The sequence below is a fragment of the Paenarthrobacter sp. 22069 genome (genome assembly GCF_052046035.1).
Taxonomy (GTDB): domain Bacteria; phylum Actinomycetota; class Actinomycetes; order Actinomycetales; family Micrococcaceae; genus Arthrobacter.
On the sequence record NZ_JBQEQF010000006.1, the window covers coordinates 57,251 to 108,624 of the forward strand.

General features: G+C 66.1%; 51 protein-coding genes and 1 pseudogene (1 of these 52 cut by a window edge). 29 read left to right on the top strand and 23 right to left on the bottom strand.

The window, feature by feature from the left end; all coding sequences use genetic code 11:
• Together murJ and ACTJK0_RS06345 are read right to left on the bottom strand one after the other, a co-directional pair.
• A protein-coding gene (gene murJ, locus ACTJK0_RS06340) for a murein biosynthesis integral membrane protein MurJ (RefSeq protein ID WP_110545192.1) crosses the window boundary here: on the bottom strand, positions 1 to 158 show its 5' portion. 1,984 nt of this gene lie to the left of the window's left edge; only the first 158 of its 2,142 coding nucleotides appear in the window; its start codon is at positions 156 to 158; its stop codon lies beyond the left edge, outside the window.
• A 60-nt stretch (positions 159 to 218) separates the two neighbouring features.
• Positions 219 to 719: an NUDIX hydrolase gene (locus ACTJK0_RS06345; RefSeq protein WP_043448576.1), complete on the bottom strand. Its 501-nt coding sequence runs from the start codon at positions 717 to 719 to the stop codon at positions 219 to 221.
• A gap of 208 nt (positions 720 to 927) precedes the next feature.
• On the opposite strand from ACTJK0_RS06345, the gene ACTJK0_RS06350 reads away from it, so the two are divergent.
• The 15 genes from ACTJK0_RS06350 to ACTJK0_RS06420 all read left to right on the top strand — a co-directional run bounded on the left by ACTJK0_RS06350 (position 928) and on the right by ACTJK0_RS06420 (position 19,169).
• Positions 928 to 2,436 (top strand): CCA tRNA nucleotidyltransferase, encoded by a 1,509-nt coding sequence (locus ACTJK0_RS06350; protein ID WP_110545190.1) that lies wholly within the window; start codon positions 928 to 930, stop codon positions 2,434 to 2,436.
• Positions 2,433 to 3,017, top strand: a complete 585-nt coding sequence (locus ACTJK0_RS06355; protein ID WP_110545188.1) for a histidine phosphatase family protein — start codon at positions 2,433 to 2,435, stop codon at positions 3,015 to 3,017. The genes ACTJK0_RS06350 and ACTJK0_RS06355 overlap by 4 nt, the downstream gene beginning before the upstream one ends.
• Before the next feature lie 155 nt (positions 3,018 to 3,172).
• Positions 3,173 to 3,304, top strand: a complete 132-nt coding sequence (locus ACTJK0_RS06360) for a hypothetical protein (protein ID WP_440744655.1) — start codon at positions 3,173 to 3,175, stop codon at positions 3,302 to 3,304.
• 399 nt (positions 3,305 to 3,703) lie between these two features.
• Positions 3,704 to 3,844: a hypothetical protein gene (locus ACTJK0_RS06365; protein WP_440744656.1), complete on the top strand. Its 141-nt coding sequence runs from the start codon at positions 3,704 to 3,706 to the stop codon at positions 3,842 to 3,844.
• 64 nt (positions 3,845 to 3,908) lie between these two features.
• Positions 3,909 to 5,369: a glycosyltransferase 87 family protein gene (locus ACTJK0_RS06370; protein WP_110545186.1), complete on the top strand. Its 1,461-nt coding sequence runs from the start codon at positions 3,909 to 3,911 to the stop codon at positions 5,367 to 5,369.
• Positions 5,362 to 6,804 carry a phytoene desaturase family protein gene (locus ACTJK0_RS06375; protein WP_110545184.1) on the top strand — a complete coding sequence of 481 codons (1,443 nt, stop codon included), beginning with the start codon at positions 5,362 to 5,364 and terminating at the stop codon, positions 6,802 to 6,804. The genes ACTJK0_RS06370 and ACTJK0_RS06375 overlap by 8 nt, the downstream gene beginning before the upstream one ends.
• A 68-nt stretch (positions 6,805 to 6,872) precedes the next feature.
• Entirely contained in the window at positions 6,873 to 8,861 is a 1,989-nt protein-coding gene (locus ACTJK0_RS06380; protein ID WP_110545182.1) for a penicillin-binding transpeptidase domain-containing protein, read from the top strand.
• A 25-nt stretch (positions 8,862 to 8,886) separates the two neighbouring features.
• Positions 8,887 to 10,569: an ATP-binding cassette domain-containing protein gene (locus tag ACTJK0_RS06385; RefSeq protein WP_110545180.1), complete on the top strand. Its 1,683-nt coding sequence runs from the start codon at positions 8,887 to 8,889 to the stop codon at positions 10,567 to 10,569.
• Positions 10,570 to 10,618: 49 nt separating this feature from the next.
• On the top strand, positions 10,619 to 11,392 hold the full coding sequence (locus ACTJK0_RS06390; protein ID WP_110545178.1) for a DeoR/GlpR family DNA-binding transcription regulator: 774 nt from the start codon (positions 10,619 to 10,621) through the stop codon (positions 11,390 to 11,392).
• Entirely contained in the window at positions 11,389 to 12,636 is a 1,248-nt protein-coding gene (locus ACTJK0_RS06395; protein ID WP_110545176.1) for an MFS transporter, read from the top strand. The genes ACTJK0_RS06390 and ACTJK0_RS06395 overlap by 4 nt, the downstream gene beginning before the upstream one ends.
• 21 nt (positions 12,637 to 12,657) lie before the next feature.
• A complete protein-coding gene (locus ACTJK0_RS06400) occupies positions 12,658 to 14,154 on the top strand; it encodes a bifunctional phosphatase PAP2/diacylglycerol kinase family protein (RefSeq protein ID WP_110545174.1) in 1,497 nt (498 codons plus the stop codon).
• A gap of 184 nt (positions 14,155 to 14,338) precedes the next feature.
• Entirely contained in the window at positions 14,339 to 15,262 is a 924-nt protein-coding gene (locus ACTJK0_RS06405; RefSeq protein WP_440744657.1) for an ABC transporter ATP-binding protein, read from the top strand.
• Entirely contained in the window at positions 15,262 to 16,155 is an 894-nt protein-coding gene (locus ACTJK0_RS06410) for an ABC transporter permease (RefSeq protein WP_181422506.1), read from the top strand. Before ACTJK0_RS06405 ends, ACTJK0_RS06410 begins: the two co-directional genes overlap by 1 nt.
• A 283-nt stretch (positions 16,156 to 16,438) precedes the next feature.
• The gene (locus tag ACTJK0_RS06415) at positions 16,439 to 17,845 is read left to right on the top strand and encodes an amino acid permease (protein ID WP_110545170.1); all 1,407 of its coding nucleotides are present in this window, start codon (positions 16,439 to 16,441) and stop codon (positions 17,843 to 17,845) included.
• A gap of 22 nt (positions 17,846 to 17,867) precedes the next feature.
• Positions 17,868 to 19,169, top strand: coding sequence for a M18 family aminopeptidase (locus tag ACTJK0_RS06420; protein WP_440744658.1), 1,302 nt, complete (start codon positions 17,868 to 17,870; stop codon positions 19,167 to 19,169).
• A gap of 15 nt (positions 19,170 to 19,184) precedes the next feature.
• Here ACTJK0_RS06420 and ACTJK0_RS06425 read toward each other — a convergent pair whose 3' ends face one another.
• Entirely contained in the window at positions 19,185 to 19,844 is a 660-nt protein-coding gene (locus ACTJK0_RS06425; protein WP_110545166.1) for a PglD-related sugar-binding protein, read from the bottom strand.
• Between the two features lie 183 nt (positions 19,845 to 20,027).
• Entirely contained in the window at positions 20,028 to 22,736 is a 2,709-nt protein-coding gene (locus ACTJK0_RS06430) for an AAA family ATPase (protein WP_440744659.1), read from the bottom strand.
• A gap of 484 nt (positions 22,737 to 23,220) precedes the next feature.
• Here ACTJK0_RS06430 and ACTJK0_RS06435 point away from each other — a divergent pair, with 484 nt between their 5' ends.
• On the top strand, positions 23,221 to 24,072 hold the full coding sequence (locus ACTJK0_RS06435) for a glycosyltransferase family 2 protein (RefSeq protein ID WP_440744660.1): 852 nt from the start codon (positions 23,221 to 23,223) through the stop codon (positions 24,070 to 24,072).
• Between the two features lies 1 nt (position 24,073).
• Complete coding sequence (locus ACTJK0_RS06440) at positions 24,074 to 25,075, top strand: glycosyltransferase family 2 protein (RefSeq protein ID WP_440744661.1); 1,002 nt, start codon at positions 24,074 to 24,076, stop codon at positions 25,073 to 25,075.
• Between the two features lie 127 nt (positions 25,076 to 25,202).
• Here ACTJK0_RS06440 and ACTJK0_RS06445 read toward each other — a convergent pair whose 3' ends face one another.
• From ACTJK0_RS06445 to ACTJK0_RS06480, 8 genes are all read right to left on the bottom strand, one after another.
• Entirely contained in the window at positions 25,203 to 26,246 is a 1,044-nt protein-coding gene (locus ACTJK0_RS06445; RefSeq protein WP_440744662.1) for a hypothetical protein, read from the bottom strand.
• Entirely contained in the window at positions 26,243 to 26,449 is a 207-nt protein-coding gene (locus tag ACTJK0_RS06450; protein ID WP_110545160.1) for a hypothetical protein, read from the bottom strand. The genes ACTJK0_RS06445 and ACTJK0_RS06450 overlap by 4 nt, the downstream gene beginning before the upstream one ends.
• Positions 26,446 to 26,787 (bottom strand): hypothetical protein, encoded by a 342-nt coding sequence (locus ACTJK0_RS06455; protein WP_110545158.1) that lies wholly within the window; start codon positions 26,785 to 26,787, stop codon positions 26,446 to 26,448. The genes ACTJK0_RS06450 and ACTJK0_RS06455 overlap by 4 nt, the downstream gene beginning before the upstream one ends.
• Positions 26,784 to 28,574: a glycosyltransferase gene (locus ACTJK0_RS06460; protein ID WP_440744663.1), complete on the bottom strand. Its 1,791-nt coding sequence runs from the start codon at positions 28,572 to 28,574 to the stop codon at positions 26,784 to 26,786. The genes ACTJK0_RS06455 and ACTJK0_RS06460 overlap by 4 nt, the downstream gene beginning before the upstream one ends.
• Positions 28,571 to 29,857: a lipopolysaccharide biosynthesis protein gene (locus ACTJK0_RS06465; RefSeq protein WP_440744664.1), complete on the bottom strand. Its 1,287-nt coding sequence runs from the start codon at positions 29,855 to 29,857 to the stop codon at positions 28,571 to 28,573. Before ACTJK0_RS06465 ends, ACTJK0_RS06460 begins: the two co-directional genes overlap by 4 nt.
• Positions 29,847 to 30,665, bottom strand: a complete 819-nt coding sequence (locus ACTJK0_RS06470; protein WP_110545152.1) for a glycosyltransferase — start codon at positions 30,663 to 30,665, stop codon at positions 29,847 to 29,849. The genes ACTJK0_RS06465 and ACTJK0_RS06470 overlap by 11 nt, the downstream gene beginning before the upstream one ends.
• Before the next feature lie 12 nt (positions 30,666 to 30,677).
• Positions 30,678 to 31,769, bottom strand: a complete 1,092-nt coding sequence (locus tag ACTJK0_RS06475; RefSeq protein ID WP_110545150.1) for a hypothetical protein — start codon at positions 31,767 to 31,769, stop codon at positions 30,678 to 30,680.
• Between the two features lie 290 nt (positions 31,770 to 32,059).
• Positions 32,060 to 32,782 carry a glycoside hydrolase family 16 protein gene (locus ACTJK0_RS06480; protein WP_440744665.1) on the bottom strand — a complete coding sequence of 241 codons (723 nt, stop codon included), beginning with the start codon at positions 32,780 to 32,782 and terminating at the stop codon, positions 32,060 to 32,062.
• Between the two features lie 288 nt (positions 32,783 to 33,070).
• Here ACTJK0_RS06480 and rpsF point away from each other — a divergent pair, with 288 nt between their 5' ends.
• From rpsF to ACTJK0_RS06510, 6 genes are all read left to right on the top strand, one after another.
• Positions 33,071 to 33,376 carry a 30S ribosomal protein S6 gene (gene rpsF / locus ACTJK0_RS06485; protein WP_015939036.1) on the top strand — a complete coding sequence of 102 codons (306 nt, stop codon included), beginning with the start codon at positions 33,071 to 33,073 and terminating at the stop codon, positions 33,374 to 33,376.
• 73 nt (positions 33,377 to 33,449) lie between these two features.
• The gene (locus ACTJK0_RS06490) at positions 33,450 to 34,025 is read left to right on the top strand and encodes a single-stranded DNA-binding protein (RefSeq protein WP_056335900.1); all 576 of its coding nucleotides are present in this window, start codon (positions 33,450 to 33,452) and stop codon (positions 34,023 to 34,025) included.
• A gap of 123 nt (positions 34,026 to 34,148) precedes the next feature.
• Positions 34,149 to 34,388, top strand: coding sequence for a 30S ribosomal protein S18 (gene rpsR, locus ACTJK0_RS06495; RefSeq protein WP_003800144.1), 240 nt, complete (start codon positions 34,149 to 34,151; stop codon positions 34,386 to 34,388).
• A 17-nt stretch (positions 34,389 to 34,405) separates the two neighbouring features.
• Positions 34,406 to 34,858, top strand: a complete 453-nt coding sequence (gene rplI, locus ACTJK0_RS06500; protein WP_018769834.1) for a 50S ribosomal protein L9 — start codon at positions 34,406 to 34,408, stop codon at positions 34,856 to 34,858.
• Positions 34,859 to 34,936: 78 nt separating this feature from the next.
• Complete coding sequence (locus ACTJK0_RS06505; protein ID WP_440744666.1) at positions 34,937 to 35,788, top strand: PhzF family phenazine biosynthesis protein; 852 nt, start codon at positions 34,937 to 34,939, stop codon at positions 35,786 to 35,788.
• A 107-nt stretch (positions 35,789 to 35,895) separates the two neighbouring features.
• Positions 35,896 to 36,522 carry an FMN reductase gene (locus ACTJK0_RS06510; protein ID WP_440744667.1) on the top strand — a complete coding sequence of 209 codons (627 nt, stop codon included), beginning with the start codon at positions 35,896 to 35,898 and terminating at the stop codon, positions 36,520 to 36,522.
• Here ACTJK0_RS06510 and ACTJK0_RS06515 read toward each other — a convergent pair.
• Entirely contained in the window at positions 36,519 to 37,085 is a 567-nt protein-coding gene (locus tag ACTJK0_RS06515) for a hypothetical protein (protein WP_440744668.1), read from the bottom strand. The genes ACTJK0_RS06510 and ACTJK0_RS06515 overlap by 4 nt on opposite strands.
• A gap of 775 nt (positions 37,086 to 37,860) precedes the next feature.
• Here ACTJK0_RS06515 and dnaB point away from each other — a divergent pair.
• Entirely contained in the window at positions 37,861 to 39,243 is a 1,383-nt protein-coding gene (gene dnaB, locus ACTJK0_RS06520) for a replicative DNA helicase (protein WP_110545143.1), read from the top strand.
• Here dnaB and ACTJK0_RS06525 read toward each other — a convergent pair.
• Positions 39,240 to 40,250, bottom strand: a complete 1,011-nt coding sequence (locus ACTJK0_RS06525; RefSeq protein WP_440744669.1) for an acyl-CoA thioesterase — start codon at positions 40,248 to 40,250, stop codon at positions 39,240 to 39,242. The genes dnaB and ACTJK0_RS06525 overlap by 4 nt on opposite strands.
• Positions 40,251 to 40,390: 140 nt before the next feature.
• A complete protein-coding gene (locus ACTJK0_RS06530) occupies positions 40,391 to 40,825 on the bottom strand; it encodes a DoxX family protein (protein WP_440744670.1) in 435 nt (144 codons plus the stop codon).
• Positions 40,826 to 40,933: 108 nt separating this feature from the next.
• Here ACTJK0_RS06530 and ACTJK0_RS06535 point away from each other — a divergent pair, with 108 nt between their 5' ends.
• The 3 genes from ACTJK0_RS06535 (at position 40,934) to ACTJK0_RS06545 (ending at position 43,420) form a co-directional block, all read left to right on the top strand.
• Positions 40,934 to 42,286: an MATE family efflux transporter gene (locus tag ACTJK0_RS06535; RefSeq protein ID WP_440744671.1), complete on the top strand. Its 1,353-nt coding sequence runs from the start codon at positions 40,934 to 40,936 to the stop codon at positions 42,284 to 42,286.
• Between the two features lie 67 nt (positions 42,287 to 42,353).
• Positions 42,354 to 42,944, top strand: coding sequence for a hypothetical protein (locus ACTJK0_RS06540; RefSeq protein ID WP_440744672.1), 591 nt, complete (start codon positions 42,354 to 42,356; stop codon positions 42,942 to 42,944).
• Between the two features lie 98 nt (positions 42,945 to 43,042).
• Positions 43,043 to 43,420: a hypothetical protein gene (locus ACTJK0_RS06545; protein WP_440744673.1), complete on the top strand. Its 378-nt coding sequence runs from the start codon at positions 43,043 to 43,045 to the stop codon at positions 43,418 to 43,420.
• Between the two features lie 22 nt (positions 43,421 to 43,442).
• Here ACTJK0_RS06545 and ACTJK0_RS06550 read toward each other — a convergent pair whose 3' ends face one another.
• Complete coding sequence (locus ACTJK0_RS06550; protein WP_440744674.1) at positions 43,443 to 43,988, bottom strand: CGNR zinc finger domain-containing protein; 546 nt, start codon at positions 43,986 to 43,988, stop codon at positions 43,443 to 43,445.
• Positions 43,989 to 44,119: 131 nt separating this feature from the next.
• Here ACTJK0_RS06550 and ACTJK0_RS06555 point away from each other — a divergent pair, with 131 nt between their 5' ends.
• The gene (locus tag ACTJK0_RS06555; protein ID WP_440744745.1) at positions 44,120 to 45,097 is read left to right on the top strand and encodes an EamA family transporter; all 978 of its coding nucleotides are present in this window, start codon (positions 44,120 to 44,122) and stop codon (positions 45,095 to 45,097) included.
• Positions 45,098 to 45,195: 98 nt separating this feature from the next.
• Here the strand turns inward: ACTJK0_RS06555 and ACTJK0_RS06560 are convergent, their stop codons facing one another.
• Positions 45,196 to 45,459, bottom strand: a complete 264-nt coding sequence (locus ACTJK0_RS06560; protein WP_440744675.1) for a WXG100 family type VII secretion target — start codon at positions 45,457 to 45,459, stop codon at positions 45,196 to 45,198.
• Between the two features lie 210 nt (positions 45,460 to 45,669).
• Between ACTJK0_RS06560 and ACTJK0_RS06565 the strand changes: the two genes are divergently transcribed.
• Complete coding sequence (locus ACTJK0_RS06565) at positions 45,670 to 45,942, top strand: DUF2277 domain-containing protein (RefSeq protein WP_440744676.1); 273 nt, start codon at positions 45,670 to 45,672, stop codon at positions 45,940 to 45,942.
• A 25-nt stretch (positions 45,943 to 45,967) separates the two neighbouring features.
• Here the strand turns inward: ACTJK0_RS06565 and ACTJK0_RS06570 are convergent, their stop codons facing one another.
• From ACTJK0_RS06570 to ACTJK0_RS06595, 6 genes and pseudogenes are all read right to left on the bottom strand, one after another.
• On the bottom strand, positions 45,968 to 48,217 hold the full coding sequence (locus ACTJK0_RS06570; RefSeq protein ID WP_440744677.1) for a heavy metal translocating P-type ATPase: 2,250 nt from the start codon (positions 48,215 to 48,217) through the stop codon (positions 45,968 to 45,970).
• A 40-nt stretch (positions 48,218 to 48,257) separates the two neighbouring features.
• Complete coding sequence (locus ACTJK0_RS06575; protein WP_440744678.1) at positions 48,258 to 48,497, bottom strand: heavy-metal-associated domain-containing protein; 240 nt, start codon at positions 48,495 to 48,497, stop codon at positions 48,258 to 48,260.
• Between the two features lie 55 nt (positions 48,498 to 48,552).
• On the bottom strand, positions 48,553 to 48,918 hold the full coding sequence (locus ACTJK0_RS06580; protein WP_110545122.1) for a metal-sensitive transcriptional regulator: 366 nt from the start codon (positions 48,916 to 48,918) through the stop codon (positions 48,553 to 48,555).
• Between the two features lie 296 nt (positions 48,919 to 49,214).
• Positions 49,215 to 49,727 (bottom strand): universal stress protein, encoded by a 513-nt coding sequence (locus ACTJK0_RS06585; protein ID WP_440744679.1) that lies wholly within the window; start codon positions 49,725 to 49,727, stop codon positions 49,215 to 49,217.
• A 96-nt stretch (positions 49,728 to 49,823) separates the two neighbouring features.
• A complete protein-coding gene (locus ACTJK0_RS06590; protein ID WP_440744680.1) occupies positions 49,824 to 50,615 on the bottom strand; it encodes a class F sortase in 792 nt (263 codons plus the stop codon).
• A 102-nt stretch (positions 50,616 to 50,717) separates the two neighbouring features.
• Positions 50,718 to 51,374, bottom strand: a pseudogene (locus ACTJK0_RS06595) (hypothetical protein); the annotation flags it as partial.

Here is a 51,374-nt window from a genome sequence, read left to right on the forward strand (position 1 = left end):
AGCGTTCCGGCGGCCATGATGGCACTGGAACGGGTTTCGCTGACGCCCGAGGCCGCGGGCTGTGCGACGTCCGGGGCCGCCGGCTCCGGGGGCACACCGTCGGGTGCGGCATCGTCGGGCCGGCCGGACCGGTCGGAAGGAAAGTTGGTAGCTGACATCGACTTCATCGTCTCACCCGGCAGCGCTTAACACCGCAACGACGACGGCGGCGGCCGGGCTTAGAGGTGTCCGGGCAGGACCTCGCGGGCGAGGTCGGCGATACGGCGTTCGTTGGGGAAGGACAGCTTCCGGGCCAGCTCCTGGATGGGCACCCAGGCAACGTCCACGGCTTCCTGGTCGGGATCGTTCTCGATGGTGAGCTCGCCGCCGGTGGCGCGCAGGAGGTAGTGGTGAACAGTCTTGTGGACGCGGTGTCCGCTGACGGTGAACCAGTAATCGATGCTGCCAAGCGGTGCCAGGATGGTGCCCTCGATACCGGTTTCTTCGGCAATTTCGCGGACCGCGGCCTCTTCGTTGTTTTCCTTGCCCTCAGGGTGGCCCTTGGGCAGGCACCACTCGAGCCGTCCGCCCCGATTAAGGCGGGCAATGATCGCAACCCGCAACCCGGCGTCGGACGTGTCCACCACAACGCCGCCGGCGGAGACCTCCTCAACCGTGGGAAGCGAGGCCGGTGCCGATTGCTGGGCAGGGGCAACGTGCGCACCGATTGCCGACGGCAATGGTGCGTTTGTCCTCCTGCCTGGAGCGCTCGGTACTGGATGGGCCATGGAGTCCACTCTAACGACTGTTGCCCTGCTGTGATGACCGGAACATGACACCAACATGGACGGGATATGACGTACTTTCCGGCGGGCAAGGCCAATCAGCGCGGATCGTGACGCATTTTTGGACTGCCGCGCCGCTGGTTTCTGCCAAGCTTAAGGAACTATGTCGCACGCACATCACAAGATTGATTCCCACACTGTCGACTTCAAGGTGGACCCGGTGGTCCTGGAGCTCGGGCAGCGCTTCGTGGACGCCGGCCACGAGTTGTCCCTGGTGGGCGGACCGGTGCGCGACCTCTTCCTCGGCAGGACCTCCCCCGACCTCGACTTCACCACTGACGCCACCCCGGACCAGACCGTGGCACTGATCAAGAAGTGGGCAGACAACTTTTGGGAAATCGGCCGCGCCTTCGGAACGATCGGCATGCGCAAGGCCGGCTTCCAGATCGAGATCACCACCTACCGGGCCGAGGCCTATGACCCCGACTCCCGCAAGCCCGTGGTGGCGTTCGGCACTTCACTGACCGATGACCTGCTGCGCCGGGATTTCACCATCAACGCCATGGCGCTTCGGCTGCCCTCCATGGAGCTGGTGGACCCGTTCGGAGGCGTGCGGGATCTCCACGCCTCCGTGCTGGCCACACCGGGCGCACCGGAGGCATCCTTCTCGGATGACCCGCTGCGGATGATGCGCGCAGCCCGCTTTGCCGCGCAGCTGGGGGTTTCGGTCCGCGACGACGTCCGCGATGCCATGACCGGCATGGCGGACCGGATCAGGATCATTTCCGCGGAACGGGTGCGGGACGAACTGGTCAAGCTGGTGTGCGGGGCCCGGCCGCGGACGGGCATCGATCTCCTGGTGGAGACAGGATTGGCCGAGCATGTGCTGCCCGAGGTGTCCGCCCTCCGCCTCGAATCAGACGAGCACCACCGGCACAAGGACGTCTACCAGCACTCCCTGCAGGTCCTTGAGCAGGCAGCCGAACTGGAAACGGACGCGGAAGGCCCCGTGCCCGGGCCGGACTTCGTGCTCCGCTTCGCCGCCTTGATGCACGACGTCGGAAAGCCTGCTACGCGCCGCTTCGAACCGGGCGGCGCGGTGAGCTTCCGCCACCACGACATGGTGGGTGCCAAACTGACCGCCAAGCGCATGAAGGCCCTGCGGTTCGACAATGACACCACCAAGGCCGTGGCACGCCTGGTGGAGCTCCACATGCGCTTCTACGGTTACGGGGACGCCGGCTGGAGCGATTCGGCCGTCCGCCGGTACGTCACCGACGCCGGTCCCCTGCTGGAGCGGCTGCACAGGCTCACCCGCTCCGACGTCACCACCCGGAACCAACGCAAGGCCGAACGCCTGGCCTTCGCCTATGACGATCTGGAAAAACGCATCGCCGAACTGCGTGAACAGGAATCCCTGGACGCAGTGCGCCCGGACCTGGACGGATCCAGCATCATGGCCCTGCTGGGCCTTAAACCAGGGCCCGTCGTGGGCCGTGCCTATAAGTTCCTCCTGAATGAACGGATGGAGCACGGGCCGTTGCCCACCACGGAAGCGGAGGAGCGACTGCTCCGCTGGTGGGCCGAACAGCCTGAATCAGCACCCGCCGGATCTGCCCCCGAAGCCCCTGCTGCCGTCGTCGAACCTTCCCCTGTTGAGGAGTCCAAGTGACCAATCCTGCCTTTGCCCCGCGTCCCCAGCTCTGGATTCTCCGCCACGGTGAAACCGAATGGTCCAAGAGCGGGCAGTACACCGGCCTCACGGACCTCCCGCTGACCGTGGAGGGCGAGCAGCAGGCCGTGGAGGCCCGCAAGGTGCTGGACGGCGTCGACTTCGACCTGGTGCTCACCTCGCCGCTGCGGCGGGCGCGGCGCACTGCCGAGCTCGCCGGCTTCCCCGACGCCCGGCATGAACCGCTCGCGGTGGAATGGAACTACGGGGATTACGAGGGCATCAGCTCGGACCTGATCCGCAAGGACAACCCTGACTACCTGATTTGGACCCACGGTGTTCCGAATGGCGAAACCCTCGACGAGGTGGCGGCAAGGGCTGACAAGATCATCGGCCGGATCCTGGAATCAGGGATGGACAACGTGCTGATCGTGGCACACGGGCACTTTTCCAGGATCCTCACTGCCCGCTGGCTGGAGCTGCCCGCTGTGGAGGGCCGGCACTTCGTCCTGGGCACGGCCAAGGTCTGCACTCTCGGGTGGGATAAAAAGACGCCCGCTATTGTCCGTTGGGGCCTGTAAAACTGCTTTAAAGGAAAGTTCTATCTTTTTCCCGCGAATTGCTGGTTTTCTGCAGTTTGCTGCTGTAACTTTATTCCTGACCCCAGGGCGATATGCCGGGGTCGAAGACCGCATCGCAATCCACGCAGCGGACAGCAGAAAAGGAGGTTGGGAAAATGATGACTTTGACTGGCGAATGGAATACTCCCATCAATGCGTTCCCGGCCTTTGCTGATGACGCGCGCGTTGCTTCGGTCCATGACCGTTCCCGCCCCGCGGGCGCCTTTTCCGGCTGGCTGCGCGGCTAAGCGGCACGAGTCTCCCGGAGCCGGCCCCTTTGGTCCAGTGCCGGGGCTGTCCCTGCGTTGACCGCCGGCATTGACGGCTGGCATTGACCGCGGCACTTGCGCTGGCGCCTGGCCACCATCCACGCCTGGCTGCCCGCTTCACTGCCGGGTACGGCCGGCGGCATAGCTTTCCCGGGTTCTCCTGCCTGCTTTCATTCGGAGAATCCGTGTCCCGCTCTGCCGGCCGGCGCTGGAGTCCCGCGTTTAGCAGCAATCGCTAATCCGTAAATTGCGCTTTTCCGCGCAACTCAGCCAGTTCCCTTTTGTGGAATTCACGTGCCCTAATTTGCGCATTTCCTGCGCCTTGATCCAGGGCTAATCACGCATGCACTTTTCCATGCCTGAATACTGAGGAAGGAGGTGGCTCCCTTGATACAAAAGATCATCGGACTCCTGTCCCGCCCACTGCAGCGCCGCAGTTCCTTCAACACCGGGCTGTTGGAACAGCACCGGAACGATGTGTTCGTGCTGATGCACCAACAGCTGGGCGGCCTGCGCTGACTGCCGGTCCCGATCCTGCGGGAGACCAATCCTGCAGGACGGGGCCGGCTGTAAGCTCGATGCCATGCACGAGACCCAGCCGCCGGAAGGTGGACGACGGCCCCGAATCGTGGTGCCCAGCCGCAGCGATACCCTGCTGCGGAATTTCACCGAACTGGTTGGGGGCCCCTTGGGGGCCAGGACGGATCCCGGCGTGGTCTCCCCCGGCATCTTCACGGTGGAGCGCGTGTTGATCCTGCTCACTGCACTGGCAGCACTCGTGGGCATCCTCCTGAAGGGATATTGCCGGGTCAACGGCTGGGAGACGCCCACGCAGTTCTACGCCACCTGCTATTCGGACTTCCCCGAGTTGTTCCGCAACCGCGGCCTGGCATCGGGAATCTTTCCCATCCTTGGCAGCGGCAGCCAGTTCGAGTACCCGGTCCTCATCGCTTTGATTGCAGGGGTGACCGCCTGGCTGGTGCCCGGTGGAGATGCGAATGCCCGGGCCCTTGCCTACTTCGACATCAACACCATGCTGCTGGCAGCGGTTGCGATGGTGGCTGTGCTGGTGACTGCGCGCATGCCCGGCCGGCGTCCCTGGGATGCCGCCATGGTGGCGGTTGCCCCGGGGATCGTGCTCGCCGGAAGCATCAACTGGGACCTGTGGGCTGCGTGCCTGCTGGCCGTGGGCATGTACCTTTTCGCCCGCAAGCGGCTGGTTGCCGCCGGAGTACTGATCGGCCTGGCAACCGCAACCAAGCTGTATCCCGTACTGGTGCTGGGGGCCATCCTGCTGCTTGCCGTGCGCACGGGACGGTGGCGCCCCCTGCTGGTGACCGGGGGCAGCGCGGCCGCCGCCTTTGTGCTGGTCAATTTGCCCTTTGCCGCCGCCAACCCCACGGGGTGGGCCTTCTTTTTCCAGTACAGCGCCGACCGCGGCGCCGGCTACAGCTCAGCCTGGTTCGCCTACAACCTGGTGGCCGGCAGACTGGGCTGGTCCGGGCTGGGCGCCGACGCCGTCAGCTGGTTGTCCGGTGGCTTGTTTCTGGCGGTCTGTGCCGGCATCGCCGCCGTCGCCCTCACCGCTCCCCGCCGGCCCCGGCTGGCGCAGCTCGCCTTCCTGGTGGTTGCGGCCTTCCTCCTCACCAGCAAGGTCTACTCGCCGCAGTACGTGGTGTGGCTGATCCCGCTGCTGGCCCTGGCCAGGCCCCGCTGGCGGGACTTCCTCATCTGGCAAGGCGTCGAAGCCCTGCATTGGGCCGCGATCTGGATGTACCTTGGACAAGTGACCAGCGCAGGTTCCTCCCAGCACAATCTGGACATGCCCTACTACGTCCTGGCCGTGGCCGCCCACATGGCCGCGGTGGCCTATCTCATGGCCCGCGTCGTCCACGACATCTACGACCCCACCTATGACCCCATCCGCCGGCACCATCTTGACGACCCGCACGGGGGACCCTTTTCAGATGCTCCGGACCGGGTCCGGCTGAAGCCATTGCGGCCCGCCGTGTCCCCCATCCCGAAAGCCAGGTCCCATGCCTGACGTGGCGGTAGTAGGTTCCGGGCCCAACGGACTTGCGGCCGCCGCGGTGATGGCACGGGCCGGGCTCTCAGTGGAGGTCTTCGAGGCTGCAGCAACCATCGGCGGCGGAACACGCACCACTGAATTGATGCAGCCCGGCCACTTCCACGACGTGTGCTCCGCAGTCCACCCCATGGCCCTGGCGTCCCCCTTTTTCCGGGCCTTCGAGCTCCCCCGGCGGGTGGACCTGGTGACTCCGGAGGTGTCCTTCGGTTCCCCGCTGGACGGCGGCCGCGCGGCACTTGCCTTCACGTCGCTGGACAGGACGGCCGCGGAACTGGGCCAGGACGGGCCGGCCTACCGGCGGTTGATGGAACCGCTGGTGCGGCACATCAACGGCGTCATGGACTTCACGCAGAACCAGCTCCTGCGGATCCCCCGTAATCCGCTGGCAGCGGCTGTGTACGGGCTGCGCACCCTTGAACAGGGGACCGGGCTGTGGAACCTCCGGTTCCGCGAAGAGCTTGCGCCCGCCCTCCTCAGCGGAGTGGCCGCCCACGCCATTTCCCATTTGCCCTCTCTGGCAGCGTCCGGGGCAGGGCTCATGCTCGGTGCCCTGGGGCATGCCGCCGGCTGGCCCATCCCCCGCGGCGGCTCCGCCACGATCGCGGCAGCCCTCGCGGACGACATTCGCGCCCACGGCGGGGTCATCCACACGGGAACCCCGGTAGACCGGCTGGAGGAGCTGCCGGCCACCCGCGCCACACTGCTGGATGTGGCGCCCCGGGGCCTGCTGGACATGGCAGGGGAATCCCTTCCCGGCCACTACCGGCGCGCATTGGAGCGCTTCCGCTACGGCAACGGCTCATGCAAGGTGGACTTCATCCTGTCCGGTCCAGTGCCGTGGCAGGCCCAGGGACTTTCCGACGCCGGCACCGTCCACGTGGGCGGCACGCGCGCAGAGCTGGCACGCTCGGAAAATGAGGTGAGCGCCGGCCGGCACCCCGAACGGCCCTACGTGCTTGTTGCCCAGCCTTCGCGCTACGACTCCAGCCGGGCACCCGAAGGCCGGCATACACTCTGGACCTACTGCCATGTTCCCGCGGGCTCGACAAAGGACATGACCCGCGAGGTCATGGGGCAGCTGGAGCGGTTCGCGCCCGGTTTCCGCGACCTGGTGGTGGAATCGCACGCCGTCACGGCCGCGGAGTTGGCGCAGTACAACCGCAACTACATCGGGGGCGATTTCAGCGCCGGCATCATGGACGTCCGGGGCCTTATTCAGAAGCCGGTCGTGTCCCCCGTGCCCTGGCGGACTCCGCTGCTGGGCGTATACCTATGTTCCTCATCCACACCGCCTGGCCCCGGAGTGACGGGCATGCCTGGACTGCACGCTGCAAGGTACGCCCTGAAGGACGTCTTCAAGCTCCCGGTCCCGGACCTGGGCCTCTCCTAGGTTTCGCGGGCCGGGGGGCTTATGACGGACTGTCCTGTCATGTCGGTGGTCCGGGGGATAATGGCGCCATGGGGAAATCAACAAAACTTTCGCTTGCCATAGCTGCGCTCATTCTCGGAACCTCGCTGGTGGCCTGTGATGACGGAAAGTCAGGGGCGGAAGCCGCCGCACAGCAGTTGGCAGGCGCCGTCTCCGCACTGGACGTAGGCTCCGTGGCGTTTGAGGGCAAGGACTCCGCCGCGGCCAATGACCAGCTGCACCAGGTCTTCGCGGGCCTTGATCCGCAAAAGCCCCAGGTCCAGTCGGGCAGCCTCACGCTGGACGGGGACAAGGCCTCGGCCCCCTTGAACTACACCTGGAAGTTCGGCGACGCTGAGTGGAAGTACACCATCGCGGCGAACTTCAGGAAGTCGGGTGACAAATGGCTCACCGTCTGGGATCCGGCCATACTGGCGCCCGGGCTCGCGGACAGTGAGATCATCACCAAGGGATCCCAGTCACCCCAGCGCGCCGACATCCTCGGCGCCGGAGACGTCCCGCTGGTGACCTACCGTCCGGTCGTGAACGTGGGCATCGACAAGCCCCAGCTGGGCGGAGCCGACCCCGCCGATTCCGCAGGCAAGCTGGCTGCCCTGGTGGGCGTGGACCCGGCCGCCTACGTTCAGCAGGTCAAGGCAGCCGGTGCCCAGGCTTTCGTCTCCGCGATCACTTTGCGTGACGAGGGCCGGACCATTACGGACCAGCAGATCCAGGCCATTCCGGGAGCCCGCGGGATCCCGGCATCCATCCCGCTGGCGCCGAGCAGGACGTTCGCCCGGGCCGTGCTCGGCTCGGTGGGCGAAGCCACAGCCGAGCAGATCGACGCATCAAAGGGTGTCCTGGCAGCCGGCGATGTGACGGGCATTGGCGGCCTGCAGCAGCAGTACGACAAACAGCTCCGCGGATCCGACGCCGTCGTCATCCGTGCGCAGCGGGCGGACCTGACCCGCGAACAGATCCAGTCCTCGGGAACCGACCCGCGCCGCGTCCTCTTCCAGGTGGAACCGAAGCCCGGAACCCCGCTGAAGACCACCATTGACCCCCGGCTGCAGACCCTGGCGGAGAGCACGTTGGAGGCCGTGGGGCCGGCATCCGCCATCGTTGCCCTCCGCCCCTCGAGCGGAGCCGTGCTGGCGGCCGCATCAGGGCCGGGCAGCAACGGCTACAACACCGCAATGCTGGGACAGTACGCCCCGGGGTCCATCTTTAAGATGGTCGATTCCCTTGCGCTGTTCCGCAACGGCATGACGCCGGACTCCACCGTCCAGTGCACCCCTACACTCACAGTGGACGGGCGCACTTTTAAGAACTCCGAAGGCTACCCCGAGAGCTCGTTGGGGGCCGTAACGCTGCGGGACGCGTTTGCCCACTCCTGCAACACCGCCTTTATTTCACAGCGGGACGCCGTTTCGCAGGGCCAGCTTGAAGCTGCTGCCACCTCCATGGGCGTGGCGGTGGAGGCGCCGAAACTTGGCGCCGAAGCCTTCCTTGGTTCCGTCCCGGGCGAGGCCCAAGGCACTGAACACGCAGCTTCCATGATCGGCCAGGGCAAGGTGCTGCTCTCGCCGTTGGCCGCAGCGATCATGGCAGGGTCCGTGGCCAAGGGGTCGCCCGTTTCGGCGCAGCTGGTCCTGAATCCCGACGCCGGTGCTCCCGCCGCCGGCACGACGGCCGGCTCCACCGCTCCGGCGGCTGAACCGTCGGCCACCGCCACCGCGGAAGCTCCCTCAACGGCGTCGAACAAGCCCATCACGGCGGCCGAGGCGGCGTCGCTGTCGGACATGATGCGGGCCGTGGTCACTTCCGGACACGCAGGCTTCCTGTCCAGCGTCCCCGGGGCACCCGTGGGCGCCAAGACCGGAACCGCCGAGTTTGGCACCGAGAATCCGCCCAAGACGCACGCCTGGATCGTGGCCGTGCACGGCGACCTGGCGGTTGCCGTCTTCGTGGAGGACGGTGGCCTCGGTGCCACCACTTCCGGACCGCTCCTGAAGCAGTTCCTCACCGCCGCCGGCTAGGCACGGGCATGGGAGGATTGACGGCGTGGCCCATATTGACGTTTCCGGCATCGACTACTTCCTCTCCGACGGCACCCAGCTCCTGAATGGCGTGACCTTCAAGGTTCCAGACGGCACCAAGACCGCCCTGATCGGGCCCAACGGGACTGGCAAGACCACCCTGTTCCGCATCATCGCAGGGGACCTGGTCCCGGACGAGGGGGTTGTTGGGCGTTCGGGCACCATGGGCATCATGCGCCAGTTCGTTGGGCAGGTCCGGGATGATTCCAGTGTCCGGGACCTCCTGGTTTCCGCCGCTCCCCCGGCGCTGGCCGCCGCCGCACGCGAGGTTGCCGAGGCCGAGCTGGCCATGATGGAGCACGACGACGAACCCACCCAGATGCGGTACGCCCAGGCCATCGTGGACTGGGGGGACGCCGGTGGGTACGACGTGGAAACCGTGTGGGACGAGGTCTGCATGGCCGCGCTGGGACTCCCCTACGACCGCGCACAGCACCGGCCGGCGTCGAGCCTTTCGGGCGGGGAGCAAAAGCGCCTGGTGCTGGAGGCGCTGTTTGCCGGCCCGGATGACCTGCTGCTCTTGGACGAGCCGGACAACTACCTGGACGTGCCGGGCAAGCGCTGGCTCGAGGAGAAGCTGAATGAGTCGAAGAAGACAGTCTTCTTCATCAGCCACGACCGGGAACTGCTGAACAACGCTGCCGGCCGCATCGTCACCCTGGAGCCTGGGATCAACGGTGCCGCGGCCTGGATCCACGGCGGCGGTTTCGGCTCCTACGTGGAAGCGCGGGCGGACCGGAACGCGCGCTTTGAGGAGCTGCGCAAGCGCTGGGACGAGGAGCACATCAAGCTCAAGGAACTCGTCAACATGTACAAGAACAAGGCCGCGTTCCGCTCGGACATGGCCAACCGCTACCACGCCGCACAGACCCGGCTGGCCAAATTCCTCGAGGCAGGGCCACCCGAGGCGTTGCCCATCGAACAGAACGTGCAGATGCGGCTCAAGGGCGGGCGCACCGCAAAGCGCGCCATCGTGGCCGAGCGGCTTGAGCTGACCGGCCTGATGAAGCCGTTTTCCACCGAGGTATGGTTCGGTGACCGCGTGGGCGTGCTCGGCTCCAACGGGTCCGGCAAGTCCCACTTCCTGCGGCTGCTCGCCACCGGCGGCACCGACCCGGAACGCGAACACCTGCCCGTATCGGATGTGGACATCGCGGAGGTACCGCACGAGGGAACGGTCAAACTCGGTGCCCGGATCCGCCCTGGCTTCTTTGCCCAAACGCACGTCCGCCCCGACCTGCTGGGAAAGACACTGCTGGAAATCCTGCACCGCGGCGATGAGCACCGGTCCGGACTGGGCCGGGAGGCCGCCGCCGGTGCCCTGGACAGCTACGGCCTTGCCGGGCAGTCGGAACAAAAGTACGAGTCCCTCTCCGGCGGCCAGCAGGCACGGTTCCAGATCCTTCTGCTCCAGCTCAGCGGCGCCACCCTGCTCCTGCTGGACGAGCCGACGGACAACCTGGACCTGCATTCGGCGGAGGCGCTGGAACGGGCCATTGACCACTTCGAGGGAACGGTCCTTGCCGTGACGCACGACCGCTGGTTCGCCCGCACCTTCGACCGGTTCCTCGTCTTCGGTTCTGACGGGAAGGTGTACGAATCGGCGGAGCCGGTCTGGGACGAGCAGCGGGTGCAGCGCACCCGCTGAAGCATGATCAAGTGATGATCAAATGATCAATACTTGATATCGTTTGCTCATGAAGACGGATGACCGGCACCGGACCATCGCTGAAATTCTGCGGCGGCAGTCGGGAGCCAGCGTGGAAGAGCTGATGCAGGCCTGCGCCGCCTCCGGTGCCACCATCCGCCGCGACCTCGAGATACTCGCAGGCCACGGCGTCCTGCGGCGGGTCCACGGGGGCGCCAGGAGCCTGATCGGCCAGGGGCGGAACCCTGGCTACGGCCAGCGCGAACTCGAGGAACGGGACGCGAAGGCCCGTATCGCCGCCGCCGTCGCCGGTCTGCTGGCCGATCGGGAACACGTTTGGCTGGACAGCGGGAGCACGGCAACTGAGGTGGCCAGGGCCTTATCCGGCCGCGAACTGACTCTGATGCCGATGTCCCTGCAGGCGCTCAATGCAGCCGCCCAAGGGGATGGCACCCAAGGCTCGCGGCCGTCACTGCTGCTGCCCGGCGGCAGCGTCATGCCCGGCGAACTCTGCTTCCGTGGGCCCTTGGCCGAATCGAACATCAGGTCCCTCCGCTTTGACACCGCCGTTGTAACACCCTGCGCGATGGACTTCCAGGACGGCCTGCTGGCCCACGACCTGGACGATGCCGCGGTCAAACGAGCGGGCCTGCAGTCAGCCAGCCGTGTTGTGGTGGCAGCGTCGGCAGCCAAATGGCGGGCCACTGCCCGGGTGCTCGTCGCCGGCCTGGACCGCGTGGACACCCTCGTCACGGACAGGCAATTGGGCGCGCAGGACAAAGCCGAACTCGACAAATATTCTGTGGAAGTAGTGAACGTATGAGCATCAACACCGGTCGTGAAGAGCACGCGGGATTGAACGCCGCCGCTGCGGCCACGTTCGTGGTCTTTGGCGTCAACGGGCTTGTCTTCGCCAGTTGGGCGGCCCGCATCCCTGCGGTCACCCAAACCCTCCAGATCACCTCCGGCCAAATGGGCACGCTGCTGCTGTGCACCGCCGTCGGCTCCCTGCTTGCGCTTCCCACAGCCGGACTGGTCGTCGGGAGGATCGGCACCGCCAACACGGTCCGCTTTGCCGGCATGCTGGCTGCCGCTGCCGGCATCGGCATCGCACTGTCCCTTGCGGCCGTTTCTATTCCCGGAACGGCGGTATCCCTGTTCTTCTTCGGCATCGGCATCGGTCTATGGGACGTGGCGCAGAACATTGAAGGCGCGGATGTGGAGCACAAGCTTCGGCGGACCGTCATGCCGCAGTTCCACGCGGCCTTCAGCGGCGGGGCTTTCGTGGGCGCCCTGGTAGGTGCCGGGCTGTCCACCCTGGGCGTTGACCTACCCGTGCACCTGCTGGTCATCGCCGGCGTCGTGGTGCTGGTGGCCCTCACCGCCCCCCGCTACTTCCTTCCCCACCTCTCGACCGCCCTGGCTGCAGGGGAGCCGAAACCTGCCAGGGGACCGTCCGCTTGGCGCGATGGCAGGACGCTGGTCATCGGCGTGGTGGTGCTGGGGGCAACCCTGACGGAAGGGGCAGGCAACGACTGGATCGCCAAGGCGTCCGTGGACGGCCTCGGTACCTCCGAGTCCACCGGCGCCCTCATGTTCGCCCTGTTCGTCCTGGCCATGACCGCGATGCGTTTCCTCGGCGGCCACGTGATCGACAAATACGGCCGCGTTGCGGTGCTCCGTGCCAGCATGGCAGCAGCCGCCGCGGGCCTTGGCCTCTTTGTGCTGGCATCCAATATCTGGCTGGCCGGCGTCGGTGCGGCGCTGTGGGGCGTGGGTGCCGCCCTCGCCTTTCCGATGGGCATGTCCGCCGCATCCGACGATCCCCGCCACTCGGCGGCACGCGTCTCCGTTGTATCCACCTTGGGGTATATATCGTTTCTCGCTGGACCGCCGCTGCTGGGCTACCTGGGCGATCTCACCGGCATCCATACCGCCCTGCTGGCGATCATGGTTCCCATCGTGGTTGCGCTGCTGCTTGCCGGTGCGGCCCGGCCCCTCCAGATGGACCAGGAGCCTGCCACCCAGGAGCCGGCAAACAGGGAGTCGCGGCCCGGCAGGAACTGAGCCCGGGGTTAGGGTGATCACATGCAGAGCACCAGGCCCCGGGGCAGGAGTTGGATCAGCCGTGTTGACAGATACCTCTTACGGCATGTTTCAAACCTTCCAGGGGGCAACCACGACACGTTCTTCCGGCGGCTTTCCGCATCTGCCAACAACGGCAGGCTCTGGATGGGAACTGCCGCTGTGCTGGCGTTGGTTCCCGGAAAGACGCGACGCGCGGCACTTCATGGCCTGATCGCGCAGGGAGTGGCATCGGCCGTCACCAATGTGGTGTTCAAGACCCTGCTTCCCCGCACCCGCCCGTTGCCGGAACACCTGCCCGTCTTCCGGTTCGTCCACCCGCAGCCCACCAGTTCGTCCATGCCGTCCGGGCATTCAGCGTCTGCCGTGGCATTCGCGGTAGGGGTTGGGCTGGTCCGTCCCGCCCTCGGCCTCGCAGTTGCCCCGGCCGCGGCGGGGGTGGCCTACTCCAGGGTGCACACCGGCGCGCACTGGCCAACCGATGTACTGTTCGGCTCGGCGATCGGGGCCGGCGCCGCGCTGGTTACCCGCCACTGGTGGCCCGTACGCCCGCCTATTCCGAAGACAACGCGGGCGTGGACAACAGCTCCTGCCGTACCGGGCGGCGAGGGACTCAGCATTGTGGTCAATACCCTGGGCGGATCCTTCAAGGAGGAAACCGCCGCCGCACTCCAGGAAGTATTTCCCAAAGCGCATATAAATACCGTTCAGCCCGATGAGGACCTGGTGGAGCGCATCAGGGCTACCGCTGATCATCCAGGAACCCGGGCCCTTGGCGTGTGGGGCGGTGACGGGACGGTTGGGGCTGCGGCCGCGGCGGCCATGGAACGTTCCATGCCCCTGCTGGTCCTGCCGGGCGGCACCCTCAACCATTTCGCCCGGGATGCGGGGACGGGAAGCCTGAAGGATGCCGCGGAAGCTGCAAACGAAGGCGAAGCGGCCCTGGCGGACATTGGACTGGTCACGGTGGAGCGCGGGCTGGCCGGAGATCCGGAAGTCGCGCAACTGGCAATGCTCAACACCTCCAGCATCGGCATCTACCCGAACTTCGTCCGCCGTCGGGAACACCTGCAGCCGGCGCTGGGGAAGCCGCTGGCCGGCGTCGTCGCCATGTTCCGGACCTTCGCTGCCGGAACCCCGATCACCCTGAACGTGGACGGTGTCCGGCACAAGGTGTGGATCGCCTACCTGGGGCGCGGCCGCTATTACCCGCGCGACCATGCTCCCCTGATCCGGCCCGTGATGGATGACGGCGTACTCGATGTCCGCCTGATCACCGCGGATGAGTCCTTTGCCCGGCTCCGGCTGCTTTGGGCTGTCCTGACCGGAACGGTGGCCACCTCCCGGATTACCCACCTACGCGAGGCCGGGGAGGTGAGGATCGACGCCGGTGGCGCACCAATGGCGCTGGCAGTGGACGGGGAAGCGTTGGCCGGCGTCCGCAGTGTCTCCTACACGGTCCGGCCGCAGGCACTCAGGTATTACTGCCCGCGCCGCTGAACCGCCAAGCCCGGGGACGAGCATAATGACAAGCACGGGCGGAACTACCCTGATTCTCCCCTGAATCATCCCTGAGACCGGCGAAAAGACGTTCCGGGCCCGATAGCGTAGGCAGGGTATTTCCACCGACCTGTTTTCCACAACTCAGCGTGTGCAGCCGAGCGCTGCCGGCAAAGGACCATTCATGATCGAGGCAACCGGGCTGTCCAAGGTCTACGGCACCAAAACCGCCGTGGCCGGTGTCAGTTTCACCGTCAGGGCAGGCCAAGTCACGGGCTTCCTGGGCCCCAACGGGGCCGGCAAGTCAACCACCGTGCGCATGATCATGGGACTTGACCGGCCGACGGCGGGCTCCGTCACCGTGAACGGCCTCCCCTATGTGCGGCACAAGGCACCCCTGCGCGAGGTGGGTGCCCTGCTTGAGGCCAAAGCCGTGCACACCAGCCGCAGCGCCTACAACCACCTGCTGGCGATGGCCGCCACCCACGGCATCCCCAAGACCAGGGTGCACGAGGTGATCGAGATGACCGGGCTGGAAGCGGTGGCGCGAAAGAAAGCGGGTGGCTTCTCACTGGGCATGGGCCAGCGGCTCGGCATTGCTGCCGCCCTGCTGGGGGATCCGCAGACCCTCATCCTCGATGAACCGGTCAACGGCCTGGACCCGGAGGGCGTGGTCTGGGTCCGCAACCTGGTGCGGCACCTCGCCGGGCAGGGCCGGACGGTGTTCCTCTCCAGCCACCTGATGAGCGAGATGGCACAGACGGCTGACCATCTGGTCGTCATCGGACGGGGCAAGGTGATCGCGGATGCACCCATCCACGACATCATCAGCGGCCAGGGCCGGTCCCGCGTGCGGGTGCGCACCGATGAACCGGAGCGGCTCCACCAACTGCTGGCCGCGCGGGGCGCAACCATCGAGGTTCCCGACCGCGAACTTCTCGAGGTGACGGGGCTGGAGCCCAGGGCCATCGCCGCCGCAGCTTTGGAACACCAGGTCATTGTCTACGAACTCACCCCGCTCGTGGCCAGCCTCGAGGACGCCTACATGGAGCTGACCAAGAACGACGTCGAGTACCACTCCATGCCCGCCGCGGAGGTAAGCAAATAATGAGCTCCCTGACCACCGAATCAACGCCCTCCCCCGAACCTGCCTCCGCCCCGGGCGGACGCAATCCCCGCAGCGGGGCACGTTCCCTGGCCGGCCCCACGTTTTTCCGGGTCCTCAACTCGGAAATCATCAAGTTCCGCAGTCTCCTGTCCACGCTGATACTGCTTGTCTCCACCGCCGTCGTGATGGTCGGGTTCGGTGCGCTGTCAGCCTGGGGAACGGGCCAGTTCGCGAATGCCGCCACCCGGGATCCGCAGGCCGCTGCACGGGTGGCATCCCAGGGCGGAGACCTTGCCATCAGCGTGCCCACCTCGGGCATCGCTTTCGCGCAGTTGATCCTGGGGTCTCTCGGCGTCCTGCTGATGAGTTCCGAATTCACCACGGGCATGGCGCGGTCCACCTTTGCGGCCGTACCCAAGCGTCTTCCCGCCTTCGCGGCCAAGCTGGTGGTGGTGATGGTGACGTCCTTCGTGGTGACCGCCGCAGCCACCTTGGTGGCCGGACTCGCTGCCGTACCCATCCTGGACAACTATGGCCTCTCCCTGGACCTGGGAAGCTCACAGTCGGTCAAGCTCCTCCTGGTCAACAGCATCTACGTGGCAGCCGTGGCGGCCATCGGCTTGGCGCTGGGTACGATGCTGCGCAACTCCGCCGGCGGCATCATGAGCCTGGTGGGCATCTTCTTCGTGGCCCCCATCGCGTTCCAGCTCATCCCCGGGGATTTCTTCAAGGAGGCCCGCAAGTACCTCCCCGGCAACACGGTGGAACCCCTGACGGCTGCCCAGCACGTCCCGGACACCTTGGAGGCCTGGCAGGCCGGCCTGGTCCTCGGGGCCTGGGTGCTGGTGCCTTTGGTGCTCGCGGCCATCCTGTTGAAACGGCGCGACGTGTAGGTCCTGCGCCCTCGCCAGCCGCATGCCCGCGCCCGGCACATGGTTCCCTGCGTGGTTTCCGGCACATTACAAATATGCCTGAGAGGAAACTTTCCTTGCCCGTGATGGTGTCCGCTTGGAGTGCCGTCCTGTTCAGCCGAACCAGATCTGTTGGACTGCACAAAGCAAGGCGCATAATGGCGGATCTAGGGTGAGACGACGATGTGGTGCATCACACGGTCCTCCGGTGGTGCCAAGGCACGTCGCTCAACCTCTGCTATTTCCCCAACAGGACGGCGCTTCCATGCATGCTGACCAGCAACTCTCAAAGTCCCTGAAACCCAGGCACCTTTCCATGATCGCCATCGCCGGCGTCATTGGGGCAGGCCTCTTTGTCGGCTCGGGGGCGGCAATCCAGCAGGCCGGCCCGGGCATCCTGATCGCTTACGCCGCCGCCGGCCTGGTGGTCATCCTGGTGATGCGGATGCTGGGCGAGATGGCCGCGGCCAACCCCGAAACGGGTTCCTTTTCCACCTACGCAGACAAGGCACTGGGACGCTGGGCGGGGTTCAGCATCGGCTGGCTCTACGCGTGGTTCTGGATTATCGTCCTCGGCATTGAAGCCACCGCCGGCGCGGCCATCATGCACCGCTGGGTGCCGGGCATCGACCAGTGGGTATGGGCCCTCGTCCTCATGGTGCTGCTGACGCTCACCAACCTGGGCTCCGTCAAGTCCTACGGCGAGTTTGAGTTCTGGTTCGCGTCCATCAAGGTAGCGGCTATTGTCCTCTTCCTCATCTTTGGCGTCGCCGCCATCCTCGGCCTCATCCCCGGAGTCCCCGCACCCGGCCTGAGCAACCTGGTCAACAACGGCGGGTTCATGCCCAACGGTCCCGGCGCCGTCCTCGCCGGCATCCTCGTGGTCGTCTTCTCGTTCTTCGGTGCCGAGATTGCTACCATCGCAGCCGGCGAATCCGAAAACCCCGTGGACGCCGTGAAGAAGGCCGTGAAGTCCACGGTGTGGCGCATCCTGGTCTTCTACATCGGCTCCATCGCCATTGTGGTCACCCTGCTCCCCTGGAACTCCGCCTCCGTGGCCAAGAGCCCGTACGTGGCCGTCATCGAACTGTTCGGCATCCCCGGCGCCGGAACCATCATGGACGTCGTGGTCCTGACCTCCGTGCTGTCCTGCCTCAACTCCGGCCTGTACACCGCAAGCCGGATGCTGTTCTCGCTCTCCACCCGCGGTGATGCGCCCCGCTCCTGGACCCGCATCTCCCGCCGCGGTGTCCCGGCGGCAGCCGTGCTCGCCTCCACCGTGGTCGGCTTCGTCACCGTGGGCCTGAACTACATCGCCCCGGACACGGTGTTCCTCTTCCTGGTGAACACCTCGGGTGCAATCGCCCTGTTCGTCTGGCTGGTCATCTCCGCCTCCCAGCTGGTCCTGCGCAGGCGCATGGGTGCCGCGGCCAAGGACCTGCAGCTGAAGATGTGGCTTTTCCCGTACCTGACCTGGGCCGCCATCATCAGCATCGTGGCGCTGCTGATCGGCATGGTGATCGTGGAGTCCACCCGGGAGTCCCTGCTGCTGTCCCTGGCGCTGGCGGCCGTGGTGGTCGCGCTGGGCGTGCTGCGCTACCGCCGGAAGGACGCTGCCGCCGCCGGCCAGGAGGCGCTTGCCCCGGAGGCTGCCCCGGCACCGGCGGAGTAGGGCCGGCGCTAGACTCGGGACCATGCCTTTGCCTTCCTCTGCCGCAGACCACATCCAGGACCTTGGCGGCTATGTCAGCGCGTCGCCGTCGAGCTTCCACGCCGCCCACGAGGGTGGCCGGCGGCTGGAGGAAGCGGGATTCACCCGCCTGGATGAACTGCAGCCGTGGGAAGGCGGGCCTGGATCCTACTTCATCATCCGCGACGGCGCCCTGATCGCGTGGGTGGTCCCGGAAGGTGCGGGGCCAACCACGGGGTTCAACATCCTGGGCGCCCACACCGATTCTCCGTCGTTCAAGCTCAAGCCCAAGCCCACCACCGGCGCGCACGGCTGGCTGCAGGCCGGAGTGGAAATCTACGGCGGGCCCCTGCTGAACTCCTGGCTGGACCGCGAGCTGCGGCTCGCGGGCCGGCTGGTGATGCTTGACGGCACGGAGCACCTCACCGCGACCGGGCCCATGCTGCGCTTCCCCCAGCTGGCCATCCACCTGGACCGGGCCGTGAACGAGGGACTCACGCTGGACAAACAGCGGCACATGAACCCGGTGTGGGGCCTGGGGAACCCCGCCGAATCGGACCTGCTGGGCATCCTGGCGGCCGCGGTTGCCAGTGCGTCCGTCGACCCCGGGCAGATCGGCGGGTACGACGTCGTCATGGCGGACACGCAGGAACCCGCGGTTTTCGGGGGCAAGGGGGAGTTCTTCGCATCAGGGCGGCTGGACAACCTTTCGGCCACGCATGCCGGGCTGGCTGCACTGGCCTCCCATTCCGGGTCCGGGGCAGCCGGTGGACCCATCGCCGTGCTCGCCGCGTTCGACCACGAGGAAATCGGCTCCAACTCACGCTCCGGTGCGTGCGGACCCATCCTGGAGGACGTGCTGGTGCGCATCTCCGACGCCCTGGGTGCAACGGTGAGCCAGCGGCGGCAGGCACTGTCGGCGTCGTTCTGCCTCTCGGCCGACGCCGGGCACGCCGTGCACCCCAACTACCCGGAACGTCACGACCCGGTCAACCACCCGGTGCTGAACGGCGGGCCCCTCCTGAAGATCAACGCCAACCAGCGCTACGCCACCGACGCATTCGGAGCCGCATTCTGGGCGCGCCTTTGCCGGGAAGCAGGCGTGCCGTTCCAGGAGTTCGTCTCCAACAACGTGGTGCCGTGCGGCTCCACCATCGGCCCGCTCACGGCCACACGGCTCGGGATCCGGACCGTGGACGTCGGTGTGCCACTGCTCTCCATGCACTCCGCCCGCGAGCTGTGCGGCGTGGAGGACCCACTGCGCCTGGCCGCTGTGGCGGAGCTGTTCTTCGGCACTGCCGCGTAGGCTGCGCGGGCCCGTTCAGGAGGCGTCGTCCAGGCTGAAGACGCCTCCGTCGACCTCGCGCGCGGGAACCCCTACCCAGGTCTGTCCGTCCGCTGCATTGCTCAGGACTGCGGCGCCCATTCCCACGGTGGCGTAGGCCCCCACCGAGATATGCTCCCGGACGCTTGAATTCATGCCGAGGGAGGCGGCGCGGCCGATGCGGACTCCGCCGCCCAGGGAAACACCCGCGGCAAAGGTTGCGAAATCTGCCGCGTCGACGTCGTACCTGAAGCTCACCGAGGGCATTGCCAGCACATGGCAGCCCAGGGTGACCGAGGCGGTAAGCACCACGTTCCGGAGCAGGATGCTTCCCCTGCCCACATGGCAGCCTTCCGGGTACTGCACCGTGGGGTCGATCGCGGTGGCGTAGCGGGTTTCCCCCAGACCCAGCACAGCCAGGCGCTGTACCGTCGACTCCCGGGCGGTAGGGGATTCGATGCAAACGAGCATCAGGGCGTGGGGGTACCTCGTGGCATCTTCGATCTTGCCGAGGACAGGGGCACCATCCACCGTGACACCTGCCAATTCCCTGTCATCATCGAGCAGGCCCACCACGTCGTACTGGCCGCTGCCGCGGACCATTGCCAGGACTTCCCGGGCAAGGCCCGTGGCACTGACGAGGATGAGCTCACTCATGCACCCGGCCTGCCCGCCGGTACTGCTGCCATGGCTGTCCCTTTCCGCGTCATCCCATGCCCCAGCCTGCTGCCAAACTAGCGGGCAGCGTCCGGGTTTGGCGATGCCGAACCGGCGTTTTGCCTGCCCTGCAGGGGAAAAGTGCGGGAACTGCGGTGTACCTGCGGTGCCTGGACATGCAGCCTACAAAACGGGCAGGACGTAGGGCTCGGGTGCCTTGGTTCCCTTGCCGGCAGCAAGGGCGGTCAGCTGTGCCCGGGACTCGACGCCGAGCTTGCGGTAGATGGCGGTAAGGCGCACTTCCACCGTCCGCACGGAAACGTACAGCGTTCCGGCGATTTCCTTGTTGCGCATGCCCCGGGCCACCATCCTGGCGAGGGCGCGTTCATGGTCCGAGAGCAGCAGCATGGCCGGATTGACCTGCGGGCGGGAAGGTTCCATCCGCTCGTCCAGCAGGAGGGAATCCAGGTGCTGGGTCCACGCATCGGCCCCGGCCTCATCGAACAGCACCTTGGCCCGGAGCAGCGCGTCGCGTGCGTCACGCAGCCTGCCGAAAGCGTGGAGCCGCTCCGCGTAGCACATCAGTGTCCTGGCCCGTTCGAGCGTGTGCGGGCTCCTGCCTTCCAGTGCCTGGTGGAACAGCTGCAGCGACTGCTCACCGTCCGCAAGCATGGCGCGGCTCCTTGCCATGGCCATCGCCAGCCACGGAGAACGCAGCCCCGCGGAGCGGGCCTCAAGTTGAAGGAGTGCCTGCGTGGCTTCTTGGTGCCGGCCCAGGCGGATCAGCGCCTCCACAAGGTCGGGCCCGGAGCGCAGGAGGGTGGGATTGCCAAACCGGCTGCCTGTTTCGGCGGCCCTGGACAGCTGTGCGACCGACTCTGCCAGGTCACCGCGCAGCAGCGCGAAATGGCCCTGGCAGGCAGCAAGCTGTGCCGTGAAGGCGGGATGGTCTTCCCCGCCGGCATATCGAAGCGCCTCTGCGGCAGCAACACGGGCCTGCGCTTCGTCGCCCACGGAGTGGGCACGCCACACCCGGAACAGGTGGCGCATCCCGCGGTGGTACAGGAAGTCGGGTTCCGACAGTTCCAGGTCATCGATCATCCTGACGGCCGTGCCCACGTTGCCGGCACGGATTTCGTTGTCGACTGCCAGGATGGCTGCGGTGTGCTGCCAGGCGGCGGGGCCGGGCCCAGTGGAATTGCGGAGCAGGGCAAAGGCTTCCCGGGCGCTGTCGTACCGCTCCGCGTAGGTGAGGGCGCGGGCGGACATCAGGAGCCCCGGGGCGCGGGCGGCGCCGGTGTGTCCGTCCTTGCGGGCGGGGTCGGCCGTGCCACCGCCGATGACGTCCATCAACAGCCCGGCCTGCCGGGCCATTGCCCGGTGCTGTCCGGTTGCGGAACCGGTGAGGGTGTCGCACTGGCGCAGCACGTCCGCGGACGCCTGCAGCACATCCGACGCCACCTGCAGCTCCCACCGTTCCGCGTAGTAGCAGCCCCCGGATACCAGCAGCCCGGCAGAATATGCGGGATCGTGCCGTCCGAACTCCTTCACGAGGCGAAGCAATGCGCTTGACCGAACCGCCGTCCCCTCGGCGAACTGGATCTCGAAGTCCAACCCCGTCAGCCGCAGGATCAGCGCGGGATCGTGGGTTATCCGCTGGGCCCACTCCAGGTAGCGGCGGGCGTACGCGAATTCGCCCCGGTTGAACAGCAGCTCGGCCATACCGGCAAGCTGCGCCGCGGTTTCCGGGTGGCCGGGGTCGATCGCCAGGGCCCGTTCGACGTACTCCAGCGCCATCGGTACGTCGCCCTCCCCGGCCAGGTCACGGGCATGCCGGAGCAGCTGGAGTGGCATCTCCGGCCCGGCATCGGTGAAGCTCAGGTGCCAGGTCCGGCCCCGGGCGTCAACGCCGACCGCTGCTTCCGCGACTTCCCGGTGCCCGGCGATGCGTTCTGCCGGCGCCATGGCCCGGAAGACATATTCCCGAAGCAGTTGATCCCCGATGCCAACGTGGCGTCCCGACCGTTTCACCAGGCCGGCAGCCAGCAGTTCGTCCACCCACGTCCATGCACCACCGCACGTCCTGGATATGGCAGAGATGTCGGTGTGGCGGGAAAGTGCCAGCAGGTCCAGGACCCGGCGGGCACTGGGTGCCAGTGTCCGCACTTTGCCTGCGAACCCTGCGTCAAAACTGCCGTTGGCCGGCAACGGGACAGGCAGCGCGGAGCGGCCACCTGCGTGCCGTTCCACAAGCTGGTCGTGAAGTTCGACGGCGGCAAGCGGGTTCCCGTGGGCGGCGGCGGCAACCGCCTGGGCAGCCGCCGTCGTGATCCGCCTGGGTGCCATGCCTTCCAGCATGCGGACGGTGTCGCTGAAGCCGAGCGCGCCCAGCCGCAAGGTGGGCAGGCCGCCGAAGGGGCTGCCGGGAAGATCCGTCCGCAGGCCGGCGAACAGGACGGTATCCGTACCTGCCAGCCGCCTGGCCAGGAACCCGATGACCGCTTGGCTGGCGGGGTCCATCCGGTCGGCGTCGTCGATCACGATGACGGTGCGCGGCGACAGCCGCTGCTGCAGGCCACTAAGCAGCAGGCCGGCGGCTGCCTGCAGGTCCGTCGCTCCGGCTGCGTTCCCGGGGAGCCTGCCCGCAATCCGGTTGAGGACGGGATCATCCATCTCGTTCAGGAGCGCGGTCAGCCCGGACAGCGGCCAGCCGGATTCCGCTGCGGCGGCGCGCAGGAGTGTGCTCCGGCAGTTGGAGAGGGTGGGGATTGCTGACAGGAGGGCTGTCTTGCCCACGCCCTGGGGGCCGACCACCACCAGCGCGGAGTCCTTGGGCCCACGGATGACGGACAGTATGCGGTCCAGTTCCTTGCGGCGGCCTACAAACGGCATGGTGTCCCCAATCATCGAAGAAGGAGACCGCTTCCAGCAGTGGCACTACGCGGCCTGGCGCCGCTCCCCAGGGCAGGCTTCGACCGGTAAGGATTGAATATAGCGTGCAACGCAGCGCTTTCACCACTGTAAATTCATTCTTTTCCAGGTTAGGTGCCCCTGGCAGCCGAAAATCACCGTTCCGGGAAAAAGCATCCCCTATACCTAAAACCCGCGGAAGAACGCATCCCCTATACCTAATATCGGCCGGTCCGGCTGATCCCTGTACTTGCCTTGACACGGGATTGAGCCTGCCAAAAGTGAGTACTTACTACTGGTGACAGTTGCAAGGCACTCTCAATAGGCTTTCGTCACGGCCAGAGTCAAAGGCTAAGTGAGCTGGGGCCCGAGACCAGACCCATGACCGGATAAGCATTAAAGCCGTCGGCTTCAACCGTGCGGCTCTTTGATAACTAATCCGCAACGTCATGAAGTGGTGAGGTATTTGTCCATTTCCATCCAGCTCCCAATTACTTTCGCGACGCCGGCCACCGAGTCGGTCAAGGCATCCATCAGCGTCGTTATCCCCACTTTGAACGAAGCCAGGAATATTCCGTGGGTTCTTCGCCGAATGCCGTCCTACGTCGATGAAGTGATCATCGTGGACGGCCGTTCCACCGACAACACGGTGGGTGTGGCGCAGGCCATCCGCGATGACCTGGTGATCGTCAACGAACAGCGCAAGGGCAAAGGCGTGGCACTCCGGTCGGGGTTTGCCGCGGCCTCCGGCGACATCATCGTCATGCTGGACGCGGACGGCAGCATGGACCCGCAGGAAATCGGCTGGTTCGTTTCCCCGCTGCAGCACGACTACGACTTCGTCAAGGGTTCACGCCATGTCACCGGCGGCGGTTCAGAAGACCTCACGCGCCTTCGGAGGGCCGGTAACCGCGCGCTCACCAGGCTGGCCAATACGGTCCTGCACAGCAACTATTCGGATCTTTGCTACGGCTACATCGCTTTCCGGCGCGAATGCCTGGAAATCCTGCAGCTGGAATCGGACGGCTTCGAGATTGAAACCGAACTGATTGTCCGGGCTGCCCGGGCCGGCCTTCGGATCGCGGAGGTTCCCAGCATCGAGCTGGACAGGATTTCCGGAAATTCAAACCTGCAGACATTCCGCGACGGTTGGCGGGTGCTCCGCAAATTGACCCATGAATGCACTATGTGGGAAGCGCCAACGGCGGGCGCCCGTCCCGAGGCCCTTCGGCGGGTCAAGTACACCTACGCCAATATCAGCGTCCCGCGGACTCCCACTGATCCGCAGACAATCCTTTCACTCATCAAGGGGGTTTAGCATGCTGGACCGGATTAACGACCATTTGAGCGTTTCGATCGTGATTTGCGCCTACACGGAACGGCGCTGGGATCTCCTCCTGGATGTCATAGAGTCCGTCCGGGCACAAAGGCTCGCTCCACAGGAGATCATTGTGGTCGTCGACCACAATGAAGACCTCTACGGAAGGCTGCAGGAAATCGTCGACGACGTAACGGTCGTGGAGAGCGTGGGACCCCGTGGGCTCTCAGGCGCCCGCAACACCGGCGTGGCCCTGGCCGATTCGGACATCGTCGCCTTCCTTGACGATGACGCAGTGGCGGCGCCGGACTGGTTGGAGCGCCTGGTGGTCCTTTATGACGACCCCGATGTCCTAGCTGTCGGCGGCCGGGTCGAGCCCGTCTGGGACCAGGGCCGGCCGGGCTACTTCGGTGAGGAACTCGACTGGATCGTTGGCTGCAGCCACCGCGGACTGCCAACAGTCGCCTCCGAGGTCCGCAATGTTATCGGCGCGAACATGTCGTTCCGGCTCGAAGTCCTTCGGCAGGTGGGAGGCTTCAACCTGGCCCTCGGCAGGCAGGGGAGCATACCCCTTGGCTGCGAGGAGACCGAAGTGTGCATCCGCTCCACCATGGGCGCACCGGGGTCGCGGATCGTCTACGAGCCGGCTGCCCTGGTCCGCCATCACGTGCCTGCAGACCGGGGAACCATGCGCTACATGCTCTCGAGGTCCTGGTCGGAGGGAATCTCCAAGGCACAGGTCAGCCATATTGTGGGCCAGAAGCGGGCCCTTGGGCCGGAGCGGCGGTACGTTCGCAGCACGCTGCCGCGCGCCGTGTTTTCCGGACTCAGGGAATGGGGCAGTGGGGAGAATCCCCAGGGACTGGGCCGTGCTGGCTCTGTCCTGGCGGTATTGGCCTTCACCTCCGCCGGTTACCTGCGTGGACGCCAGCTGGCCCACGCCTCCACGACGGAGCTGAACAAAGCCGCTCCCCATGGCGCCGCCTGGCGGGAAGTGCAGTAAAGGCCTGAACCAGCAGAGGCCTCCATCCCCAGGGATGGAGGCCTCTGCTGGTTTTATGCTTGACGGCGCAAAAGGTCCAGCGCAAGAAAGTCCACCGCTGCACAAAAAGTCCGTTGTGGGGCCGCCCTTAGGGCCGCCAGTAACGCAGCCCGCCGCTGGTGGTGCCGTCGTCGTCCACGTCGATCAGGGCGTACGGGAAAGCCTGCCGGTCGGCTTGGTCGGGTCCGGGCCCGCGCACGTCCGATGACCAGGTGCCGGTATTGATGTAGCGGGTGGGGGAGGAGCCGAGCGGCACATCCAGGGCACGGTGGGTGTGGCCGGAGATGTACCAGGCAACTTCCGAACCGTGCGTCCTCAGGATCTGTGCGGACCGGGCGGCTGCCGGAGGAGCGGCCGCGCCGCGGGTATTGGGTGCAGCGGCTCGCAGCACCATGCGGGCCGCGGCGGCCGGAAGCGCAGACACCGTCCGGAACCGGGATACACGTGCCAGCTTTCGGACGGCCGCCCGGTCGAGTGCCAGCCTGGAGGATTCAGTAGTGAGCAGGTGGTCGTAGGCGGGCCTGCGCATGCGGCTTTCCGCCCGCTCGGAGGCCAGGCATGCCCGGGCAACGGCCCCTGCGCGCCCCAGGCGCGACCGTGAGGGATGCGCGTGCAGGGCTGCAAGGGGAGGAAGGTCCAGATCATCGGTCCCGTTGATTGCGGTCCGGAGAACCTCAGGGATGCGGTGCAGTGGGTGGTGCAGATGGCCGTGCTCGGCGAGGAGCACGTCGGGGACATAAAGCAGCCACGGGTGCACCTGGACCCGCGTGGGATCGGCGGGCGACAGCAGGCTGGCCAGGCGGGCGGCTACCTGGGGGCGGGCCAACTCCACATCATGGTTGCCGGTTACGAAGTGCAGCTGCACGCCTTGCGCCACGCACGCTTGCAGGGTCTGGAAGGTGTCCGGGTGGCCGGCAAATATGGCTTCGAGCCGCGCCAGGCTCTCCTGCTCGGTCAGGGCCGCAAGCTCGAACGTGTCGCCGAGGAATACGAGGTGCTGTTGCGGCCCGGAACCGGCGAGGACGCTGCGGCGCAGGAAACCGGTGAGCATCCTGCCGGTGTGTCGGGGATCGTCGTCCGACGCGTCCAGGTGGAGGTCGCTGACAAGCAGCCATCGCGCCGCACGGCTCACGTGAGCAGTCCCAGCACGCGGGGAAAGAGGAGGACCAGGAACAACACCCACATGACCGCGACGACGGCCTTCATGTTCAGTCTCGATCCGAGGATCGTTGACTGTACCGGCGTCCCGGTGTTTGGTCCGGCATGCCGGACCTCGAGCGCGACAAGGGTGACGAGCAGGATGGCGGCTGCGAGCAGCCCGGCAATATCGATCATGCTGCGGCCTCCTGCCGTGCGCGTGCCAGGCACGCAACAATAGTGATGACACCCATGGTGACGACGCAGGCCTGCCATGACCAGACCGTGAGGTAGAACATGGCCGTGGACACCGCGGTGAGGGTGGCAAGGCCGAGGGCCAGGACGAGCAGTGCCACGAGAGCGAGGTCCGTCACCGGCGTCAGCCGGGTCATTGCCTGCCCCGGGAGCAGGACCAGGACTGCCGCCGCCGAGAGCGCCTGGAGCGGCGCCGGGAGGCCGACCAGCACGGCCAGCGACAGAACAGCGGCGGCGATAGCCAGTGCCAGCGTTGGCCGGCTCACTCCGCGCCAGTTCATGGCCCCACCCGGTAGACGCGCGCGTCGCTGTTACTGAACACGAGGTTTACTCCGTCCTGGTCGCTGAGCCAGTTTTCCAGCTCATCAAAGCCTTGCGTGGTGGTTTGGCCCTGCACTACCAGGCTCGATTCGGATGAGCGCAGGAGCAGCAGGTATCCGCCCGCCACGTTATGCCGGGCATAGCCGTAGATGAGGGGTCCGCATGTCCCGGCCGACAGGTCGGAGGGGCAGAGGTCCTCGATGGTCCGGTACCGGTGGCCCAGGTAGTCCTGGTTGCGCCAGGGTGTTGGGTGGGCAGCGGAGATGATGGCTGCACCGTCCGGTGCGAGGCGGTCCACCCGGTTGACGGCGTCGATCTCATTGTTGGTGAAGACGTCGTATTGTGCGTTCCCGAACCGGCCGGTGACCGTCATAGCGGCGAGCAGGAAGAAGGTGAGCACAAATGCTCCAGCAGCCAGGAGCGAGGGGCGTTTGATCCTCGTCCCCATCCCTTCCGCCGGGAGCAGGACGGAACACGCCTGCAGGGCAACGAAGGGAAGGGCGAACAGGGATATGCGGATCAGCATCTCCCCGCCGTAGGACTGTGCGGGGAAGAGCAGCAAGGGGGTGACAGCGAGGAGGAGCACGCGGATGTCGAGGTGTCCGCGGCGCCAGTCACGGATCATGCCGATAGCAGCCAAAGTCCAGAGCAGGAGGGTGAGGGCCATCCGGATCTGCACCACCAGCACGTGTCCGGCGGTCCCGTTCGTGCGGTCCACGACGTTCGATTCAATGGCGGTCTGGAGTCCCGCGTCCGCCAGGGGCGGATGCCCGGCAAGGTAGGTGCTGGCGGGGTAGGCGAGCCAGAGGACCAGCACGACGCCGGCAATCAGCACCAGCCGGCCTGGCCAGACACGTCCTGCCAGGGTCAGGGCGGTGAGGGCGATGAGCACCATGAATGGAGTCAGTTGGTGGCTCGCGCTAATGACCACGATCAGCAGGAGCGTTATGGCCAGTGCGCTCACGCGGTGGCCTGGCCGGGAATCGGCGGGAGTGCGGCCGCGCCACCACGCCGCGAGGTTGGCCCGGCGGAAGCCGCTGAACTGGGGCGTCCTGGCGGCGAGGGGGCCAAGGATCAGGGCGATGACGACGAGGTACAGGAAGAAACCGAAGGCCTGCGGTGAGAGGTAGTCCTGGTCCTGCCAGTTACCGAGGCAGAAGAGCCAGAGCACCAGCCACCGCCGGCGCGGATCCTTCGTCAGGTAGCGCGTCACCACGGCCACGGCCAACAGCCACAGTGCGACGTTAAATACGGGCGCCCAGAGGGCAACGGTCACCGGGTCCAGGCCCGAGGCCTTGAGGACGGTTGCCACCAGGGCGAAGAAGCCTGGCCAGTTGAAGTACGCATCGATGTTGGGGTCGACGGCCACGTTCTGTGAGAGGGCGTCCGCAATGCCCAGGTGGCGGAATGCGACTTCGCCCCGCGGTACATCCGTGACGAAGACGGCGGTGCCGAAGAGAACCAGCACCTGCACCGCGACGAGCCACACCATGACAGGGCTCCGGGCCGGGCCTGCCGCGTCTCCCCGCAGTGCCACCACGAAAGTGACGTTAAGTATCAGGACGGCTGCCCAGAAGGGGTAGGGCAGTACACCGATGAGTCCCAGGTCGCTGTTAATGGGCAGAGCGACCGTTGATGCGGACCAGGCCGCAAGGGCGAGCGAAGCAGCGCCCGCCACTGCGCACCAGATATCAAGGGCCTTCCACTTTGCCAATGGAGGGACGGTCTCCTTAAGCGTGCTGGTCATGATGCCTCCTTTTTCACGCGGCGGAGAATGGAGAGAAGCCGGAGGCCGATCGCGACGGCCCCGACGGAGAGCACCACCAGCCATGCGAGGGCCATGGCGCTGGAGCCCTGTGCGGCGGCCACCAATGCCGAGATGCAGAGGGCGGCGCCGAGTACCACGCCGACCGAGATTGCCTCTGCATAGAGTCCGAGGACCCTGCACACGGAGTTGTAGGCCTGAAGCACGGCGTACGCCACCAGCCCGGCAGCCAGCAACCGGAGGGCCACGGTGGACGCGTTTGCGTACCTGTCCCCAAGGAGATGGAGCAACGGGTGGGCGAAGACGATGAGGACGACGGCAGCGACACTTCCGATGACAAGCGACCAGCGGAAGCTCGCCCACGTGGTCGCGGCCAGGCGCCCGGGCTCACGGACTCCTTCGGAGAACTGCACGATGCCGATCAGCATGGGAGCCGTATAGGCGGCCCAGGCCATCATCCATGCCGGATACCAGTAGGCCGCGACCTCCGGCGACACCAGGTGCGCGAGCAGGAGCGGCAGCACCAGTCCGGGCGCACGTTCGGTGAGGGTAAGGAGTTGGTTTGGGATGCCAAGCATCAGCAGCGGACGGCCTCGTGCGGGGTGGAGGGACGGCCTGGGCCGGTAGCCGACCAGCCTGCGCAACTGGATGAAACCAATGAGGCAGGAAACTGCCGATCCCAGGGTCCAGCAGGCCATGAGAACGTCGGCGCCGGCGCCGTGCGCCTGCCACGCCACGAGGGCGGTAGCAAACAGCGGAACCAGGCCGCCCACCGTGTACCGCAGCGTGGCGCTGCTGCCGCGTCCCAGCGCCACGAGTGCCTGGTCCAGCACGGTACACATGGTCCCGGTGACAGCGGCCATGATGAACATCAGCCAGAACAGGACTGTCAGCGAACCGGTGTCCGGCGAGACGACGGTTTCCAGGACCAGATAGCCCAGGGCCAGCACCGTGCCCGCCACTCCGACGATGCCAAAGGCGGTGTCGAGTACCCGGGCCGGAGCCTCCCCCCTTCCGACGGAGACGATGACAGCTGATCCGGTGCCCAGCACTGCAAGCTGGGTGCAGATCATTACCGCGGAAACCGCTGCTGTGGTGAGCCCAACCTCCCGGTCAAACGTGGCGTGTGCGGCGATGATCCAGAAGGCGAAGCCCGTACCCGTCTGGGCGGCTTTGGCGATGACGAGGCCGATGGAACTGCGCAGGGGGGAGTGCCGGACGACGGTTGGGACATCCGATGGGGCGATTTCCCGTTCAGCCGTCACGACCTAAACCCCTCGCCATACCCGCATAGTTGTACCAGCAGAAGGCGATGTAGTAGCGCAGCCATTCGGGCTGGCCGGCAGCGAGGCTTAACGCACTGCCACGGACTGCTGCTGCGGCGGGCAGGAGAGCCAGGCGGGCACCGCGCCAGCCGTGCTTGCGGACCATCTTGCCCAGGCCCGTTCCGTCCATGAGGAATTGGTCCAGTGCGAAGTCAAAGTCGTCGGCGGCGAACCGGTGTTCAACGAAGACCCGCTGTGACACCCCGGTCTTCATCCCCGACTGCCTCATCCGCCAGCGAAGTTCTATGTCTTCGCCCGACTTGAACGTGTCGTCGAAACCCAGGGCCAGCATGAGGTCCCTGTCGACCAGTGTCGCCACCAGGCCAAACCAGTTGCGGCTGCGGCCCGTGCGATGGTGGTGCGCCAGGGCCTGGCCCCAGTAGCCGGGTCCTGCGACGCTCTCCAGCCCCGCCTGGAGGGCGTCGTAACCGTCCTCCATCAACTCGATGAGCAGGTCCGCGACCCCCGTGGCCCCGAAGACGACGTCGGCATCCACCAGCAGGACCCAGCGCGTCCTGCTGCTGCGGACACCGAGGGTCCGGGCCCAGGGCAGGCCGCGCCCCTCGTCGCTCAGGACCCGGGCACCTGCCGCGCGGGCGATGTCAACGGTTTTGTCAGTGGAAAGTCCATCCACCACGATGATTTCTGCGACACCGGACTGGCGCAAGGCTTCGAGGCAGCCCGGGAGCAGGTGTTCGGCGTTCCGGGCCGGAACAACTGCCGTGATGTCTGCTGTGCTGTGGCCCATCGTGTCCACCCCTCACACCTGCTCGTCGAGGACCGACGGCAGCAGCTCATCAAGGTGCCGGACGATGTCATCCGACGCCTGGTCCGCGGAGTAGGCGGCGGGTACCTGCAACAGGTGGCAGGGGCGCCCGTCGAGCGCTTTGCTCAACACGAGGCCCTTCGCCGCGAAGTGCTCGCGCCACGGGACGACCGAGGTGGCTGCCAGGCCCGTCACGACCCGCTGCGAGAAGCCGGCCATTTCGATGTGGAAGTTGCCGATCATGCGGTCGACCATCCAATCGGTCGTCCGTTCCAACGCCCTGGTCTGCGCACCGTCATAGCGTTCGATGTAGATGGCCGCGGCCAGCGGGGCTTTGGTGGTTACCTTCCGCCCCGGGAAAGCGGCCTCAGGGGTGACCATCCGGTGCTCGGGGGACCAGCGCCGGGAGAAGTCTGCCAGCCGCGGATAACGGATGACGTACGGGTGGACCACTGTGGTGAGGCGCCCGACGGTCCCGGAAAGTTGGGAAGGGACGAGGGGCTTGCGGGCGCCCTCGAACAGGTGGGGATAGATGTCGCGGTGGTGCGGCTTGATAAACATCGGCTTCGCATAGCCGAGAAGTGTGGCGTCCTCGGCGAGGAACGCCCAGTCGTCTCCCATGAAGGACCAGCCCTCGCGCCGCATCAGCTTGGCGGCGGTGCTCGTCTTGCCGGTTCCGCCGGCCGCGGGAAGCGCGATTGCGTGGCCCCGGTATGCCATTGTTGCCGCGTGGATCATTGCTGCTCCCCGGGCAACCATGGCGGCATCAAGGACAGGTACCACGGACGTCAGCAGTTCGCCCGGCCCGTGGATGCGCCAATTGTCTCCGTCCCGTACAACCTGGACCCGATCGGCCTGGAAACGCACGCTGTTGTCGGTATACGCCAACTCATGCTCTACGTGGCCTGCATCCGGCATGGCTTCCGGTTGGTCGTCGACAATGATCTCGGCCTGACGCTCCGTGTCCGAGGCAAAACATGCCAGCATGCTCTGAAGCTGCCTCGCTGCCGGGGCATTCGCGTCGACGCTGATGGTGACACGGCCGTGAATGTCGAAGTGCAGAGCCTTCGTCCGCCTGGTGCTCATAGTCCTCCCCTGTCTGATTGGTGTCGGCCGTGGAGCCCGGCCCGGGTCCCGATCCGTCAGTGCCCCTAGGCGAATCCGAAAAACCCCGGCCGTGATGCCGCCGGCAGAATCGAGCGTAGGGTAGGCGGCCCGGGTAAACACCGGTAGTGTGTACTCGCTTTTGTCCCGGCTCCTACGTGGGGAAATACGTGGTGACGCGGGAGGCAGGGGTGGCGGGACAGCCGTCAGTGCGGCGTTAGGTACATTGGGGGTTTCGCCCGCGCGGGCGTCGGGTAGGGGGGGTGCCTCTCCTAGCCTGCCGGGGCATAAACCCGCACCCAGTCCACCCGCATCTCGCCCGGGCCGTTGCCACTGCCGTCCGGGAACCAGTCGAGTTGCAGTGTCTGGTGCATGGGACCAGCGGGTTTGTGTGTGGGGTCGTCGTCCTCAAACCACTTCACGCCATCGATGTAGCCCACGATGCCGCGAGGGGACCAGTCCACCGCATAGTTGTGGAACTGGGTGAGGTCCAGGGCCTGGGAGACGGAGGTCTTCGAGTTTGAACAGCCGTAGTGGTGGAAGAAGTTGACGACGTTCCAGTCGCCGGTTGTCTCCGCATAATCGACTTCGCCGTCGCACGGCCAATTTCCGCTTTCGGGCCACAGGATTGCCACCATGTGGTACTCATCGTCGCCGGAGCCGGCCGCGCGGACTTCCCACCGCCCGTACTCCTGGCTGCCGAATTTGGCGGACATGCCGGCTGTGGTCCCGTCGTTGGTGCCCGAGATCAGCAGCTTGGAACCGTCCACCGTGGCCTGCCGCGGGCTTCTAACGCCGTTTCCGGCGTGCCCGGCACTGTCGTACACGGACCACTTCGCGGGGTCCGGTGCGCCGGCATAGTTGAACTCGTCCCCGGCGATCGGCGTGCCCCACTGCAGCCTGGCCGCGGCCGAAGCCTGCCCGGTTGCGTCCGTTGGGGCCGAGCACCCTGCCAACAGCATTGCCGCCCCAAGGGCGATCACGTGTCTGCGCACACGTCAGATGATAGGGCTGCCGGGGCAGGTTTGGGCACCCTTTCTTCAATCGAGCGGTCCCGGGTACCGGTTTTCCACATAGCCGTCCACAGGTGCGTAGAGAGGGGGACCACGCACCTAGCCTTGAGTCAAGCGCGAATCGCCTATCGGGTCCAAATGCACTAGGATAGTGAAGTCTGTGCTGCGTCCTGCCTCCGTTCCGGAAGCGGGGCATCGCACGGAACCGCAAATGAACCTCCTGTTACGGAAATGCCGTAACCGCTTAGCCCAAAGGAGGTGGGTTCACATATGCGTCCTTACGAATTGATGGTAATCATCGACCCCGAGGTCGAAGAGCGTACCGTTGAGCCGTCGCTTCAGAAGTTCCTGAACGTCATCACCAACGATGGTGGAACCATCGAAAAGGTTGACATCTGGGGCCGTCGCCGTCTGGCCTACGACATCAAGAAGAAGTCCGAAGGTATCTACGCCGTGGTGAACTTCACCGCCAAGCCGGAAACCGCCAAGGAACTTGACCGCCAGCTGTCTCTTAACGAGACCATCATGCGCACCAAGATCACCCGCCCCGAAGAGCAGAAGGTTGTTGCTGAGTAATTCAGCACCTTTCTTCATTCTTCACCCCGCAGGACACGCACTCTTCACCCAGGATCGAACAAGGAGGCAGTAGATGGCAGGCGAGACCACCATTACGGTCATCGGTAACCTCACCAATGACCCGGAATTGCGGTTCACACCGTCCGGTTCGGCAGTAGCGAACTTCACCATCGCTTCCACCCCCCGCACCTTTGATCGCCAGTCCAACGAGTGGAAGGACGGGGAGACCCTGTTCCTCCGCGCCGCTGTGTGGCGTGAAGCAGCCGAGAACGTTGCCGAATCCCTGACCAAGGGCATGCGCGTCATCGTTACCGGCCGCTTGAAGAGCCGTTCCTACGAAACAAAAGAAGGCGAAAAGCGCACCGTTATCGAGCTTGAGGTCGACGAAATCGGCCCCAGCCTGCGCTACGCCAACGCCAAGGTCAACCGCACCCAGCGCTCCGGCGGACAGGGTGGGGGCGGCTTCGGCGGAGGCAACAGCGGCGGTGGCTTCGGCGGCGGCAACTCTGGTGGAAACCAGGGCGGCAACGCCGGCGGAGGATGGGGTGGCGGCAACCAGCAGGCTGCACAGGACGATCCCTGGGCTACGCCCGGAGTCTCCAACGCAGGTGGCTGGGGCAACGGCCCCGATTCCGAACCTCCCTTCTAAACCCAAACAACGGCCCGGCGCGGGGCTGCCGGGTGCCAAAAGGCACCCAAGGTACTGTCGCCGTCGGGCCACCACCATCCCGTGGATCAATATCCACGGGCTCCCTAGAATAGGAGCTCCACGATGGCTAAGGCTGAACTCCGTAAGCCCAAACCAAAGTCCAACCCCTTGAAGGCCGCTGACATCACTGTCATCGACTACAAGGACGTAGCATTGCTGCGCAAGTTCATCTCCGACCGCGGAAAGATCCGCGCCCGTCGCGTCACTGGCGTCACGGTGCAGGAACAGCGCAAGATCGCACAGGCAATCAAGAACGCCCGCGAAGTTGCTCTGCTGCCTTACTCCGGCGCTGGCCGCGGCTAAGGAAGGGATTAACTAACATGGCAAAGCTCATTCTGACCCACGAAGTCACCGGTCTCGGTGCTGCTGGCGACGTTGTCGAGGTCAAGGATGGTTACGCACGTAACTACCTGCTGCCCCGCAACTTCGCCCTGACCTGGTCGAAGGGTGGCGAGAAGCAGGTTGAGTCCATCAAGGCTGCCCGCGCCGCCCGCGAGCACGCTTCCCTGGAAGATGCTCAGAAGCAGGCCGCTGCACTGTCCGCAAAGCCGGTCAAGCTGGTCGTCAAGGCCGGCGAGTCCGGCCGCCTGTTCGGCACCGTCAAGCAGGGCGACGTTGCTGACGCTGTTGAGGCCGCCGGCCTCGGCAAGATCGACAAGCGCAAGGTTGAACTGCCCGCCCACATCAAGTCGGTTGGTTCCTACCAGGCCAACGTCCGCCTTCACGCTGACGTTGCTGCTGTGATCGAACTCGACGTGGTTGCAGGAAAGTAGTCCTCAACTGCATCAGAAGACCCCCGTTGCCGGTTCCGGCGGCGGGGGTCTTTCGTTGTCCGGTGGTAGCCTGCTCCGGTGAAACCGATACCGCGCAGCCGCCCCTTCCACCAAGTAGATGTTTTCGCCGGCCAGGCCTACCGCGGCAACCCGCTCGCCGTCGTGCTTGATGCCCAAGGGCTGGATACGGCAACAATGCAGCACTTCGCCAACTGGACCAACCTTTCGGAGACTACTTTTCTCCTGCCCCCCGAGAATTCCCTCGCGGATTACCGGGTCCGGATCTTCTTCACCTGTACCGAGGAGTTCCCATTCGCAGGCCATCCTACGCTGGGATCGGCGCATGCCTGGCTGCAGGCCGGGGGAGTACCCCAGTCGGACGGCTACCTGGTGCAGGAGTGCGCCGCTGGGCTGGTCCGGATAAAGCGCGACGGCGGGAGGCTGGCTTTCGCGGCACCACCGCTGACACGTTCCGGCCCGGTGGATGCAGCCGTGCGCCGGCAGCTGGCCGATGCGCTGCGGCTGCCCGCTTCCGGCATTCTCGACGCGTCATGGCTGGTCAATGGCCCCGAATGGATCGGTGTCCTGCTGGAGTCAGCGGCGCAGGTGCTGGCTCTTGAGCCGGACCAGGCGGCGATGGGTGACCTGAAGATCGGCGTCATCGGGCCCCACGAGCCCGGCGCCGGTGCCGACTTCGAGGTCCGCACCTTCCTCCCCGGTGATGCCATGGCGGAAGATCCGGTCACCGGCAGCTTTAACGCCGGTGCCGCCCAGTGGCTCATTGGAAGCGGCAGGGCACCGGAGGAATACGTAGCCTCGCAGGGGACCGTCCTCGGCCGGTGGGGGCGCATCCATGTCAGCGCTGAGGGCGGGGATATCTGGGTGGGTGGTGATTCCACCACGTGCATCCGGGGGAGTGTCCTGCTCTAATCCAGTGGCCTGGAGTTGGTGTCCGGGAATAGTTCCCTGCCACCGGCAGTTCAGAGGTGTAGATGCATATGCATGTATGCTGTGAGAACGAGAACCAGGAGAACGCCATGGAAACCCGCCGCATCACCGTCCTTTCCGCAGGACTGGGCGTACCCTCATCCAGCCGCCTGCTGGCCGACCAGCTCTCCGCAGCTGCGGAACGGCAGCTCCGGACGGCCGGCTACGACGTGGCCGTTGACGTCGTCGAACTCCGGGACCTCGCCGTGGACATCGCCAACAACTTCGTCACCGGATATGCCCCACCACGCCTGGCGGATGTCATTGCCGGCGTGGAGGCATCCGATGGCATCATTGCCGTAACCCCCGTCTTCAGCGCTTCCTACAGCGGCCTGTTCAAGTCCTTCATCGATGTGCTGGACCCGAAGTCCCTGGACGGCAAGGCTGTCCTGCCCGGCGCCACCGGCGGAACCGACCGGCACCAGATGGTCCTGGACTACGCGCTGCGGCCGCTCTTCAGCTACCTTCGCACGCGCATCACCCCGACGGGCGTGTTTGCCGGCCCGCAGGACTGGGGGACGGCGGATGAGGGCGGCCAGTCATTGGCCAACCGGATTGAGCGCGCGGCGGGCGAGTTCACGCGCCTGCTGGAGGGCCCGCAGCCCGGCCGGAAAGCCGCCCCGCTGGAGTCGCTCCCGTTTGAGCAACTGCTGGCGGGCATTTCCGGGTCCCGCTAGTCGTCCAACAGCTCGATGAACTCGCGGGCCTGCTTCGGTGAGATGTCCGAGTGCCGTGTCAGGGCATTCACCGCCGCCTCGGTGTCGCCGCTGCGCGCCAACGTCCGGATCCTGCCGTAAATCTCATCGTTGAGCATGTTGCTGCTTACTTCCCGGGTGACATCGCCCTTGCTGGCAATGGCCCGGTACCGGTACGGGAAGCGCTGCGGCTCGTCCTCCGCCTCCTCAGGCGGCTGCGTCGGCTCCGGGCTACGGTACGGCTGGGGATGCGCTGCCAAGGCTCCTACGGCGTCCCGTGAGGCACGCAGCCCTTCCCCGGTGATCTCGTAGTAGAGCTTGACGGCAGCCATGGCCTGGCCCTGCGCAATCAGGGCATAGAGCCGGCGGTGTTCGTCCTCGGACAGCCTCTCCGCCGCTGCCCGGGCCAGCTCCTGCGGAGTGGCGGCAGGCAGGGACTGGGTGGCCCCACGTTCCGCCTTCCGCTTCCGGGCGGCCCGATAGGCCAGGATGACCCCCGCAACCACAGCGAGCAGGATCAGGACGGGGACCACAAGGGATTCCATTTCACGAGCCGTTCTTTTTTACTTCCTGGCCTTGCCAGATGCGGTTGTTGTGGTGTCCATCCGCGCGGCCGGACACCACGGCAGAGCACTTCGCGCAGTGCTGCGGGCAGCGGCACCCGAGGATCGCCCATATCTAGAGCTTAATCCAGGGCGGGGTTATCCACAGCAATATTCGACCTCCTGCATACACCACTGCCCGGAGCCGATCAAACTCCCCGGCCGGAATATGAGGAGCGCCACCTTTGACGGAATTGCGTTCGTTAGCCCTCCGCTGTCCCCGTTCACCCCGGCGATCTCCCCACTGGCCTGTGGATGAAATTCCCGAAAAGAAATATTTACTCCACATGTCGGATCTAACGTTTCCGCAGGTCAAAGCCCGATGAGCGAGTAAAAAAACTTTGTATCCACAGGGTTCCCCACAGGCTGTGCACAAGGTATGCACGGTACTGCACAGGTTATCCACAGGCTCTGCAGCTTGCTGGCTTTGCGGCTGGCGCGCCTGCCGCTAGCGTTGCGGGGTACCTGTTCTTCGGCGTCCATAGAGGCGCCTGTAGACCCCCGGTTTTGGACCCGCAGCCATGCCACGCACCTGCATTTGTGGAAAAGCTGTGGATAGTGGGGATAACTCCAAGCCGGCCACGGTTTGAACGCCTTCAGCAGCCTGATTGTCAGGGCCTGGAGGTAGAACTGGGCACGTGGCGGGTCCGGTTTCCGGAAGGCCACGGGCAGGATAAACCACTGGGCCAAGGCCCGGTACAAATGGAGGACGGCAGCTTTGTCAATCGCGCACCTGGACCCTGACGAGGCCACCCGTGGAACGGATTCCAGCAGGAAGCCGCCCCAGGACATTGCTGCCGAACAATCGGTCCTTGGCGGGATGATGCTGTCAAAGGACGCCATTGCGGATGTGGTCGAGATCCTCCGCGGCCAGGATTTCTACCGCCCTGCGCACGAGACCATTTACGAGGCGATTATCGACCTCTACGGCCGCGGTGAGCCTGCCGACGCCGTTACTGTCTCCGATGAGCTGACCAAGCGTGCCGAGATTAACAGGATCGGTGGTCCTGCGTATCTGCACGAGCTGATCCAGACCGTTCCCACGGCCGCCAATGCGGGATACTACGCCGAGATTGTGGCCGAACGGGCAGTTCTCCGCCGCTTGGTAAACGCCGGAACCAAGATCGTCCAGCTGGGTTACGGCTCGGACGGCGAGGTGGAGGACCTGGTCAACCAGGCGCAGGCAGAGGTTTACGCGGTAGCGGAACGCCGCACGGCCGAGGACTATGTGGTGCTGAAGGACGTCATGGAGTCCACAGTGGACGAAATTGAGGCATCCGGCCACCGCGGCGAGGGTATGACGGGCGTGCCCACCGGCTTTTACGAGCTCGACGAACTGACCCACGGGCTGCACCCCGGCCAGATGATCGTTATCGCCGCGCGTCCCGCAGTGGGCAAGTCGACTTTCGCCCTGGACTTCGCCCGCTCCGCGGCCATCAAGAACAACCTCTCAACCGTCATGTTCTCGCTCGAAATGGGCCGGAACGAGATCGCCATGCGCCTGCTCTCCGCCGAAGCCACCATCGGCCTGCAGGACCTGCGCAAGGGCACCATCAAGGACGAGCAGTGGTCCAAGATCGCCACCACCATGGGCCGGATGAATGATGCCCCGCTGTTCATCGATGACAGCCCCAATATGTCCCTGATGGAAATCCGGGCCAAGTGCCGGCGTCTGAAGCAGCAGCACGACCTCAAGCTGGTCATTCTCGACTACCTTCAGCTCATGAGCTCCGGCAAGAAGGTGGAGTCCCGCCAGCAGGAAGTTTCCGAGTTCTCGCGTGCGCTGAAGCTCCTGGCCAAGGAGCTCCAGGTCCCCGTGATCGCCCTGTCCCAGCTGAACCGTGGATCCGAACAGCGGCAGGACAAGCGGCCCATGGTGTCGGACCTGCGTGAATCGGGATCCATCGAGCAGGACGCCGACATGGTGATCCTGCTGCACCGTGAAGATGTGTACGACAAGGAATCGCCGCGCGCCGGGGAAGCGGACATCCTGGTGGCCAAGCACCGTAACGGCCCCACCAAGGACATCGTGGTGGCCTTCCAGGGCCATTACTCCCGCTTCGCCAACATGGCCGGCGATGCCGGCGGTGGAGGTTTCTAGGAGCCCTTCCCGTGGGCTGGTGACGCGCCGGCCTCTGCTGCCGCGGCCAGCAGGTGGTTCGGCAGCCGGTTCCCGGGCGCCGTACCCCTGATTTCCAGGAGTTCCCGGGCATGGGCGTGGAGCCGTTTGTCCTCCTCGCTGACCGGCACCCAGGCGGGGACGGGCACGGAGTTGCCCTCGTCGTCGCGGGCCACCATAACTGTCAGGCAATAGGTGGTGAGGTTCATTTCGCGGCTTTTGGGGTCCCCGGAGCGGACATGGACGGCGATGTGCATTCCCTTGGTTCCGGTGTATACCAACCGTGCCTCCACCTCCACCACGTGGCCGATCAGGAGCGGCCGATAGAAGCGCACGCCGCCCGAAAACACCGCAACGGTATCCCTGCCGCAATAGCGTGAGGCGCAGACGTAGGCGGCCTCGTCGATCCACTTCATCACGATGCCGCCATGTACCTTCCCGCCCCAGTTCACGTCGGTGGGGGCGGCCATGAACCGCAACGTCACGCGTTCAGCCGTGCCGGCGTCGGTATATTCCTGCCCGTTCATAGCTTCGACGATCTGCTCCCGGACCTTGATGCGGGCCAGGGCGTGGTCCCGCTGCTCAATTTCACTGGCAGTGGCAGGCTCGAACTGCTGCACCGGGATGGGCTTGCCGTCCTCTCCCACCGCCACGAAGATCACCATGCACTGGCTGCGCATGGTGGCAGGCCCGCCTTTCGGATCTCCGGAGGAGACCACGGTGCGGATGTGCATGGAGGACCTGCCGGTGTAGACAATGGTCGCTTCCACTTCCACCATGTCCCCGCTGTTGACCGGATCGGCGAAGTGGATGTTTCCCACGTAGGCGGTGACGCAGTAGGACTTGGCCCACCCCACCGCTGCCGCGTATGCCGCCTTGTCCACCCACTCCAGCACCGTCCCGGCATCAACGGACCCGCTGTGCCCCACATCAGTGGGAGCGGCAAGGAAGCGGAGGGTCACGGAGTTGCGGCGGCCGGTCTCAGTCATGCTGCGATCTTACTGAGGGCCCCGGTTACCGGCCGGTTGCGCTGCGTGGGCCAAAGACACAAAGGCCGACGGCGGCCGGCCACACCGGTGCAGACAGGACTGGGTGGCGGGCCGCCGTCGGGGAATAAGGGTACGGGCTCCTATGCCAGTGCGGAGAGGGGGGAGCTGCTGCGCCCGAAGAGGGCGCGGTCCAGGGACAGCGGGCCCGCTCCGGTGAGTGCCAGTGCGAACGCTGCGGCGGCCAGGAGCAGTACGAGTTCATAGCCGCCGTTCGCGGCGAAGACGCCCGCGCCGGCGTGCACCAGGAAGAGCGCGCCGAGCATGTCCAGGGCCAGCAGGGCCGCCACGATGCGGGTGAGGATGCCCAGGATCAGGGCCACACCCCCTGCGAGTTCCAGGACGGCGACTGCGGGCGCCATGACGTCGGCGGCCGGAACCCCCATATTGGCGAAGGAGGCCTGCGTGCCGGCGATGGTCCATTCATTGAACTTCTGCCATCCGTGGGCTGCGAACAGGAACCCGAGCACGATGCGCAGGGCGGTAAGGGCGGTTGTGGTCAGTCGTGAATGGTTCATGCCATTCACTCTTCCGGACGATTGGTTGAAGTGTCAACAAATGCCGGTCGAATGTGGTCTTTGTCATCCCTGGCGGCTCCTGCCCGGAGGCGAGGTTAAGCTGGCTCCGTGCCCCAACAACCTGCTCCCGCATCCACGGCCGGCACCCGCGGCCCTGCCCGGGAAATCCTCCGGCTTGCCGTCCCGGCCTTCGGGGCACTGGTGGCTGAGCCCCTCTTCCTGCTGGCCGACTCCGCCATCGTGGGGCATCTCGGCGTGGCCCAGCTCGCCGGGGTAGGGCTTGCGTCAGCCGTGCTGCAGACCGCCGTCGGACTCATGGTCTTTCTCGCCTACTCCACCACTCCGGCAGTGGCCCGCGCCATTGGCGACGGCCAGCTGGGCAAGGCCCTTGCGGCAGGGCGCGACGGCGTCTGGCTGGCATTGATCCTTGGCCTACTCCTGGCGGTGGCCGGGTTTGCTGCTGCCGGGCCACTCATCGGCCTGTTGGGCGCGGAGGGCAGCGTCAGCGCTTTCGCCGTCGACTACTTCCGCTGGTCCATGCCCGGTCTGGTGGCCATGCTGCTGATCTTTGCCGGTACGGGGGTGCTCCGGGGCTTGCAGGACACCAGGACCCCGCTGGTCGTGGCCACGGCCGGCTTCGGCGTGAATGTCGTGCTGAACCTGTGGCTCGTTTACGGACTTGGCCTGTCCGTGGTGGGCTCAGCCATGGGCACCAGCATTGCCCAATGGGCTATGGCGGCTGTCTATCTGGTGATGGTCCGCAGGAACGCGGTTCGCCACGGGGTGGGCCTCCTCCCCAGTTGGCGGGGCATCCGCAGCATGACGCACGTGGGGTCCTGGCTGATGCTGCGCACGCTCAGCCTCCGGGCAGCAATCCTTGCCACGGTCCTGGTGGCCACGGCGCAGGGGGAGGTCAATTTGGCGGCCCACCAGTTGGCCATGACCATCTTTTCCTTCCTGGCGTTCGCCCTGGACGCCCTGGCCATTGCTGCCCAGGCGCTGATCGGGAAGGAGCTTGGCGCATCCAACGCTGCAAAGGCCAGGCTCCTGACCGGCACCATGATCCGCTGGGGTTCGGGATTCGGTGTGCTGACGGGCCTGCTGCTGGCGGCAGTGGCCCCGTGGGTGGGCCCATTGTTTACCCCGGACCCGCAGGTCCAGTCGGTACTTACCGTTGGCCTCTGGGTGCTGGCTGCCGGGCAGCCGATTGCGGGGTATGTCTTTGTGCTGGACGGGGTGCTGATCGGCGCGGGGGACGCCCGCTACCTTGCCCTGGCCGGACTGGTGAACCTGGGCGCCTACGCTCCGCTGCTGGCCTGGGTTGCCCTGTCCGGTGCCGCCGGAGCCCCGGGACTGGGATGGCTCTGGGTGGCCTTTGGACTGGGCTATATGGCGGCACGCGCCGTGACGCTGGGCCTGCGGGCCCGGTCCGACCGCTGGATGGTGCTTGGTTCAACCTGACCACCGGCCGGCGGCGTGGAATGGCGGGCCGGTTAGACCTGCCGGAAGCCCCCACTAAACTGGACCGGTGACACAACCATCCACCCCTGCGGGCACTGCTCCCGGAACCGCCCCCCACCCCGACCTCTGGAAACCGGTCCTGCTGCGTTCGGCGGCGGCCCTGGTCTTTGGTGCCGTAACGGTCTTCTGGACCTCCCCGTCGGTGGAGGTCATGGGCTGGGCAGGTGGTTTGTACCTCCTGGCTGTTGGCGTTCTGCTCCTCCGCACCATCCCCGCAGCCGCTCTGGGCCAGAAATCGGTGCCGGGCAAACTGCTGTCAGCCGCCGGCGCAACCCTCGCAGGAGCCGGATTCGCGCTGCTCCTCCTGCACAGCGACCTGTTGTTCGGGGTGATCGCGGCCCTGGGCCTTGGGGTGGCCGGGGTGATCGAGCTCGTATGCGGCCTGCGGCACAGGAGCCGGCATGTCCTGGCCCGGGATTGGATTGCCTCCGGGATTATTGGCCTTGGCACGGCAGTATTGCTGCCCTTCTTCATCAACCTTGGGGCCCACGCCCTGCTCGGGGTTGCGGGCGGGGGAGCCATTGTTTCCGGCGTCCTCTGGGTGCTTTCGGGACTGACGCTCCGGCACGATGCCCGTACCGGCGCCGGAAAGCCGTAAACTAGGGGAGCGACCTTCTACTTTCTGTAGAAAAAACAGGCGCAACACTGCAACTCGTACACCAGGCCGGCATCCGCCGCCTGCAGGGAGGAACCACCGTGGCTGACCAGCATCAAGGAAAACCGCGCAAGCTGCGGACCTCGGTGAAGGGTCCGCTGGTGTTCTCGGCCTTCTGGGCGGTCGTAGCCTTCGTTGCAGTCCTGATTTTTGCATCGGGCGGGAGTGCCCGCGCACCCCGCTTCGACCTCGCCTTCACGGCTGCCGGCATCGCCTTCATCGTCACACTGGTGATTGCCGCGATGCTCTCCATGAGCTACAAGGAGAATGCCGAGCATCTGGGCAAGGGGTCGGGCGTTAACCTGAGTTCGGCGCCCAACGGCTCACCGCACGGTGGCCCCAGCCACGGGTTTGGTGCCCCTGGAAGCCAGAAGCCCCCCACGCCGGGCGACGGCACGGACGGCACGCCCCGCAGCTAGCTCCAGGAGCCGGCCGGGACTGCTATCCCGCAGCTGCCTGCCTGGCCCGGTAGGCGGCCACATGCGCCCGGTTGGCGCAGTTGCCCGTGTCGCAGTATCGCTTGGACCGGTTGCGGCTCAGGTCCAGCACGGCGGCGTCGCAGTCATCCGATTCGCAGATGCGGAGCCGGTCCATTTCCTTGCCCCGGATCACGTCGGCCAGGGCCATGGCCGCTTCTGTGCTCATCCGTTCCGCCAGTGGAGCCTCGGGGGCGGTGGCATGCAGATGCCAGTCCCATCCATCGTGCTTGGTCAGTTGCGGCAGCGCGTTGGCATCACGCAGCAGCCGGTTGACCGTCTCCACGGCACCATCCTCATCCGCCGTCCACACCGCCGCCAGTTGGCCGCGCAGTTCCAGCACGCTTTCCAATTCCTCGGTGTTCCGAGTCCGGGCCCCCGAGAAGTCCTCAGCCGCCAGGAAGCTGTCCAGGTCCGCGATGGATGCCAGCCCTTCCCTGCCGTTTGCGGCTGTATTGATCAGGTTCACCACCGTCCGCAATGCCACTTCCGTGTCAGGGGCGAAAACCATGTTGACTCCTTACAGCGCCGAAGCGTAGTGTCATGACCAATACCCCACTTTACTCCTGACAGGAGGCAACGGTGCCTGCCGCCACCAACAACATTCCCGACCCGGAGCTGACTGCCCGGCGAAGCAGCTTCATGGCGTCCGGCCTTGGCGTCGCGCTCTTCTCCTCTGCCGTCTTTGGCCTGTCCGGATCCTTTGCCAAGTCGCTGCTGGAAACCGGGTGGTCCCCGGGTGCTGCCGTGACGGCCCGCCTGACCGGCGCGGCCCTGATCCTTGCAGTGCCCGCAGTGGCCGCACTCCGGGGGCGCTGGCACCAGCTGCGGGAGAACTGGCTGACCATCGTGCTGTTCGGGCTTATCGGTGTGGCCGCCTGCCAGTTGTTCTACTTCAATGCCGTGGCCCGGCTCTCCGTAGGCGTGGCCCTCCTGCTGGAGTACCTGGCCCCCGTAATCATCGTCCTGTGGCTCTGGGCTGCCAGCCGCCGCCGCCCCCGGGTGTTGACCGCCGGTGGAACGCTGCTGTCGCTGGCCGGACTGGTGCTGGTCCTGGACCTCACGGGTGCCGTCAAAGTGGACTTTGTGGGTGTCCTGTGGGGGATCGCGGCCGCCGTCTGCCTCGCCATCTATTTCTTCATCACGGCCAGGGAAAACGACACCCTGCCGCCCCTCGTGCTGGCCTCGGGCGGCCTTTTGGTGGGCGCTGCCGTCATGTGGCTCGCCGCCGCCACCGGCCTCCTGCCCATGTCATTCAGCGCCGCGGACACCACCCTGGGGCCATGGACCACGCCCTGGTGGGTCCCGCTCGCCGGGCTGGTGGTGCTGGCCACCGTGCTGGCATACGTTTCCGGCGTAATGGCGGCCCGGTCCCTCGGCTCAAAAGTCGCATCCTTCGTGTCCCTCACCGAGGTCCTCTTCGCCGTGGTGTGGGCGTGGCTGCTGCTCGGCGAACTTCCCGGAGCCATCCAGCTCCTGGGAGGTGTCCTCATAGTGGGCGGCGTCATCCTGGTCCGGCTCGACGAACTGCGCGCCGCCGCGGCCACCCCGTCCGGACATGGCGCCAGGATGCCGGTGTCACCCCTGGAACATGCCAACGACGTCGAGCCCGTCCCCTAGGCATATCCTCCCAGGTGCCGTACACGGCGATGCCTTGAGAACAAAAAGAGGCAGGGACACCAACCGGTGTCCCTGCCCCGTTAAGCTGGCGGTAGCTCCTAGTGGGAGGCCTGGCTCTGCTCTTCGGCGTTGCGCTTGGCCTGTGAGCCGGCTTCCTTCAGTGCCTCGGCAACCTTGGTCAGCATCGCGGTGTGGGTACCGGACCATTCATTGCGGAACTTGGTTGCGTCCGGGCCTTCCCAGCTGGTGCTGCTCAGAACCTTGGTGAGAGTGGATTTCTGCGTCTCGATCTCGGACGCCCCTGCCTGAAGCTTGCTGCCGAGCTGGCGAAGCTGCTCAACGTCTGCACCCCAAATAGCCATCAGTTTCTCCTTGTTGAATCGTGGATCCGAACCAGATCGGCATCCCCAGCGGCCCCCCGGCTCATCCGGAAGATCCATTGCCTAAAACCTATCCCGGCCCCCAAACAGTGTCGATGGGCAGCCCTGCCCATGCCGGACTCCCCATGCACTGCCGGGAAAGGCCAAAAAAAGGGGTCGATCCCAGGCGTTGGATGAGCCTAGCATGGCGTTATGTGCCGGAATATCCGAACCCTCCACAACTTCGAGCCGCATGCCACCTCTGAGGAAGTGCACGCGGCGGCGCTGCAGTACGTCCGCAAGATCAGCGGCAGCACCAAGCCATCCAAGGCCAACCAGGAGGCCTTTGACGAGGCCGTCCACGAGATCGCCCACATCACCCAGCACCTCCTGGAGGCCCTTGTCTCGCAGGCCCCGCCCAAGGACCGCGAGACCGAGGCGGCCAAGGCCAGGGCCCGGGCCGCGGTGCGGTACGGTGCGGCCTGAGCCCTCGCTCGTACCCGCCGGGGGGCTACTTGCCGAAGCTGCGCAGCCGCAGCGAGTTGGCTACCACCAGGACAGAGCTGGCAGCCATGGCGGCGCCGGCAATCATGGGGTTGAGCAGTCCCAGGGCGGCCACCGGAATGCCCACGGCGTTGTAGAAGAACGCCCAGAAAAGGTTGGTCTTGATGGTGCCCAGGGTCTTCCGTGACAGCTCAATGGCCTGAGCCACCTGGGCGAGGTCGTTTCCCATCACGGTTAGGTCCGCGGCTTCGATCGCCACGTCCGTCCCGGATCCCATGGCGATCCCCAAATCGGCCTGGGCCAGCGCTGCGGCATCGTTGACGCCGTCCCCGGCCATCGCGACCGTGGCGCCGCCGGCCTGAAGCTTCCGGACTGCCTCGACCTTTCCTTCCGGCAGGACGCCGGCGTAGACATCGTCCGGAGCGATGCCGACGGCGGCAGCCACTTGGGCGGCGACGGCGGCATTGTCACCGGTCAGCAGGATGGGCCGCAGCCCCAGGTCCTTCAACCGCGTGACGGCGGCAGCGGACCCTTCCTTGACGGTGTCCCTGAGGCTGATGATTCCGGCGGCTTTCCCGTCCACGGCGACGCAGATGGCCGTTGCGCCGCCCTCTTCTGCCGATGCGAGCGTGGCCCGCTGGCCGGCGTCCAGGACGATCCCGTTCTGCTCCAGCCAGCCGCGCCGCCCCGCCATCAAGGCCCTGCCCTCAACGGTTCCCGACACTCCGCCGCCGGGGGCGGAACGGAACTCCTGCACTGCAGGCAAGGCCCCGTCGTCGTCCGTGGCGCCCGTGGACGGGGCCGCGGCGGCTGCGGCAGCGATGGCGCGGGCCACGGGGTGCTCGGAAGCGGATTCGACCCCTCCGGCCAGCCGGAGGACGTCCTGGTCCTGGAATCCGGCGAATGCTGCCGTGGCGTCCACGGCCAGGACGCCGGTGGTGACCGTGCCTGTCTTGTCCAGCAGGATGGTGTCCACGGTGCGGGTGTCTTCAAGGACCTGCGGGCCCTTGATCAGGATGCCCAGCTGCGCACCGCGGCCGGTGCCCGTCAGCAGGCCCACGGGCGTGGCCAGGCCCAGCGCGCAGGGGCATGCGATCACCAGGACGGCGACGGCGGCCGTAAACGCCTGCCGAAGGTGGTCGCCGTCAGCGGCCGGGCCGGCGAGGAGGAGCCAGAGCACGAACGTCACGACCGCCAGTGCCAGGACCACCGGCACGAAGACCGCACTGATCCGGTCCGCGAGCCGTGCAATGGGGGCCTTGCCGGTCTGGGCCTGCGAGACCAGCCGCGCCATCTGGGCAAGGGTGGTTTCGGACCCCACCCTGGTCGCCTTGACCAGCAGGCGGCCGGACGTGTTGATGGTGGCGCCGGTGACACGGCTGTCCGGCCCCACCTCTACGGGGACTGATTCACCCGTGACCAGTGAGGCGTCAACGGCCGAGGCGCCGTCCACCACCACGCCGTCGGTGGCGATCTTCTCTCCAGGGCGAACCACCAGGACGTCGCCCACCTGCAGCAGGTCGGCGGGGATCTTCTCTTCGTTGCCGTTGCGCAGGACCGTGGCATCCTTGGCACCCAGGTTCAACAGGGCCTGGAGGGCGTCGCCGGCCTTCTGCTTGGCGTTGGCCTCCAAGTACCGGCCCAGCAGGAGGAAGGTGGTGACGACGGCCGCCACCTCGAAGTAAAGGCCGCCGGACATGCCCTCCATGCCAGGGTGCTCAGTCATGCGCGGATCGGCCAGCAGCTGCCAGGCGGAAAACAGGTAGGCCGCAGCCACCCCGAGCGATACCAGGGTGTCCATGGTGGAGGCGAGATGGCGGGCGTTGATGGCGGCGGCCCGGTGGAACGGCCAGGCCGCCCACGTGACCACCGGCAACGCCAACACGGCCGCCGCCCAGCCCCAGTTGGGGAACTGGAAGGCCGGGACCATGCTGACCAGGAAGACGGGAAGGGTCAGGGCGGCGGCGAGAATGAGCCGCGGGCGGAGCTGCCCGGGGTCGACGGCCGGACGGCGCGGCGCACGGACGCTTGCGGTATAGCCTGCAGCGTTGACCGTGTCCACCAGTTGCTCGTCGGTGATCCCCTCGGGGACCGTGACGTAGGCAGATTCCAGCGGGAGGTTTACCGTTGCCGACACGCCGTCGAGCTTCCCGAGCTTCTTCTCCACCCGGTTGACGCAGGACGCGCAGGTCATCCCCTCGATGTCCAGTTCGACGATCCGGGTGCCGGGCTGGTGCAGCAGGTCCTGGTGGCTCATTGTCAGCTTTCCGGTGGTGGCTTGGGTGGGGGCGGGATTCCTAGGCTTCGTTGGCAACCATCAGGTAGCCGGCCTCGGCGACGGCTTCCCCGATGTCCGAGTGCGGGAGGTCCTTTGTGGATGTGATGGTCACGGTGGAAATGCCGCCGGGGTTCAGCTCGACGTCCACTGATTCGACGCCCTCGAGTGCTTCAAGTTCTTCGCTGACGGCCGACACGCAGTGCCCGCAGGTCATGCCGGAGACGCTGATGGTCGTGGTGGCGGGGGAGGTGGTGCTCATGGCTTGCTCCTTTTCGTAGGCCGGGGGTGGCCGGCGGATGGCGTGGGTGATGGGTTCAGCGAAGCAGCCGGCCGATGGCGTCGGCGGCTTCCTTGACCTTGGCGTCAATGGCTTCGGCGCGTGCCTCGGGGTCAGGCTCCGAGGCTGCACCCACCACGCAGTGGCCGATGTGTTCCTCGACCAGGCCAAGGCTTACCGCGTGCAGGGCCTTGGTCACGGCGGCGACCTGGGTGAGGATGTCGATGCAGTACTTGTCCTCATCCACCATCCGTGCGATGCCCCGCACCTGGCCCTCAATGCGCTTAAGGCGCCGAAGGTAGGCGTCCTTGTTTCCGGTGTACCCGTGGCGGGGTGCAGCGGCATCGGCCGGGGCGGAATGCTCAGCTGCCACGGCGTCGACGGCTTCTTGGATAGCGTTCATTTACTGACCGTATACCCTATGGGGGTATAAATTCAAGTACCCCTATGGGGTATACAAGGGAAGCTCATAGCGGAGCGCGGGTGCCGGGCCCGGGGCACAAAAAAGCTCCGGAGTGCGTTATTGGGGGATACGCACTCCGGAGCAGCTTTTGGGCAATTCCGGCTTCCACTTGGGTGGATCGGGCTTGCTTGAATCAGCTTACTGGCTGGTACAGCCACTGCGCCAGCACCGCGAATAACTACTTTCGCTTTACTTTAAACCGGCCCTTCGCGCCCGGTTTTGTCCGGTCTTCCGGCCTAGCCGCGGTCCTCATGGGCGGGCTTGCGGTAGGGGACCACCAGCACGGGCCGGCTTTGGTGGTGGCTGAGCCAGGTCCCGACCGAGCCGTTGAGCGCCTCCGAGAGCCGGTGCGTGAAGCCGCGTTCCGGGGTGCCCACAATGATGATCGGGGCGTCCACCTCGGCGGCCAGTTGCCCCAAGGCGCGGGCCGGGTCGCCGGTGAGGGTGCGGAAGGACCATTCAGGGGTTTTGCCGCCCGTGGCCAGTTCCTCCATGGTGGATTGCACCTGGGCCGTAAGGTCCGTCGACAGTGCCAGCATGTCGTCATCGGCCTCGGGATGACGGGAAAGGCGGTGGGCTGAGCGGTCCGGGTCCCACTCCACTAGGTAGCTTGCTTCATCCACGTAGGCGCAGACCAGGGGTGAGCCCAGCCGGGCGGCCAGGGCGGCCGCGGTCTGGAGGACCTCCGGATGCTGCTGGGGCATGATTCCTACCAGCAGGGGATTGCCGTTGAAGTGTTCCCATGTCATGGGGCCAATTGTCCGCCCCTCCAACCCGGCAGGAACAGGTACCTTGGGCCCGCAAAATTCCGTGGCAGCAGCCGGGACGGATCCTCCGTGGAGTACTCAGTCCGCCGCAGGGTAGGCGGTGACCACCACGTTCTTGCCCCAGGGATCCTCGGTGAAGCAGCTGATCAGGACCAGGCGGTTGGGCACCATGTCCCAGACGGGGCTGTCCTTGAGGCTGGACTTCAGGTAGGTGGTGATGCTTTCCACCTGGTAGCTGATGGTTCCGGCTGCTGTTTCCACAGCAAAACGGTCTCCCACGGCCGCCGCTGAACTGAGGTGGTTGAAGGGGGCGTCCGCACCCTCCCAGCTGTGGCCGATGACGTAGGTGGTGTTCCCGGAGCCTTTGCCCGGAACCCCAAACGGTGTAAGCCAGTAGGCGTCCTTCGTGGCAGGAGGTTCGATGGTCCGGCTGGACTGGGCCTCGCCATCCAGGTCCAGTGGATGGATTACCACGTCGACGGCGGCCGACGGGTAGTGGATGCGCACTGGCTGGGCAGCGGGCGGAAGATCCGGTCCTGCTGCGGGTTCCGCTGCAGTTGTGCCGGCTGGTGGGGCCGGTGCTGCCTGGTCATGCCCAGGCACGGTGTCTGGCTGTCCGATCACCGCAATCGGCTTCGTGCCATTCAAAGCCGTGCCATTGGCAGCCGTGCCACCGGAAGGAGCGCCGCCGGTGGCAATCGCCGTGACCGGGCCGGCCGACAGCAGCGGTGCCGCGTGGAACAAGGGGGCACCCACGGTTGAAGAGAAGAAGGCCAGGAACCCGCACAGCAGGATGGCCAGATCGCTCCGGTTCCATCGCATGATGCCGCGCCGCACGGGTGCTGCGTGTCGGCTTCGGTCCTGGCGCATTTGATTCCTTAAGGGTCGGCGGGGGTGGAAGGAAGGCGTCCTGCCGGGCACTGGCAGGACGCCTTCCTTGTCAGAGGGCCACCGGTGGTGGCGGTGTTCCGGCTAGCCGGCGGTGTGCAGCGGACGCGACCGGCGCCGGACTGCCACCACGGTCCCTGCGGCAGCCAGCGCTCCCAGGCCTGCGAACCAGTCCGGCAAGCCCTCGGGCGCTCCCACCGCAGTCTGGGCGTTGTAGCCCTGATTGGTTCCCACGCTGACTGGGGCAGGCGCGGCCTTCGGTGCCACGGCGGTCTGCTGGGCAGGGGCGGGCTGTGCGTGCTGAGCAGGCGGAGTCATAGCAGCCGAAGACGTTCCACTGGTCGTGTCCACGGTGATGTTGGATCCGCCGTCGTTGCCGGTGCCGCCGGCGCCCGCTCCGCCGGTGTCTGTGCCGCCGGTGTCTGTGCCGCCGCCGCCTGTGTCGGTGCCCCCTCCGCCGGTGTCTGTGCCGCCGCCGCCTGTGTCGGTGCCCCCTCCGCCGGTGTCTGTGCCGCCGCCGCCTGTGTCGGTGCCCCCTCCGCCGGTGTCTGTGCCGCCGCCGTTGCCGTTGCCGCCGCCGCCTGTGTCGGTGCCCCCTCCGCCGCCGTTGTTGGTGCCGCCGCCGCCGCCGTTGCCGCCGCCGTTGTTGGTGCCTCCGCCGCCGCCGTTGCCGCCGCCGTTGTTGGTGCCGCCGTTGCCGCCGCCGTTGTCGGTACCTCCGCCGTTGCCGCCGCCGTTGTT

Excerpts from the sequence above, each read along its gene's own strand:
- ACTJK0_RS06420 (WP_440744658.1), top strand. The coding sequence starts at position 17,868 with ATGCCTTTGCCTTCCTCTGCCGCAGACCACATCCAGGACCTTGGCGGC.
- ACTJK0_RS06530 (WP_440744670.1), bottom strand. The coding sequence starts at position 40,825 with ATGAACCATTCACGACTGACCACAACCGCCCTTACCGCCCTGCGCATC.
- rpsR (WP_003800144.1), top strand. The coding sequence starts at position 34,149 with ATGGCTAAGGCTGAACTCCGTAAGCCCAAACCAAAGTCCAACCCCTTG.
- ACTJK0_RS06585 (WP_440744679.1), bottom strand. The coding sequence starts at position 49,727 with ATGACATGGGAACACTTCAACGGCAATCCCCTGCTGGTAGGAATCATG.
- ACTJK0_RS06395 (WP_110545176.1), top strand. The coding sequence starts at position 11,389 with ATGAGCATCAACACCGGTCGTGAAGAGCACGCGGGATTGAACGCCGCC.
- ACTJK0_RS06400 (WP_110545174.1), top strand. The coding sequence starts at position 12,658 with ATGCAGAGCACCAGGCCCCGGGGCAGGAGTTGGATCAGCCGTGTTGAC.
- ACTJK0_RS06590 (WP_440744680.1), bottom strand. The coding sequence starts at position 50,615 with ATGCGCCAGGACCGAAGCCGACACGCAGCACCCGTGCGGCGCGGCATC.
- ACTJK0_RS06370 (WP_110545186.1), top strand. The coding sequence starts at position 3,909 with ATGCACGAGACCCAGCCGCCGGAAGGTGGACGACGGCCCCGAATCGTG.
- ACTJK0_RS06440 (WP_440744661.1), top strand. The coding sequence starts at position 24,074 with ATGCTGGACCGGATTAACGACCATTTGAGCGTTTCGATCGTGATTTGC.
- ACTJK0_RS06560 (WP_440744675.1), bottom strand. The coding sequence starts at position 45,459 with ATGGCTATTTGGGGTGCAGACGTTGAGCAGCTTCGCCAGCTCGGCAGC.
- ACTJK0_RS06475 (WP_110545150.1), bottom strand. The coding sequence starts at position 31,769 with ATGAGCACCAGGCGGACGAAGGCTCTGCACTTCGACATTCACGGCCGT.
- ACTJK0_RS06525 (WP_440744669.1), bottom strand. The coding sequence starts at position 40,250 with ATGACTGAGACCGGCCGCCGCAACTCCGTGACCCTCCGCTTCCTTGCC.
- ACTJK0_RS06350 (WP_110545190.1), top strand. The coding sequence starts at position 928 with ATGTCGCACGCACATCACAAGATTGATTCCCACACTGTCGACTTCAAG.
- ACTJK0_RS06575 (WP_440744678.1), bottom strand. The coding sequence starts at position 48,497 with ATGAGCACCACCTCCCCCGCCACCACGACCATCAGCGTCTCCGGCATG.
- ACTJK0_RS06415 (WP_110545170.1), top strand. The coding sequence starts at position 16,439 with ATGCATGCTGACCAGCAACTCTCAAAGTCCCTGAAACCCAGGCACCTT.
- ACTJK0_RS06455 (WP_110545158.1), bottom strand. The coding sequence starts at position 26,787 with ATGAACTGGCGCGGAGTGAGCCGGCCAACGCTGGCACTGGCTATCGCC.
- ACTJK0_RS06490 (WP_056335900.1), top strand. The coding sequence starts at position 33,450 with ATGGCAGGCGAGACCACCATTACGGTCATCGGTAACCTCACCAATGAC.
- ACTJK0_RS06380 (WP_110545182.1), top strand. The coding sequence starts at position 6,873 with ATGGGGAAATCAACAAAACTTTCGCTTGCCATAGCTGCGCTCATTCTC.
- ACTJK0_RS06360 (WP_440744655.1), top strand. The coding sequence starts at position 3,173 with ATGATGACTTTGACTGGCGAATGGAATACTCCCATCAATGCGTTCCCG.
- ACTJK0_RS06565 (WP_440744676.1), top strand. The coding sequence starts at position 45,670 with ATGTGCCGGAATATCCGAACCCTCCACAACTTCGAGCCGCATGCCACC.
- ACTJK0_RS06425 (WP_110545166.1), bottom strand. The coding sequence starts at position 19,844 with ATGAGTGAGCTCATCCTCGTCAGTGCCACGGGCCTTGCCCGGGAAGTC.
- ACTJK0_RS06510 (WP_440744667.1), top strand. The coding sequence starts at position 35,896 with ATGGAAACCCGCCGCATCACCGTCCTTTCCGCAGGACTGGGCGTACCC.
- ACTJK0_RS06390 (WP_110545178.1), top strand. The coding sequence starts at position 10,619 with ATGAAGACGGATGACCGGCACCGGACCATCGCTGAAATTCTGCGGCGG.
- ACTJK0_RS06555 (WP_440744745.1), top strand. The coding sequence starts at position 44,120 with ATGGCGTCCGGCCTTGGCGTCGCGCTCTTCTCCTCTGCCGTCTTTGGC.
- ACTJK0_RS06470 (WP_110545152.1), bottom strand. The coding sequence starts at position 30,665 with ATGGGCCACAGCACAGCAGACATCACGGCAGTTGTTCCGGCCCGGAAC.
- ACTJK0_RS06460 (WP_440744663.1), bottom strand. The coding sequence starts at position 28,574 with ATGACCAGCACGCTTAAGGAGACCGTCCCTCCATTGGCAAAGTGGAAG.
- ACTJK0_RS06430 (WP_440744659.1), bottom strand. The coding sequence starts at position 22,736 with ATGCCGTTTGTAGGCCGCCGCAAGGAACTGGACCGCATACTGTCCGTC.
- ACTJK0_RS06405 (WP_440744657.1), top strand. The coding sequence starts at position 14,339 with ATGATCGAGGCAACCGGGCTGTCCAAGGTCTACGGCACCAAAACCGCC.
- rpsF (WP_015939036.1), top strand. The coding sequence starts at position 33,071 with ATGCGTCCTTACGAATTGATGGTAATCATCGACCCCGAGGTCGAAGAG.
- ACTJK0_RS06550 (WP_440744674.1), bottom strand. The coding sequence starts at position 43,988 with ATGGTTTTCGCCCCTGACACGGAAGTGGCATTGCGGACGGTGGTGAAC.
- ACTJK0_RS06515 (WP_440744668.1), bottom strand. The coding sequence starts at position 37,085 with ATGGAATCCCTTGTGGTCCCCGTCCTGATCCTGCTCGCTGTGGTTGCG.
- ACTJK0_RS06580 (WP_110545122.1), bottom strand. The coding sequence starts at position 48,918 with ATGAACGCTATCCAAGAAGCCGTCGACGCCGTGGCAGCTGAGCATTCC.
- ACTJK0_RS06570 (WP_440744677.1), bottom strand. The coding sequence starts at position 48,217 with ATGAGCCACCAGGACCTGCTGCACCAGCCCGGCACCCGGATCGTCGAA.
- ACTJK0_RS06410 (WP_181422506.1), top strand. The coding sequence starts at position 15,262 with ATGAGCTCCCTGACCACCGAATCAACGCCCTCCCCCGAACCTGCCTCC.
- ACTJK0_RS06375 (WP_110545184.1), top strand. The coding sequence starts at position 5,362 with ATGCCTGACGTGGCGGTAGTAGGTTCCGGGCCCAACGGACTTGCGGCC.
- rplI (WP_018769834.1), top strand. The coding sequence starts at position 34,406 with ATGGCAAAGCTCATTCTGACCCACGAAGTCACCGGTCTCGGTGCTGCT.
- ACTJK0_RS06450 (WP_110545160.1), bottom strand. The coding sequence starts at position 26,449 with ATGATCGATATTGCCGGGCTGCTCGCAGCCGCCATCCTGCTCGTCACC.